The organism is Arthrobacter sp. MDT2-3 (assembly GCF_059090465.1).
In genome coordinates this window covers 55369-112678 of sequence record NZ_JBNHFS010000008.1, presented here as the reverse complement: position 1 = coordinate 112678, position 57310 = coordinate 55369, and the positions used below count along the sequence as shown (strand labels likewise).

Here is a 57310-nt window from a genome sequence, read left to right as displayed (position 1 = left end):
AAAGATCGCCGACTACCCCTTCACCACTCTTGTTCCCAACCTTGGCGTCGTCCAGGCGGGGGACGTCCGCTTCACCATCGCCGACGTCCCGGGCCTCATCGAAGGCGCCAGCGAGGGCAGGGGCCTGGGCCACCACTTCCTGCGGCATGTTGAGCGTTGCGCCGCGCTGGTCCATGTCCTGGACTGTGGCACCCTCGAATCGGACCGCGACCCCCTCTCCGACCTCGCCGTCATCGAGGCCGAACTGGAAAAGTACGCCGTTGACATGAGCTACGCCGGGCAGGACGGCGAAGTTGTTCCGCTGAACCACCGCCCCCGCCTGGTGGCGCTGAACAAGGTGGACCTGCCCGACGGCAAGGACATGGCAGACTTTGTGCGCCCGGAACTTGAATCCCGCGGCTACCAGGTATTTGAAGTGTCCGCCACCAGCCATGAGGGCCTACGCCAGCTAGGTTTCGCCATGGCCGGGATCGTCAAGGCCGCCCGTGATGCTGTGGCCGCTGCGCCGCCCAAGGTCCAGCCGGCCGTGCTGCGTCCGCGTGCGGTCAACGAGTCAGGCTTCAGGATCCGCCGTGAGGAGAAGGGCCTCGAGCCGTTGTTCCGCGTCATTGGCGAAAAGCCGGAGCGCTGGGTCAAGCAGACCGACTTCACCAACGAGGAAGCCATTGGCTACCTGGCTGACCGCCTCGCAAAGCTTGGCGTGGAAACGGAACTGTTCAAGCAGGGCGCCAAGCCCGGCGACACCGTGGTCATTGGCGAGGACGACGGCGTCGTCTTCGACTGGGAGCCCACCATGATGGCAGGCGCGGAGCTCCTCGCGTCCCCGCGTGGTACCGACGTCCGCTTCGCTGACCTGGGCGACCGTCCCACCCGTGGCCAGAAGCGTGAAGAGCAGCAGGAACGCAAAGACGCCAAGGCCGCCGCCCGCGCGGAGTTGGAAGCGGAACGCAAGGCCGGCATCTGGACCGAATCAGTGAGCAGCCGCAGGGTAGCCAAGCCCCTCAAGGAGAGTGGACTGGACGCAGGCGATGAGTTCTAGGGCTGCAGCCGTGGAACCGCTGGCCCGGTCCGTGGACAGGAGCGTACTCGCCAAGGCAGGCCGCGTTGTGGTCAAGGTGGGTTCATCGTCGCTGACAAGCATCAAGGGCGGCATCTCCGAGGAGTCCCTGACGGCCCTGGCGGACGCCCTGGCTGCCAAGCGGAATACGGGAACCGAAATCATCCTTGTGTCCTCCGGCGCCATCGCCGCCGGCCTGGCTCCGCTCGGCCTTGCCAAGCGTCCGCGCGACCTGGCCACCCAGCAGGCGGCCGCCAGTGTGGGCCAAGGCTTACTGATGGCCCGCTACACCCAGGCGTTTGGCGCACATGGCGTCACCGTCAGCCAGGTCCTGCTCACCGCCGAGGACCTGATGCGGCGCAGCCAGCACACCAATGCATTCCGTGCCCTGGACCGGCTGCTCAACCTCGGGGTGGTACCCGTGGTGAACGAGAACGACACCGTAGCCACGCACGAGATCCGGTTCGGCGACAACGACCGCCTCGCAGCCCTCGTGGCGCACCTGGTACGGGCGGACGCCCTGGTGCTGTTGTCCGACGTCGACTCCCTGTACGACGGCCCGCCGTCGCTCGGTGCAAAGAGGATCCCGCTCGTTGAAGGTCCCTCTGACCTGGAAGGCGTCTCCATCGGCAGGACAGGCAAGGCAGGCGTCGGAACCGGCGGGATGCTGACCAAGGTGGAGGCGGCAACCATGGCTGCCGGCTCGGGCATCCACGCCCTGGTCACGTCAACGCCCAACGCCGCAGCTGCGCTGAACGGCGAGGACGTGGGCACCTGGTTCACGGTCAACGGGGCCCGCAAACCCGTCCGCCTGCTGTGGCTGGCGCACGTGGCGTCGGTGCATGGCCGCCTGGTCCTGGACGACGGCGCCGTGAAGGCTGTGCGCCACCACCGCACTTCGCTGCTGCCTGCGGGGATCTCCGCGGTGCATGGAGACTTTGAAGCGGGCGACGCCGTCGAGATCGCCAGTGCCGACGGCACCGTGGTGGCCCGCGGACTGGTGAACTACTCGTCTGCCGAGCTGCCCCAGATGCTGGGCAGGTCCACCAGGGACCTTGGCGAGGCGTTGGGCAGCGGCTATGACCGTGAAGTTGTTCACGTAGATGACCTCGTGCTGGTTTGAGCTTCGGGCTCGCCTAAACTTGGAACATGACTGAGGCCCTGATCCACAAGACCGCTGAAAACTCCGGAGACACTGCTGCGCCCGCAAGCGTTCCTCCCGTCGAGTCACCCACAGCACCGGTCCCGGCTGAGGTTCCGCTGTCCGCCGGTGACGTCGAAGCAGCTGTCCACGCAATCGCTGACCGTTCGCGTCAGGCAGCGCGCCGGATGGCCATGGCGAATCGTGCCTGGAAGGACCGGGCGCTCCGCGCTGTAGGCTCGGCCCTGAAGGAGAGCACAGCGGCCATACTGTCCGCTAACGCAAAGGATGTGGCAGCAGGAAAGGCCAACGGCACCTCCGCCGCCATGCTGGACCGGCTTACACTGACCGAAGCGCGGATCGCAGGGCTCGTGGCTGCCCTGGAGAACCTCGCCGGCCTGCCCGATCCGGTAGGCAATGTGGTCCGCGGACAAACCCTCCCCAACGGTCTGCGCCTTCGGCAGGTCAACGTACCCATGGGCGTTGTGGCTGCCATTTACGAGGCACGGCCGAATGTCACCGTGGACATCGCCGGGCTGGCCCTCAAGAGCGGCAACGCCGTGATCCTGCGCGGCGGAAGTGCTGCGGAGGCCACCAACCAAGTCCTGGTGCGCCTGTTGCGCGAGGCACTCGAATCCGTGGGCCTGCCCGCCGACGCCGTCCAGACAGTTGACCAGTACGGCCGCGCGGGGGCCAGCGTCCTGATGCGTGCCCGCGGCAGGGTTGACGTACTCATTCCCCGCGGCGGCCGTGAGCTGATCCAGACCGTGGTCACGAACTCCGCCGTTCCTGTCATCGAGACGGGGGAGGGGAATGTGCATATCTTCATTGACGAGTCTGCCAATGAGGACATGGCCGTGGAGATCCTCCTGAATGCCAAGACACAGCGGCCCAGCGTCTGCAATACCGTTGAGACCCTGCTGGTCCACTCCGGCTCAACGGTGCTGCCCGCCGTCGCCGATGCCCTGCGCAAGGCCGGTGTGCGGCTGCACGCCGACGAGCGCGTCCGGGCTTCGCTTCCCGCATCGATTGAATCGGAACCGGCCACCGACGAGGACTGGGGCACCGAGTACATGGACCTTGACCTCGCTGTTGCCATGGTGGACAGCCTGGACGAGGCCGTAAAGCACATCCGCACATGGTCAACCGGTCACACCGAGGCCATCCTCACCAACGACCTTGCCAACGCCGAGCGCTTCATCGCCGAAGTCGATTCCGCCGCCGTCATCGTCAACGCCTCCACCCGGTTCACTGACGGCGGGGAACTTGGCCTTGGCGCTGAGGTGGGAATCTCCACCCAGAAGCTGCACGCGCGGGGCCCGATGGGGCTGACCGAACTCACCACCACCAAGTGGATCGTGCAGGGCGAGGGCCAGGTCCGCGGGTAGCGACGCGGTAACATAGACCAGAAGTCAGAAACGGCGGAGCTTTCCGCTGCCACAATCGTTTGAACCCAAGGGGAGAAAATGCTGTTCCAGCAGATTGCCACGACCATCGCCGAAGGCGAAGAACATGAACTCGCCCCGCTGTGGGCCGAGCCGTGGGTCTTCGGAGTGGTCATCTTCGCCATTCTGCTGGTGATGATGTTCATTACCCTGTCCTACTCGAACCTTGGCAAGCGCCACGCTGCCACCGAGGAGCATGCGGATCCGCACCGCCAGCACCCGAACAAGCACGATCACGGGCAGGGCCACTAACATTTCCCGCGTTCTTCACCACAACGGTGCCAATGGCAGGCTGCGCCTGGGCGTCATGGGCGGGACTTTTGACCCCATCCATCACGGCCACCTGGTGGCAGCCAGTGAAGTGGCGGCCGAGTTCGACCTGGACGAAGTGGTTTTTGTCCCCACGGGCCAACCGTGGCAGAAGTCCCACAAGCAGGTCAGCGAACCCGAGCACCGCTACCTCATGACCGTCATCGCCACGGCGTCCAACCCGCGGTTCACGGTCAGCAGGGTGGACGTTGACCGTCCCGGCCCTACCTACACCATCGACACGCTGCGTGACCTTCGGGCCCAGCGCCCGGACGCGGATCTCTTCTTTATCACCGGCGCCGACGCCCTTGCGCAGATCCTGTCGTGGAAGGACATCGACGAGTTGTGGTCACTGGCCCACTTCGTTGGGGTGACCAGGCCGGGGCACGTGCTGGACGGTATGGGCCGGAAGGACGTCAGCCTCCTTGAGGTGCCCGCCATGGCCATCTCATCGACGGACTGCCGTTCACGGGTGGCCGCGAACAACCCTGTGTGGTACCTCGTGCCGGACGGGGTGGTCCAGTACATCGCCAAGTACGGCCTTTACCTGGACGCCCCGGCGGCTGCCAATGCTCCAACCTCCGAAGCAAGCGAACCAGCCAGCACTGAATGAGTTCTCCATGAGCCAGGAACAGCCCCCCATCCGCAGCCGCCGGGAACTCCGGCAAGCCAGGGATGCGCAACAGCCATCCGTGTCCACGGCCACGGATCAGCTTTCGCCTGCCACGAAAAAACCCACGGCGAATCGTCCTGCCCCAGGCACTGCAGCGCCGGCTCCTGAACAGACGCACACCCAGCGTTCGTCGCAGATCCGTGCGCGGGACCGGGCGGCACTGCGCACCATCAAGGAATTGGAAGAAAAAGAGGACCAGCTGGCAGCCGGAGGTCCGCCCACACGGCGCCAACTCCGCCTGCAGCAGCTCAAGGAACAGGCGCTTACCGCTGCCAATCCCATCGTTGCCCCTGCCGCGCCCGCTGACCCGGGCGCCAAGATCCCCGCATCCCCGGCCTCCCGCAAGAAGGCGGCGGGGGAGCAGGATTCCCCCGCCGTAACCAGGGCGCCTTCCCTGATCTCGGATGCCCCTCACGGGATGACTGTGGAGCAGGCGCTGGCAGCGAGGGCGCTGATCGCCGAACAGGCCAAAAACCAGATCGCGAAGATGGAGCACATCGCCTCCCTCGATCCCGAAGCCGTGGATCCCGAGATCCTGGCGGAACAGATCGCCCTGGCGGAACGCGCTGCCGTGCTGAACCGGCGGGCCATGGCCAAGCAGAAACTTGCCGAGCAGACCGGCGTACCTGCCCCGGCCAACGATCCTTCGTCCGACCAGGAACCTGCACCCCAGCAGCAGGGACAGAAGGCGCCGGCCGTTCCCGCGCAGCGGCCGGCACCCTCGACAGCCAGCAACCTGGCCATGGTCACCCCCCTGGAATTCGTCCAGGTGCCGGGCGTCGACCGGCCGGTCATGAAACCGCCGGCCACCAGCCACGTTCCGGTCACCACCCGGCCCGGCACAAAAGTCCCGCCGCCCGCCACCAAGAAGCGGCGCCCCGCCGGCGGACCCCGGCCGGCAGCGTCCGACGCCGGATCCGGCCGTTCGCAGGTCATTGCCCGGGCTGAGGCCGCCGCCAAGGCTGCTGCCCGGCCCAAGCCTGCTGTCCTGCCACCGGCAGTGGTGGCGGAGAGCCACGCCGAGGAGGCCTTCGAGGACCTGCCCCGGGTCCCGGCCCGGTCGGCCCACGGACTGGACCCGCTGGACGCGGCCACGGCGGGGCTGGCCCGCGCCACGCGCAGCCGCATCCTCCAGTTTGCTGTCCTGGCCTTCGGGATTTTGGCCCTCGTCGCGGGCATCTTCCTGATCATCAGCGGAATGTCCCGCTAACCGGCGCTGCCGGCACCACAAGCTTTTTAACCAACAAGGAGTCCCGTGACTGCATCAGATTCATCCATCATCACAGCCCGTGTTGCCGCCAAGGCAGCTGCGGACAAGATTGCCCAGGACATTGTGGCCCTGGACGTGAGCGAACGCCTCGCCCTGGCCGACGTTTTCCTCATTGCCTCTGCTCCCAGCGAGAGGCAGGTCAACGCCATCGTTGACGGAATTGAAGAAGAACTCGCGAAACAGGATCTCCGCCCGACCCGGCGCGAGGGGCGTTCCGGCGGCCGTTGGGTCCTGCTTGATTACTCGGACATCGTCATCCACGTCCAGCATGAAGAAGACCGCGTCTTCTACGCGCTGGAGCGGCTGTGGAAGGACTGCCCCGTGGTGGACCTCCAGCTCGGCGACGACACCTCGGCGAAAGCTGCCGCCTCCACCGATTCGGAGTAGCTGCGCGGGGACCAGCCCGAATATGCCCGATTTGGAATTTTCGGAATTGCTGTTCTAAGATATTTGAGTTGCTCCGGGGAAACCCGGAAGAAAAGCTCGTAGAGCAGCAATAGTTCGGGGCTGTGGCGCAGCTGGTAGCGCACCTGCATGGCATGCAGGGGGTCAGGGGTTCGAGTCCCCTCAGCTCCACCAATAATCCGCCGGAATCAACAGATTCCGGCGGATTTCTTCGTTCTGGCCGGCGACTGTATCGCTCCTGCGCCACTGGTGGCGCGCCGCCACACACCAGAACGTGCCGATTGGCGCGCGGCGCGAAAGTGCATTAAGCTGATCAGGTTGCTTCGGCGGGCCTTCTCCCACTCAAGCAAAGTCCGGGGCTGTGGCGCAGCTGGTAGCGCACCTGCATGGCATGCAGGGGGTCAGGGGTTCGAGTCCCCTCAGCTCCACCGGTCATCCTCCCGCCAGGGAGGAAGCAAAAGGGAACCATCCTCGGGGATGGTTCCCTTTTTCGTTCCTCAGCAGTTACGGCGCCCTTTCCTTACAGCCACTGCGTCCTGCGCAGCGGCGGCGGGTCGCCGCCAGGCCGCTGGACCAGAACCTGGTTGACGCCCGTCAGTCCGTTTTCAAAGCCGAGGGCACTGGAAGCCATGTACACCCGCCACACCCGGGCCCGTCCGCGGCTGGTCAGCTTCACTGCCTGGTCCCACTGCTCCTCCAGCCGGCTGACCCAGGCACGCAGGGTGAGCGCGTAATGCCGGCGTAAAGCCTCCACGTCCAGGATCTCGAAGCCAGCTGATTCCAGGGCAGTGGACATCTCGCCCAGGCTGATCATCTCGCCGTCCGGAAAGACGTACCGGGGGATAAAGGAGTGCGGGTCCGGGTCCGTGGGGCCGGCGTTCCAGGAAATGGCGTGGTTCAACAGCCGGCCGCCGGGGCGCAGCAGGCTGAACAGCGTGGCGGCGTAGCGCTGCATCTCTGCCCGTCCCACGTGCTCCGACATGCCAATGGAGCTGATGGCGTCGAAGGGCTGGTCCTGGACATCGCGGTAGTCCTGCACCCGGATATCAATTCGCTCGGTAAGGCCGGAATCTGCGGCACGCTTGCGTGCAAGGATGGCTTGCTCCTGGGACAGGGTCACGCCCACCACCGAGACGCCATACTTTTCCGCAGCATGCAGGGCGAAGCTGCCCCAGCCGCAGCCCACGTCCAGCACGCGCATCCCCGGCTTAAGCCCCAGCTTGCGGCACACGAGATCCAGCTTTGCCTCCTGGGCGGCGTCCAAACCCTCGGCAAGCCGGTCGCCGGCTGGAATTTGGCCGTCCTCCTCTTCAGGCCAGACGGCGCAGGAGTAGACCATGGACGGCCCCAGGACCAGGGCGTAAAAGTCATTGCCGACGTCGTAATGGTGGGAGATGGCGGCGGAATCCCTGCGACGGGAGTGAAGCCTGCCTTTGCGGGCAACCCGCGCTTCCTCCGCGGGAGGAGCAGGATTGGGGCCCAACGCCCCCAGCCGCACGGCGGTACGAAGCAGCGTCCAGAGTTCGCCCACGGTGAGCGGCCGGAACGGACCGGGCTCAGCAAACTTACCGGCCGAGCTCAATGCGTTGTAGGCGGCAAACACGTCCCCGGGCGCATCAATGTCACCGGAAACATAGGCCCGGGCCAGGCCCAGCTGTCCCGGCGACCAAAGCATCCACCTCAGTGCACGCCGGGAACGGAACTCCAGGACAGGCGCCCCCTCCGGTCCTGCCTCGGAACCGTCCCAGGCCCGCAACCTCAGTGGTATCTCCTCAGTACCGAGCACGATGGCCAGGGCCTTGGCGAGCCGTGCTGCCTTTCCGGTTCTAGTGGTCATGTGGTCCTCCTGTCTCATGGGCCAAGACTAAGGCCGGGAAGCCCGGTCCGACTATTATGGGTGGGTGAATCCTGCCCGAGCCGACGTTGTTGTCATCGGCGCGGGCCAGGCGGGGCTTTCCGCCGCCTACCATCTGCAGCGCCGGGGGCTTGACTTTGCAGTGCTCGACGCCGAGGAAGGTCCGGGCGGCGCGTGGCGGCACCGGTGGAAGAGCCTCCGGATGGCAACCGTGAACGGCATCAGCGATCTCCCCGGCATCGCCAAGCCCGCCGTGGACCCCACGGAACCGAGCTCGGAGTTCCTGTCGCGCTACTTCCGCGCTTATGAGGAGGAACTGGGCCTGTCCGTCCAGCGGCCTGTGAAAGTAAGGTCTGTCAGCCGCGAAGACACGGACCCTGCCGGCAGGCTGCTGGTCAGCACGTCCAACGGTGAGTGGAGCGCTGCCGCTGTCATCAACGCCACCGGCACGTGGACCCGGCCGTTCTGGCCCATCTATCCCGGCCAGTCGACGTTCCGGGGCAGGCAGCTCCATGTAGCTAATTACGTCTCGGCCGGGGAGTTCGCGGGCCGGCATGTGATTGTGGTTGGTGGCGGGATTTCCGCCGTCGGGCTCCTGGACGAAATTTCCCGTGTCACGTCCACCAGCTGGTTCACCCGGCGGGAGCCGGTGTGGCGGGACGCCGAATTCGACGCCAGGGCCGGCCACGATGCCGTGGCACTGGTGGAGGAGCGCGTGCGCCAGGGCCTGCCGCCGCAAAGCGTGGTGTCGGTGACCGGCCTCATCTGGACGCCCGCTCTCCGGGCAGCGGCAGCACGCGGAGCGCTCAACCGGCAGCCGATGTTCACGTCCATCGAACCCGACGGCGTCCGGCTGGCCGACGGGCGCTTCCAGGCGGCGGATGTGATCCTGTGGGCCACCGGGTTTCGGGCCGAACTTGAGCATCTCGCGCCGCTGCACCTTCGTGGACCGGGAGGGGGAATCGCCATGGACGGCACACAGGTGGCAGCCGAGCCACGGGTCCATCTGGTGGGCTACGGGCCGTCGTCGTCAACCATCGGTGCCAACCGGGCAGGCCGCGCTGCGGTAGCTGCCATTCTGAAACTGCCGGGGATCCGGCCGTCCGCCAGGACGGTAAGTTGGGGCTGACGGCGGGCCCGGGCCAGGGACAACAGGCCAGGACAAACACTACAAGGCGGCAGGAACAGTGGCACTAAAGACTCTTGAAGACGTCCTTCCGGTACTTCGGCGGCGGCCGGATGTCGAAGCGCCCAACCTCCAGGCATGGGATGCCACGGACCGGCTGCTGCTTGATTCGGCCGCCGCGCACGTGTCCGCCGGAAGCACTGTGGCGGTCATCGGTGACCGCTACGGCGCCCTGACCCTGGGCGCCCTTGCAGTCCTCGATCCCGGCGCGGTCCGGGTGCACCAGGACCTCATCACCGGTGAGCAGGCGTTGCGGCTCAATGCCGCCACGGTGCTCGGAAATGAGGCAGGGGGTGGGCTGCCCTTTGCACAGCTTCCCCTCGGACCCGAACTCCTCGAGGACGCAGGGACGGTCCTGCTGCAGCTGCCAAAGACCCTTGCGGAGCTGGACGAAATTGCGGCAGCAGTGGCCACCTACGCCTCACCGGAGGCGGTGCTCCTGGCCGGCGGCCGCGTAAAGCACATGTCCCTGGGCATGAACGCCGTCCTCGAACGCCACTTCGGGTCCGTCACGCCGCAGCTCGCCAGGCAGAAGTCCAGGGTGATCGTGGCCACCGGCGGGCAGGGGAGCGGGGATCCGGAGCGCTTTCCCGTCGTTGAGCACTTGGCCGAGATCGATCTTGACGTTGCAGCCCACGGCGCGGTTTTTGCCGGGCCTCGGCTGGATATCGGTACCCGGTTCCTGCTGACGTTCCTGCCGTCCATGCGGCCCGCGCAGCACGCCATCGACCTGGGCTGCGGCACGGGAATCCTTGCCGCGATGTACGCCCGGCAGCATCCCCGCTCCACAGTGACCGCCACCGACCAGTCAGCCGCCGCCGTGGCCTCCGCACTTGCAACGGCCCGTGCAAACGGCCTGGCGGGGCAGGTCCGCGCCCTGCAGGACGACGCCATGGGCACCCTGCCGGAAGGGAGCGCGGACCTGATACTGCTGAACCCGCCCTTCCACGTCGGCGCCGGCGTCCATGCAGGAGCGGGGCTGAAACTGATCGAAGCAGCGGGCCGCGTGCTTGCCCCCGGCGGGGAGCTGTGGACCGTTTTCAACCGCCACCTGGCCTACCTCCCCACGCTTGAGCGGCACGTCGGCCCCACCGTCGTGAAAGGCCAAAACCCCAAATTCACGGTGACCTTAAGCACCCGCCGCAGCCTGCGGTGATCATTCTTTAGTGAGCAGGCACAGCCAGAAGAGAAGGCTCGCCAAAGCTGCGCCGCGCCGTCGGCCGCTCCTATGGGTCTGCGCCTGTGCGTAACGTACGATTCAGACATCAGTAACTATGTGCCGGAAACGAAGGGGACGCCGTGACTGAGATCCGCCAATCCTCACCAAGGCGCGGCACCAACCTGCCCCGGATGGGTGACTTCAACCTGACGGTGATCCTCGACGCCGTCCGCCGCTCATCCGGCGGGCTCAGCAGGGTGGAACTTGCCCAGATCGTGGGCCTTTCGCCGCAGACCATCTCCAACATTTCCCGCCGCCTGCTGGACCAGAACCTTATTGTTGAGGCAGGCAAGGAGGGCAGCGGTCCCGGCAAACCCCGCACCATCCTCCGCCTCAATCCGGGCGGCATGTTCGCCGTCGGCGTGCACCTCGACCCCGCAGTGACCACGTTCGTGGTCCTGGACCTCGTGGGCGCGGTGGTCCAGCACTCCCGGATCAAAACACCCGGCGGAAACGATCCTTCCGCCGTCATTGCCACCATCGCCGCCGAGATCTCCCAGCTGGTGGAGGATTCCGGTGTGGACAGGGACAGGATCGCCGGCCTTGGCGTGGCGGCCCCCGGCCCCATCGACCTTGATAACGGCACCGTGGTCGACCCGCCGCTCCTCCCGGGCTGGGACCGGGTGGAACTGCGCAACGCGCTGTCGGAAGCCACCGGCTACTCCGTGCTCATGGACAAGGACGTCACCAGTGCGGCCGTTGCGGAAACTTGGGCCGGCGGCCCGAGCGGAGCCGGCAGCTTCATCTTTATGTACATGGGCACCGGAATTGGCTGCGGGATCGTCCTTAATGACGAAGTGGTCCGGGGCACGTCCGGCAACGCGGGGGAGATCGGCCACATCGTGGTGGATCCGGACGGTCCGCCGTGCGACTGCGGCCTGCGCGGGTGCGTAAAGTCTTCCTGCATCCCGCAGGTCCTCGTGGCCGAGGCCGAAGCCGCAGGCATCCTTGACGGCTCCCGGTCGGGCAACAGCGGGGCCGAGATCCAGCAGAGCTTCTCCGCGCTGTGCGACCTTGCCGACCAGGGTAATGAACAGGCGCTTGCGATCATCGACAAGTCCGCGGTACTGGTCGCACGGGCCGCTTCCGTGGTGACAAATACCCTGGACGTGGAGCGGGTGGTGTTCGGCGGACCGTTCTGGAGCCGCCTCGCAGAACGCTACCTTGAAAAAATCCCGGCCCTGCTCGACGCCAACAGTGACACCCGGCTGATCCATCCCATCGAGGTGGTGGGGACCGGCGTGGGGGAGGACGTGGGGGCCATTGGTGCGGCGTCGTTGGTTTTGGAACACACGCTGGCTCCCCGCGCCCAGAGGCTCCTGCTGGAGAGCTGAGGGGGTGCCTTGCCCTTGCCTGGGGCCGGGCACGGATCTAGCATTTGCGTATTGCCGCGGCTGGGGGGCCCGCAGACAAAGGGCCCCGCAGCCATTGATTGAATGGAGCACCATGCGCCGCCCGGCCCTGAAGACCTTGTCCCTGATCGCTTCCGCACTGGTCGTTTTGACGGCATGCACCCCCGGTGCTTCCGAGGATGGATCAAAAACGCTCAAGGTGGTCTATCAGAAGACCGACTCCTTCACCGCCCTGGAGACCATGTTCCAGGCAGCCAAACAGGAGTTCGAGGCTGCAAACCAGGGAGTGACGGTTGAACTGCAGCCGATCCAGGGGAACGACGACGACTACGGCACCAAGCTGGCCCTCGCCCTGAGGTCGCCCGCCACCGCGCCGGACGTCTTCTACGAAGACACCTTCAAGGTCCGTTCCGACGTCGACGCCGGCTACCTCCTGAAGCTGGACAGCCACCTTGAGGGCTGGGAGGACTGGGACAAATTCGATGACGGCGCCAAGGCGGCGGGGCGGGCGGACGACGGTGGGACGTACGCGGTGCCGCTGGGAACCGACACCCGGGCCATCTGGTACAACCGGAAGGTCTTCGAAGCCGCCGGGATCACCCTCCCCTGGCAGCCGCGCACCTGGCAGGACATCCTGGACACTGCACGGAAGATCAAGGCGAACGATCCCTCGGTGGTCCCGTTCAACATGTATGCCGGCAAGGGCACAGGTGAAGGCACCGTGATGCAGGGATTCTACGAACTGCTCTACGGAACCGGGTCCTCGCTGTACGACGAGGAAACAAAGAAGTGGGTAGTGGGTTCCGCCGGTTTTACCGACTCCCTGGCTTTCCTCAAGACCCTCTATGACGAAGGACTCGCCGTTACCCCGGCAGAGGCACTGGATGCGAACGTCTGGAAGAAGGTGTTCGGGGAATGGTTCCCGAACGCGAAGCTGGGCGCCACCGTGGAAGGCTCCTACGCGCCGTCGTTCTGGCAGGACGGCGGCAGCTACGAATGGCCGGGCTATGAGCAGGACATGGGTGTCGCCCCGTTCCCCACGCAGGACGGCGGTGACCCCGGAGCGGTGAGCATGTCCGGCGGTTGGACGTTGGCCATCGGCGCCGGGACGAAGGAGCCCGACCTGGCGTTCAGTTTCCTCAGCACCGCGATGAACCGCGATAACTCGCTGGCCTTCACGCTCGACAGTTCGCAGATCGCCGTCCGCAGTGACGTGGCGGAGGACGCCGGCTACCAGTCCGCAAACCCGTTCGTGAAGGACGTCTCCGAACTCGTCTCGGTGACGCGCTACCGCCCTGCAACATCCGATTACCCTCGAATTTCCGCGGCAGTCCAGGAGGCAACGGAGGCCGTGATTACCGGTGCCCGGTCACCGGAACAGGCGGCGGCGGATTACGATGCTGCGGTTGCGGATATCGTGGGTGGCGACAACACCGTCCGGAAGTAAGCGGTGGCGGCCCAAAGCGGGGGACGCGGGCTGCTGCGCTACCTGCCAGTCCTGCCTGCCGCCGTGCTCCTGGCGGTTTTTCTCGCCGGTCCCGTGCTGTGGGCTTTCCACGCGTCCTTCACCAATGCGGGCCTGACAGGCCGCAACGCGCGCAATCCCGACTGGATCGGGTTGGAGAACTACCAGCGGCTCCTGGTGGATCCCGTGTTTCCCCTTTCCCTGGGGCTGACCGTGCTGTTCGTCCTTGGCTCCGCGGTCTTGGGACAGAACCTGCTGGGGCTGGCACTTGCCGTGCTTATGCGCCGCGCGCGCCGGGCCGTGTCCGCCCTGGTTGGAACAACGGTGGTGGCCGCCTGGGTGCTTCCCGAAATCGTCGCTGCCTTTGCCGCCTATGCCTACTTCAGCCGGGACGGGACGCTTAACCAGCTGCTGGGCGGCCTGGGGCTGGACCAGCCCGACTGGCTCTATTCCTGGCCCATGGTGGCGGTAGTGCTGGCCAACATCTGGCGCGGTACGGCCTTTTCCATGCTGGTGTACCGGGCGGCCCTGAATGACATTCCGTCCGAAGTGGCCGAAGCCGCGCAAATGGACGGCGCCGGGGCCTGGCAACGGCTTGCTTACATCACCCTGCCCATGATCCGGGGGAGCATCGCCACCAACCTGATGCTGATCACGCTGCAGACGCTGGCGGTGTTCACCCTGATCTGGGTGATGACCGCCGGTGGCCCGGCCAATGCGAGTAGCACACTGCCCATCCTGGCCTACCAGGAGGCCTTTAGGTTCGGTGACATCGGTTACGGCACTGCCGTAGCTACGGTGCTGATCCTCATCGGAGCGGTCTTTGGCGCCGTCTACATCCGGCTGCTCCGGGAGTCGAACCGATGACCGCGCCCGCCAAAGCCTCAAGGGTTGTTCCTCCCGGCGAAGCCACCGGCCGGACGCGTACCCGTGGGCCGTACCGCAGCAGTACTCCCGCAGATGTGGCCCTGCTGTTGCTTGGTGCGTGTTTCCTGCTGCCGCTGCTCTGGCTGGTCCTGGCCTCACTGGACGCCGACGCCAGCCACGAAACCCGGGTGCCGGCCCAGGCCGGGCTGGAAAACTTCGCCGCCATCATGACACCCGCGCTGCTGCTCCAGCCGCTGTGGAACAGCCTGGTGCTCTCCACCGGCACCGCCGCCGTCACCCTTGTGGCAGCCGTGCTGGCCGCCTATCCGCTCTCCCGCTACCGGTCCAGGTTCAACACTCCGTTTATGTACACGGTCCTGTTCGGCACCTGCCTGCCCATCACGGCCATCATGGTGCCGGTCTATGGACTGTTCGTCCAGCTGGAACTGCTGGACTCGATGCCGGCCACCATCCTTTTTATGGCCAGCACAGCCCTTCCCATGGCCATTTGGATGACCAGGAACTTTATGGATGCGGTGCCGGCATCCCTGGAGGAAGCGGCGTGGGTGGACGGCGCGTCGAGGATGACCGCACTGCGCACCATCGTCCTGCCGCTTATGCGGCAGGGCCTGGGCGTGGTGTTCATCTTTGTGTTCATTCAGGCCTGGGGAAACTTCTTTGTCCCCTTCGTGTTGCTCCTGTCCGAGGCGAACCAGCCCGCCGCCGTGTCCATCTTCAGCTTCTTCGGACAGCACGGAGCAGTCGCTTACGGCCAGCTGGCCGCGTTCTCCATCCTGTACTCACTGCCGGTCCTGGCCCTGTACGTCATTGTTGCCAAGGGTGCCGGCAGCCCGTTCGCCCTCTCCGGAGCGGTGCGGGGCTGAGCACGCGCCACAGCACAAACCCGGCGCCTTCCTAGTCGATATCCTCAAGGACCACCCCGAAGGGGATGCTGTCGTCGAGGTGGGCCTGGTGGCCGGTAGAGCCGGGGTTGTAAACAACCCGGACGCCGTGCAGCTTGTCCGCCGCTGACTGCTGCAGGACAGGCTTGACAGTGTCGATGAACATCTCGCTTTTGTCGGCGAGATACTCCTTGTAACTGGCTGGAAGCTCGCTCATGTCAAAAGGATAAACCCGGGACGCCGCGGTGGGGAGGGGCCGCGTTGCCGGAAGGTCCGCATCGCCCTTGGTAACGGGGCGGGCAGTGGCCGCCACGGGAAGGGCCGCCGCGGCGAATAATGTTCTGCCGGGTGAAGAAACAAGGCGTAAGACTGCGTCTTAATTCGGAGTTGAACTTGAATGCCCATCCAGCCGCTCCTAGAGTTCTATACAAGTTACCGCGGTAACGTGTCAGCGATCCTCCGTTGCGGAGGGTGTGGGTGCCCCCATGTGGGCCTGACATTTGCTCACGGACAACTTCATTCCAGGCGTAACAGTCGCGGCTGCGTCCTTGTGGAGTTCTTCCGTGTTCCCCAAACTCAATTCATTGCCGGCGTTCCGTAAATAATTCTTTGCGGGCAGCCCTCAATGGCCCAAAGCCAAGGACGCAAATGTCACCACCAAGCCTTATTGACACACATCCGAATCTCTCCGACGCCGCCCCGGTGGCGCTTTCCTACGAGTTGTTCCCGCCCCGGTCGCCGGCAGCCGCGGAGACCCTGTGGACCACCATCCGCGAACTCGAAACCACCGAACCGGACTACGTCTCTGTCACCTACGGTGCCAGCGGCTCGAACCGGGACACCGCCGTCGAACTCATCAACCGGCTCGTGCTCGAAACCACCCTTCGGCCGCTGGCCCACTTGACCTGCGTGGGGAACACGCCGGAGGAACTTGCGGGAATCATCGGTCAGCTGCTGGATACCGGAGTACGCGGGATCCTGGCACTGCGTGGTGACCGGCCGCAGGACGGTGCACCGCCCGTTGCCGGGTCCCTGCGCTATGCGCAGGACCTGATAGAGCTCATCCGCCGTGTTGAACAGCGCCGATCGGCGTTGTTGTGCGCCGGCAAAATTGCAGTGGGTGTGGCTGCATACCCCACCCGCCACCCGGAATCACCCAGCGAGGACCACGACGTGGAGGTGCTGCTGGCCAAGCAGCGCTCCGGCGCCGACTTCGCGATCACGCAGGTTTACTTCCGTGCTGAGCAGTACGCGCACCTCCTCACCCGAGCCCGTCGTGCGGGGGTAACCATCCCGATCATCCCGGGCGTTATGCCATTCACCAGCCTGCGCCGGGTGAAGCGGCTGGGCGAACTCAGCGGAGTGGAGCCGGCACCGGAGCTCGTTGCCCGCCTCGCTTCCACAGACAGCGACCTCGAACGCCTCCGGATCGGCGTCAGCGCCACGGTGGACCTGGCCAACGCCGCCCTGGATGCAGGAGCACCGGGCATCCACCTGTACACCTTCAACGAACACCAAAGCGCCTTGGACGTACTGGACAAGCTGGCTCTTCCGCGGCGCTCCCGTGCCGGCAGCCGGCGTGACGCCGTGGCCCGGCCGCAGCTCGCCAGCTGAACATCCCGCCCCCGGCCGCACGGCGATAGCCCCCGGCCACAAAACCCAAACTTTCAGACCCCGTCCCTACCTGAGGATTTGCCATGCCTAAAAGCAACACCCCTTTCCCGTCCGCCTCACTCCTCGGCTACCCGCGTATCGGCCGCCGCCGGGAGCTCAAGAAGGCCGTGGAGGCCTACTGGGCCGGCAAGATCGACGCCGCCGCCCTGGACGCCGCCGCCAAGGACATCCAGCTGACCATCGCCAGGCGCCTGCAGGAGCTCGGCCTGACCGAAGCCGCAGCCGTTCCCGGCACCTTCTCCTACTACGACCAGGTCCTGGACACCACGGCCCACCTCGGTGCGGTCCCGGCCCGCTTCGGCAGGCTCCTCACTGCAGAGGGACAGCTCGACGTCGACGGCTACTTCACGCTTGCCCGCGGCACCAAGGAACAGCAGCCGCTGGAGATGACCAAGTGGTTCGACACCAACTACCACTACCTGGTGCCTGAGATCGGCCCCGAAACCGAATTCACCCTCGCCTCCACCGCCAAGGTTGACGAGTTCGCCTTCGCCCTGGCCAACGGCATCGAGACCCGCCCCTATATCGTTGGCCCGGTCACCTACCTGCTGCTTTCCAAGGCTTCCGACGACGCCCCGGCCGGCTTCGCGCCGCTGTCCCGCCTTGAGGACATCCTGCCCGTCTACGTCCAGCTGCTTGAGAAGCTCGCCGCCGCAGGCGCCGGCTGGGTCCAGCTCGACGAGCCTGCACTGGTGGTGGACCAGGACATCCCGGCCGGCGAAATCGAAGCAGCGGTTGCCCGCGCCTACGAGGTCCTCACCGCTGCCGCCAACCGCCCGCAGATCCTCGTTTCCACCCCGTACGGTTCGCTTGACGGCCAGCTCGGCACACTCGCTGCCACCAACATCGAGGCACTGCACATCGACGTCTTCAAGGGCGCCGTTCCCTCTGGCGCCGCCCTGGCCGGCCTGGGCAACAAGACCCTTGTTGCCGGCGTCGTTGACGGCCACAACATCTGGCGCAACGACCTTGCCGCTTCCGCCGCAAAGCTGGAGGAACTGAAGGCCGCCGCCGGCACGCTCGCCGTCTCCACTTCCACCTCTACCCAGCACGTCCCGCACGACGTGGCCGAGGAAACCCAGCTCTCCGCGCAGCTCCGCAGCTGGCTGGCGTTCTCGGACCAGAAGGCCGTGGAGGTCAAGACCCTCGCGTCCTACCTGGCCGACCCCGCCTCCGCCAAGCCAGCCATCGACGAGGCAACCGCAGTGATCGCTTCCCGGGCCACCGCCGAAGGCGTCCGCCGGGCAGACGTCCGGGCCCGCACCGGTGCCCTTACCGCCGCTGACTTCAGCCGCTCCGAATACTCCGTCCGCGAGGCTGCGCAGGAAGAGGCGCTGGACCTGCCGCCGCTGCCCACCACCACCATCGGCTCCTTCCCGCAAACCTCGGAAATCCGTTCGGCCCGCGCCCGCAATAACAAGGGCGACCTCACGGACGAGCAGTACGGGAAGCTCATGAAGGACGAGATCAAGCGCGTTGTGGCCCTGCAGGAAGAGCTCGGCTACGACGTCCTGGTCCACGGCGAGCCCGAGCGCAACGACATGGTGCAGTACTTCGCCGAGAACCTCGAAGGTTTCGACGTCACCGTCCATGGCTGGGTCCAGTCCTATGGCTCACGCTGCACACGCCCGTCCATCCTCTGGGGCGACGTCACCCGCAGTGCCCCCATCACGGTGGAGTGGGCCAAGTACGCACAGTCCCTCACCAGCAAGCCGATGAAGGGCATGCTCACCGGTCCGGTCACCATCCTGGCGTGGTCCTTCGTCCGCGACGACCAGCCGCTGGGTGAGACCGCCAACCAGGTTGGCCTCGCGCTGCGCGACGAGATCGCCGATCTGGAAGCCGCCGGCATCAAGGTCATCCAGGTGGACGAGCCCGCACTGCGCGAACTCCTCCCGCTGCGGAAGGCCGACCACGCCGATTACCTTAAGTGGTCCGTGGACTCCTTCCGCCTCGCCACCGCCGGCGCTGCGGACGCCACCCAGATCCACACCCACCTCTGCTACTCGGAGTTCGGCGTGATCATCGACGCCATCGACGGCCTGGACGCGGACGTTACCTCCATCGAGGCCGCACGGTCCCGCATGGAGGTTGTGCACGACCTCGAATCCCACGGCTTCGGCCGCGGCGTTGGCCCGGGCGTCTACGACATCCACTCGCCGCGCGTTCCCGGCACCGAGGAAGTCACCGAGCTGCTCAGCACCGCCGTCAAGCACGTGCCGTCCCGCCAGCTCTGGGTCAACCCGGACTGCGGCCTGAAGACCCGCGGCTACACCGAGACCGAGGAATCCCTGCGGAACCTGGTGGAGGCCACCAAGACAGTCCGCGCCGAACTGCTCGCAGCAGCTAAGCAGTAGCAGCCATGTAAAGCAGGCAAACGATCGGCCGGCCACCTCGACAGGTGGCCGGCCGCCGTCGCTTAATCTACGTCAGGACCAAACGATCTCGTCGTCCACTACGCCGTCCTCATCCGCTGACGCCACCAGGACCTCGTCGGTGAAATGCTCGCCCAGGGTGAAGTCCAGAACGAAGTAGCGCTCGGGCTGGCCGGGGTAGATGCGGACGTGGCCAAGCTTCAGTGCCTTGAGGAACACTTCGTTGGTGAGCTGGCTGCGCTCGGTCACCCCAAATACCTTCTGCAAGTGCTCATCCTTGAGTGCGTTGCAGTGGAAATGGAGGTACTCCTGCGGGCTGGTGCCTTCCTGGTCCAGCTCCTCGGCGATCATGTCCCGCACCTCGTCAACCAGCTCGGGCAGGAAGCGCAAACGGTAATCGACCTTGCGCAGCGCGGCCTCGTCGAAGTGGTCATGGGCGGTGACGTTCAGGTCGATTTCCAGCGGATGGCCACGCAGTTCATGCTTGGCGGCGATGAAGTGATCCCTGCCGTGGTTGAGCTCGATCTCTCCAAAGTGCTGGCTCGCTACCTTGTTCATAGTTTCAACATAGACCCGAACTGCGGTGCATTCCAGCGTTCAGGCCTAATTCACTGCGGTGCGCATCCCGGCGAGGGTCTCAGCGAGCAAATCAACAAACAGCTGCACCCGGGCGGTTTTCCTGTCATTGATCAGCAGCGCGAATACGTTGCGGGCCAGCCGGATCTCTGGAACGTCAAGGACTACAACGCCTTCGGGCCGGTGGCGCAGTGCCAGTTCTGGAACCAGCGCGGCCCCCAGCCCTGCAGCAGCCATCTCGAGGCTTGCATGGAAATCGTCACTGTAGGCGACCACACGTGGATGCAGGTTGCAGCCCGCGAAAAGGCGTTCAATGACCATCGCATCGCTGGTGCCGGGATGGTGCATGATCCACGGCATTTCGGAGAGGTGGTCCGCTGCCACCTTCGCGTCAGTCCGGAAACCCCAGCCGGCGGGCAGCACCACCCGGAAGTTGTCGTCGCCGATCCACTGCCGGTTGATGGTGTTCGGCCAGGCGAAACCGGTCTGCCCTACCTGGAAGACCACGGCCAGGTCCAGGTCACCGCCGGTGCGCAGCCCCTGGATGGTCTGGCCCGGTTCCGCCACGGAGACCTTCAGGTCAATGCCCAGGTTCTTCCATGCCGGGTTCTTCAGAATCCTCGGCAGGACGTAGGTTGCCAGGCTGGGAAAGATGCCGAGCCGTAGTTCCTGGTTGGCTGTGTCCTGCGTCTTGGAGGCTGCGGCCATCAGTGCCTCCATGTCCGTGAGTACCTTGGCGGCGTGGCGCGTCATCACGACGGCGGCTTCCGTGGGCACCACGCTGCGCGCGGAGCGCTGGAAGAGGACGACGCCGGTATCCCGTTCCAGCGCAGACATCTGCTGGGAGACAGCCGAGGCCGTGTAGCCAAGCGTTGATGCGGCGGCGGCGAACGAGCCGAGCCGCGTGACCTCCAAAAGGGTCTTCAGGTGTACCGGATTTACCACCTGCCCACAGTACTCCGCCGCCCAGCGCTGAAGAAGCTGGCAGGCACAGTACCCATCCGCGGCCGCTCCGGCGTCGAATTGCCCTCTGTATACCCACCCTTGGCAAATGTTCAGCAGAGGAGCATAAGTTGTCACCTGACCCAGCAGCATCCGGAGGCCGACGACGGCGCGTGGCCGTCATTGGCAGCGGCGTGGCCGGTTTGACCGCCGCCTACGTCCTCAACCGGGAGGACGACGTCACCCTTTTTGAGGCGGACCCGCGGCTGGGCGGGCACGCCCACACGCACGATCTTCCGCAACCGGACGGGTCCGCTGTCGGCGTCGACACCGGCTTCATCGTCCACAACGAGCGGACCTACCCCACCCTGCTTCGGCTGTTCGCTGAGCTGGGCGTTGAGACGCAGGACTCCGAGATGAGCATGTCCGTCCGCTGTGACGGCTGCGGGCTGGAGTACGCCGGAGCCCGCGACGGCGGCCGGGGAATCATTGCCAGGCCCTCCAGCCTGCTGCGGGGACGGTACCTGCTGATGCTGCTGGAGGTGACGCGCTTTTACCGGAAGGCGCGGGCCCTCCTGAAGACAGAGCCCATTCCGGCCACCAGTCCGCATGCCGCGCATTCGGAGCTGACCCTCGGTGAGTTCCTGGAACGGGAAGACTTCAGTCCGTACTTTATTTCCCATTTCATGACCCCGGTGGTCAGTGCGGTCTGGTCCTGCGACCCCACCACCGCGCTCGCCTATCCGGCCCGCTACCTCTTCACCTTCCTGGCCCATCACGGGATGCTGGGCGTGAAGGGTTCGCCGCAGTGGCGCACCGTCACCGGCGGTTCAGCCCGGTATGTGGAGAAGCTCGCAGCCACGCTGACTGATATCCGGCTCAACACTCCTGTTACTGCCATCCGGCGCCTGCCGGAAGGCGTGGAGCTCGCAACAGAGCACGGGCTGGAAGACTTCAACGCCGTCGTGATTGCCACCCACCCGGCCCAGGCACTCGCGTTCCTCGCTGATGCGACGCCGGCTGAGAAGGAGGCGCTGGGCGGGATGCCCTACTCGGTGAACCACACCGTGTTCCACCGGGATCCGGCTGTCCTGCCTGCCGCCGGCAACGCGAAGGCATCCTGGAACTACCGCCTGCCGTCCTGCGGCGCCCGGCCGGACAAGGTCCTGGTCACCTACGACCTCACCCGTCTGCAGCGGCTGGACCCGGTTGATGGCCGTCCGTACCTGGTGAGCCTGGGGGAGTCGGAGCTGATTGCCGGTGATGCGGTGCTTGAGCGCATGGTGTACGAGCACCCGCAGTACACGCCGGAATCGCTGCAGGCGCAACAGGCAATAGCCGCACTCAGCGACCACCGGATTGCCTACGCCGGCGCGTATTTGGGATGGGGTTTCCATGAGGACGGTGCACTTGCCGGTGTCCGCGCGGCGGAATCGCTGGGCCGCTCCTGGCCTGGTGCCCTGGCCGCTGAGCCGCGTGAGGCTGCCGACAGTGCGGAGCGGGAGCTGCTTTCCGCCGCGGATCCCTCATGAGCGCGGCGATTTACCGCACCTCCATATCGCACGTGCGACGAACCCCTTTCAAGAACGCGTTTACGTACCGCAGCTATAGCTGGTTCGTGGATGTCGACTCGCTTCCGCGGCTTCCGCTCCCGCTGCGGCCGCTGGCCGTATTCCGCGCCGGGGACCACCTGGGCGATCCGGACGGCACCATCCGCGGCAACGTGGAACGATACCTGCGCACGCAGGGGATAGAGCCCGACGGCGGCGCTATCCACATGCTGGCCAGCGCCAGGGTTTTTGGCTACGTCTTCAACCCGCTGTCGCTGTTCTGGTGCTACCGGTCCACCGGGGAGCTTGAGTGCGTGGTGGCCGAAGTCCACAACACGTACGGGGAGCGCCACTGCTACCTTCTCCGGACGGATACCGCCGGGCGGGCTGCTGTCCCCAAGGCCTTTTATGTTTCGCCCTTCAACAACCTGGATGGGCAGTACCGCATGAAGCTGCCCGCACCGGGGGAGCGCCTCGGGGTCTCCATCGTGCTGGACCGTGAAGGCCACCGCCCGTTCGTGGCCACCATGGACGGCACGCGCCGGCCGGCCACGGTTCCGAACATCCTGGCAGCGGCCCTTGCTGTTCCGGCCGCTCCGTTGCTGGTATCCGCGCTCATCCGGGTGCAGGGCATCAAACTCTGGGCCAGGCGCCTGCCTGTCGTCGCCCGACCGCACCACCCCTCACAGGAGGCAGTTCAATGACACTGATAGACGACAACGCAACAACTGCAGCTCCTGTTCTCGCTAAAGCGAGGGACAAAGCTGGACTTTCGGACGTGGCCGCCACGCACTATGCCGCGGCCCGGACTGCCACCGGAGTCCCGGCGTCGCCCACCACCATCGATCCCGGCGTATGGCCGGAAGTTGCGCAGCCGCCGTCGGGCGTCAAAGCAGCGGTGGCAGGCAAGGCCGCAGGCCTCCTCTTCAAAGGGGCCGTAAAGCGGCTGCCCCTGCGTGTTGAGTACCCGGACGGCACGGTACTGGGCACCGGCGGCGCCGGCGGCCCGGTGATGGTGATGGTCCGGCCAGAGGCGTTTGAAGCCAGGATCGGCGACAACGGCCTGATCGGGCTGGGCGAGTCGTTCATGGCCGGGGACTGGGAGGCAAGCGACCTGGCGGGTGTCCTGGAAGTGTTCGCCGCTTCGGTGGATACGCTGATTCCCGCCCCGCTCCAGAAGCTGCGGGCCCTGTACCTGCCGCGCACGCCGCGGCAGGAACGCAACGCCGAGCAGAACACGCGCAGCAACATCTCGCGGCACTATGACCTGTCCAACGAGCTGTTCTCCACGTTCCTCGACTCCACAATGAGCTATTCCTCGGCGCTGTTTCCGCTGGAAGCCGGACCGCTTTCTGCTGTTGGCTGGGAGGTTCTGGCCGAAGCGCAGCGGGCGAAGATCGACAGGCTGCTGGACAAGGCAGGGGTCGGCGCCGGGACCAGGCTCCTGGAAATCGGAACGGGCTGGGGCGAGCTGGCTCTCCGGGCTGCGGCCCGCGGCGCCATTGTCTACAGCGTCACCCTCTCCAGCGAGCAGCAGGCACTTGCACAGGAGCGAATCGCGGCCGCCGGTTTTGCAGACCAGGTGACAGTGACGCTACAGGATTACCGGGCCGTTGAGGGCGAGTACGATGCCATCGTCTCCGTCGAGATGATTGAAGCTGTGGGCTACGAGTACTGGCCCATCTACTTCCAGACCATCGACCGGGTGCTGGCGCCCGGCGGGAAAGTGGCCATCCAGGCGATCACCATGCCGCACGGGCGCATGCTCGCCACCCGGAACGCCTACACGTGGGTCCACAAGTACATCTTCCCGGGCGGGTTCCTGCCGTCCGTCCGCGCCATCGAAGGCGTGACCCAGCAGCACACCACGTTGCGGGTGCGGGAGCGGATGGGCATGGGGGACCATTACGCCGCCACCCTGCGGCTCTGGGAGGAGCGGTTCCTGGAGCGCTCGCGCGAGGTGGGCGAGCAGGGGTTCGATGCGGTGTTCCAGCGGATGTGGCTGTTCTACCTGTGCTACTCCCGGGCCGGGTTCCAGTCCGGCTACCTGGATGTGCAGCAGATCGTGCTGGACCGCCGGGAGGTCCAGCTCTAGCAGCCGCAGCTGCCGGCGCCGTGACGAAGGTGCCGGCAGCCGCGGTCGTGCGGTCAGTGGGATTCGTCACCACAAGGGGTTCCGAAGGTCACTTCGGGGCCCCTTCCGGCTGTCCCGGGCGGCGCGGAACCTGCCCCTTGACTGCGGGCGACACGCCGTCTTTTCCTCGACACGCTGGGCGTTAAATGTGGCTAAGTACTCCACAGGATGTGGATTGCGTCCGCAAAAACAGCGGAATCCCGGACATTTTGAAGACCCCTCCCTGTGGATTAAAGGTGCATTAAATGACATACTTGTAATACATCATCTTGGGGTTCCAAAGAGGCGTCTGCACTAGATGTAGTATCTAGGTACAGCTTGGGCGGGAACACCGGACGAGCAAGTTTTCAGTAAAGGGGACAGGAACCATGACCGTAACGGTTTACACAAAGCCTGCTTGTGTTCAGTGCAACGCCACCTACCGGGCGCTCGACAAAAAGGGCATTACCTACCAGAGCGTTGACATCTCCCAGGACGCCGAGGCCCTCGAGCGCCTGAAGGCACTGGGCTACATGCAGGCTCCTGTTGTGGTCACGGACCAGGACCACTGGTCAGGCTTCCGCCCGGACAAGATCGAGGAACTGGCGCTTTCCGCAGTTTCCTCCGTGGCCTAGAGGTCACACTTTTTTCTGCCGGCAATCAACAACCAGCTGAGGTGACTCCCACGGCAGCACCAGCAGCCCAGGAACTCGACACAGCATCGGAATCCCGCACTTCCCAGGACGTTCACGTGGCTCAGCGCGTGGCGGATCCCGGGGCGGTTCAGCCGGTTGTTACCAGCAGCCAACTCATCTTTTTTTCCTCGGCATCCGAGAACACCACCCGCTTTGTTTTGAAGCTTGGCCGCGAGGTGGCCCGGATTCCGTTGTTCGCCAAGGACGCACCCCTCCTCGCCACCCGGCCGTTCGTGCTGGTGGTGCCCACCTACGGCGGCACCGGGGGAGAGGGTTCTGTCCCGAAGCAGGTCATCCGCTTCCTGAACATTCCGCAGAACAGGCAGCTGCTCCGTGGGGTGATCGGCGCCGGCAACACAAACTTCGGGGACAACTACTGCCTGGCGGGAGACATCATCGCCGCCAAGTGCGGAGTACCGCACCTCTACCGCTTCGAATTAATGGGCACGCCAGAAGACGTGGCCCGCGTAAACAATGGATTGGACACGTTTTGGACACGACTGTCGCAGACACAGAAGTAACCAGGGCCCAGAAGCCCGAGATGCCTGCCGCCTATAAGGGCCTGGGTTATCACGAGCTGAACGCGATGCTGAACCTGTACGGCCCCAGCGGCGAGATCCAGTTCGAAGCGGACCGCGAGGCCGCGCACCAGTACTTCCTGCAGCACGTGAACAACAACACCGTGTTCTTCCACGACCTGGAAGAAAAGCTCGAATACCTGGTCAAGAACGACTACTACGAGCGCGAGACGCTTGACCAGTACACGATGAACTTCATCCGTGACTTGTTCAACCGCGCCTACAAAAAGAAGTTCCGCTTCGAGACCTTCCTCGGCGCCTTCAAGTTCTACACGTCCTACACACTGAAGACGTTCGACGGCAAGCGCTTCCTGGAGCGCTACGAGGACCGCGTGTGCATGGTTGCCCTGCACCTGGCCCGCGGCAACGAGCAGCTTGCCCTGCAGATGGTGGACGAGATCATCGAGGGCCGCTTCCAGCCGGCCACGCCTACGTTCCTGAACGCCGGCAAGAAGCAGCGCGGCGAGCTGGTTTCCTGCTTCCTGCTCCGCATCGAAGACAACATGGAATCGATCGGCCGGTCCATCAACTCCGCGCTGCAGCTGTCTAAGCGCGGCGGCGGCGTGGCCTTTGCGCTGACGAACATCCGCGAAGTGGGCGCACCCATCAAGCAGATCGAGAACCAGTCCTCAGGCGTCATCCCCGTGATGAAGCTCCTCGAAGACAGCTTCTCCTACGCCAACCAGCTCGGCGCCCGCCAGGGTGCCGGTGCCGTGTACCTGCACGCCCACCACCCGGACATCTACCGCTTCCTGGACACCAAGCGCGAGAACGCTGACGAGAAGATCCGCATTAAGACCCTCTCGCTGGGCGTCGTCATCCCGGACATCACATTCGAGCTGGCCAAGCGCGACGAGGACATGTACCTGTTCTCCCCGTACGACGTCGAGCGTGTCTATGGAATGCCGTTCTCCGACGTCTCGGTCACCGAAAAGTACTACGAGATGGTGGACGATTCCCGGATCAAGAAGACCAAGATCAAGGCGCGCGAGTTCTTCCAGACCCTCGCCGAAATCCAGTTCGAATCCGGCTACCCGTACATCATGTTCGAGGACACCGTGAACCGGGCCAACCCGATTGACGGCAAGATCATCATGTCCAACCTGTGCTCGGAGATCCTCCAGGTTTCCCAGCCCACCACGTACAACGATGACCTGTCCTACGCTGACACCGGCAAGGACATCTCCTGCAACCTGGGCTCGCTGAACATCGCCAAGACGATGGACTCGCCGGACTTCGGCCTGACCATCGAGACGGCTATCCGCTCACTCTCGGCCGTGTCTGACATGTCCAACATCACCTCGGTTCCGTCCATCGCCAAGGGCAATGACCAGAGCCACGCCATCGGCCTGGGTCAGATGAACCTGCACGGCTACCTTGCCCGTGAGCGGGTGCACTACGGCTCCGAAGAGGGCCTGGACTTCACCAACATCTACTTCTATTCGGTGGTGTACCACGCGGTCCGTGCCTCCAACCTGCTGGCAATCGAAACCGGACAGACCTTCGGCGGCTTCGAGAAGTCCAAGTACGCGTCCGGTGAGTTCTTCGACAAGTACACGGAGCAGGAATGGCTGCCTCAGACCGAAAAGGTCCGCGAGCTGTTCAAGAACGTGCACATCCCCACGCAGGCCGACTGGATGGCGCTGAAGGCTTCCGTTATGGAGCACGGCATCTACAACCAGAACCTGCAGGCTGTTCCGCCGACGGGCTCGATCTCCTACATCAACAACTCCACCTCCTCAATCCACCCGGTGGCGTCCAAGATCGAGATCCGCAAGGAAGGCAAGCTGGGCCGCGTGTACTACCCGGCGCCGTACCTGACGAACGACAACCTGGAGTACTACCAGGATGCGTACGAGATCGGCTACGAGAAGGTCATCGACACCTATGCAGCCGCCACGCAGCACGTGGACCAGGGCCTGTCCCTGACGCTGTTCTTCAAGGACACCGCCACCACGCGCGATATCAACAAGGCCCAGATCTACGCCTGGAAAAAGGGCATCAAGACCATCTACTACATCCGTCTCCGCCAGCTCGCGCTGGAAGGGACCGAGGTTGAGGGCTGCGTCAGCTGCATGCTTTAGTCTTCAACTAATTGTGCCAGTACGACGGCGGGTGCCCGCCCGCCGTCGTACGCTTTAACTTAGAGAAACCACCCAAAACATAGGGGATGACATGACCGAGAAGGTCAAGCTGCTTAGCCACGTCGAGGCCATCAACTGGAACCGCATCCAGGACGACAAGGACGTGGACGTCTGGAACCGTCTCGTCAACAACTTCTGGCTGCCGGAGAAGGTGCCGCTGTCCAACGACGTCCAGTCGTGGAACACGCTGACGCCTGCCGAACAGCAGCTCACCATGCGTGTGTTCACCGGCCTGACCCTGCTGGACACCATCCAGGGCACCGTCGGCGCAGTCTCCCTGATTCCGGATGCCCTGACTCCGCATGAAGAAGCCGTGTACACCAACATCGCCTTCATGGAGTCCGTGCACGCCAAGAGCTACTCCTCCATCTTCTCCACGCTGGCCTCCACCAAGGAGATCGACGAGGCATTCCGCTGGTCCACCGAGAACGCGAACCTTCAGAAGAAGGCGCAGATCGTCATGGACTACTACCAGGGCGACGACCCGCTGAAGCGCAAGGTTGCCTCCACGCTGCTGGAGAGCTTCCTGTTCTACTCCGGCTTCTACCTGCCCATGTACTGGTCCTCACGCGCCAAACTGACGAACACGGCCGACCTGATCCGCCTGATCATCCGTGATGAGGCCGTACACGGCTACTACATCGGCTACAAGTTCCAGAAGGGTCTTGAAGGCCTGTCCGAGGAACGCAAGCAGGAGATCAAGGACTACACGTTCGAGCTGCTGTTTGAGCTGTACGAAAACGAAGTCCAGTACACGCACGATCTGTACGACGGCGTCGGCCTGGCCGAGGACGTCAAGAAGTTCCTGCACTACAACGCCAACAAGGCCCTGATGAACCTCGGCTACGAAGCCATGTTCCCGGCTTCCGTCACCGACGTAAACCCGGCCATCCTTTCGGCGCTCTCCCCGAACGCGGACGAGAACCACGACTTCTTCTCCGGGTCCGGTTCTTCCTACGTGATCGGCAAGGCCGTCAACACTGAGGACGAGGACTGGGACTTCTAGTCGGCCCGTTCTCGTCTGGGCGCTGCCAGTCTTCCTGCCCTCGCTCGCAGTGGGATGGTGTGTAGCAGTTATGAGCAGGGCTGAAAGAGTATCCGCCGGCCGCCATTGCGTACCGGATTAATCGATCGATAGCGGGGTTATTAGTGGCACCGAGAGCGTTTATTAGTTTCGAAATGGAAGACCGATGGTCGCGGGATTTCTTGGTACAGCAAGCCAAGGACTCGCGGAATCAGATCGAATTCATTGACTACTCGGTTCAGAATCCCTTTGACAGTTCCTGGAAAACACAGTGCAAGGAACGGATCGCCCGCACTAAAGGCACCGTAGTTTTGATCGGTCCCACAACAGCGTACTCAGACGCTGTTCTTTGGGAAATTGAAGAGACGAAACGTCAGGGACATTACATGTTCGGAATTCAGATTCACTCGGACCGAACACACACCGTACCTTCAGGTTTGCCTGCGGCAAATGTCATCCGGTGGGATTCCCAGCAGATAACTCAATGGCTGGCCACGTGGGTTTAGGATGAATTACCTAGACAAGATCGCAGAGAAGATCCGAGCCGAAGTGCCTCCGGGTGATCTCCCGGTTGAGGACACGAGCAAGCTGTTCCGTACATACGCCGTGCTTCTGCTTGCGAAAGGCGAGAGCGTCACGCTATCTGATGTTCACAATGCATGGGTTGCGTGGATGACGGATCGCGAACCGAACCACGATGCGCTAGTACCGTTCGACCAGTTGGATGAAAAAGTGGCCAGGGAAGACGGCCCGTATGCGGCGGCGATATGGGCCGTGTGCAAGTCGTTGGCGCGGTCACAGTGACGCACCCGGATCCTCTAGACGTTCACCTTTTCCCTCATGGTGTGCCGACGGAGGAAAAGGACATTGCTCGCCTTTTTGAGCTCTACAAGCTCATGGTGGCGAGCTCGGAGTCATTGGTTGCACGGCGTCAGGGTGTCAACACATTCTTCCTTACCATGAACGGAGCAGTTCTGACCGCTGCTGGGTTTCTCCTGACCAACGGAAAAGACGCGCGGCTCCAGATGCTGGGCTTAATGGCTCTTACTATTACTGGCGGCATACTATCGTTCGCTTGGAGAAGCCTCATTCTGTCATTTGGCCAGCTGAATGCAGGCAAGTTTGTTGTGATCAACCGGTTAGAAAAGATCCTTCCTGCGGCTATTTATCTCGCTGAATGGAAGGCTCTCGGCGAGGGTAAACAGCCTAAGAAGTATAGAACCTTCACTTCCAAAGAAGTCTGGACGCCGTGGGCATTCTTTGCGGTGTATCTCATTGCCACCGTGGCTGAATTGGTGGCTTTCTTACTGAGTCAGCAATAAGGGTATTGCTGGGAAGATGGGTCGATTCGCGCTTGGCGGTCCTAGGAACTGGGGCTGATCGCCTGAAGTCCGTGGTCAAGGGTCCACAGGCGGATCGTTTGTGCTGATGGTGTGTTGGTGGAAGAACGGTATCGTTCCATCTCGTGAATGATACTCGCGTCGCCCACGCCGACGCCCTGGGACGCAAGGTCCACCAAACTTGCTAGCGCTCCGTGTGGGAGGCCATGCACGACATTCCGTATGAATTCTCTATCCCAATGAGCGTTGCCTATTACCCACGGAGCCGTCGCGCTAGAGCTGTCGATGAGCAGTCTCGTCAACGCCTCCATCCTGTGCCTGCGTAGGCCCCCTTCGGAGAGTTGCGCGATGTGGTTCCCTGTCTCGATGATCGTTGCTACCGGAAGGATAAGTGTATTCCCGGGAGTGGTCACGAGGTTCTTGAACTCCTCAACTAAGGGGTCTCGGTTCTGGTTTTTACCGGGAATATCGAGGATGCATAGCAGCACGCTGGTGTCGATGAAGACAACATCTGCCACGATCAGATCATCCTCAAGAATTCGTCAATACTGTCACGTGAACTCACTGGGTTCTCGAAGGCCTCAGCAATGCGGCCGTTCTCGACGAGGCTGCCGAGGGGCTCCGAAGCCAAGGCCCGGTGGTAACCCGGAAGGTCCACAAGACGCGACACCGAGCTCCACCCCGAGGACTTGTCCCGCGAGACTATTAGAACTCCACGGTGCTGATCGCCACTAAGAGCGTTCAGGAGGGCTGGGGAATGGGTGGTAACTACGAGCTGCTGCTCACCAGAGTGAATTGACTCAACAATCAGCTGCAGCAATGTGTGCGCCTGTGATGGGTGCAATCCGTTCTCCAGCTCTTCGATGAGAAGAGTGGGAGTGGATTTGGCTCCTGAGAGGGACGGTGAAATGGCAAGGCTTGACGCGCCGCCGAGGATGGACGTCGTAATGGCCAACATTCGGAGCATTCCGTCGCTCATCTGTCGAGCTGGGATCACCTCGCTATGCGCATCAAAAAATTCTCTGATGCCAGCCATTACGTCGCCAAAGCTGGTGCTAACGAATTCAATGCCGGAGATAGGGTGTTCAGGGAGACGCTGGATCGCAGTAGTGAGTCGGGTCCACGTGTCCGGAGCGCCGCTGTTTTTTAAGTGTGACAAGACCGCTGAAAGATTTCGCGCGTCTCGGTGGAGATCGGTGTCCTTTTCAGGTACATACTGGCGCATTGCACTGGGAATAGGATCCAGATGGAATACGCCCAGGAGGCTTGCTAGAACCCGGTTGCAAAGGTCGCTGACTAAGCGTTTTGCTGCGGACCCTGAGTCGAGTCTCTGTGGCACCTGAAATGTAAGGAGCTGAGAGGATCGCAAGGTGGTTCGGGGGTTTACTCCTCTTTTTCCACTGTAGACTCTTGCATCGATATCGCCGCGCCAAGCATCGTCTTGCGGAACCGATTCGAATACCGTGAAACTCTTTTTCCCTCGAGAGCCTGTCAAGCTCAGACGTTCGAAAACCACTTTTGGTTCCGGATCCACCGCAATTTCGGTTTCCATCGTCAATAGTCCATACTCAGGGTCTTCGACTTCTACAGCCAGCCTAATGGATCGTTTTTTTGATCCGGCAGGGGCGAGACCAGTGGAACCTCCCCGGATTGGCGCGAGGCCGTCGAGGCTTCCGTCGAGGGCGTCGCGGATCTCTAATCCTCTGGCAAGACGTCCGAGTACTTCGAAAGCATCTAACGCGTTCGACTTCCCACTCGCGTTCCGGCCGATTAGGACCGTCAAGGGCTCAATTGGAATGCGGACGCTCTGGTACGACTTGAAAGGGGTGAGAGAAATTGCGACGAGTCGAGGAGACATCATACCTAGGATTGTCCAATACTTTGAGTCGGGATTATGCATTTACGTCAGCTTCGTTGATCGAGTCTCGTCCTGAGGAGTTTGTCCATCGCGGCGTCTTGAAGGCCACTCTTAGGGCTAGTCCCGCGCCTCAGCAAACCGCGGCGCCATCGACTCCATCTGCTCCATCACCAGCTTGATGGCCTGGGGCTGCTTGTCAGGCGGGTAGCCAAAGCGGACCAGAAGCCGCTTGATGGAGGACCGAAGCTTCGCCCTAACGTCATCACGCACGGTCCAGTCGGTCCGCACGTCGCGGCGCATCACCGAAACCAGCTCCCGGGCGATGTCTGCCAGGACGCCTTCGCCCTGGGCCTCCACCGCTGACTCGTTCTGGGCCACGGCGTCATAGAACGCCAGCTCGTCAGAGTTCAGCGGGGGAGTGAACTGTTGACCCCGCTTGCCCTCTGCGGCCACCTCCCGAGCGAGCTCTACCAGCTCCGCAATAACCTCGGCGGAGGTCAGCTGCTGGTTCGTGTACTTCTTCATCAGCTCAGTGATCCGCTCGGAGAAAGCACGCTGCCGGATCACGTTGTTCCGTGTGGAGGAGGCGGACTCGTCCGCAATCAGCTTCCGCAGCGCCTCAATGGCCAGTTGCGGGTTCCGAGCCTTATGCGTCTTGGCAATGAACTCGGGCGTCAGGTCATCCAGGGACGGTTTCGGCATGCCAGCCGCGTCGTAGATGTCCAGCACCTCGCCCGAGGACGTTGCTGACGCGATCAGGTTCCCCAACAGCCGCTGGATTTCCTCAGGCACCGGCTCACCACTGGCCTGCCGGTCGGCTGCGTCGTACTTCGCCATCCAGACACGGATCTCCTCGTACACCTGGATCTCCGGACGAAGCTCTGCCAATGTCTCGGACCCAGAGCACAGCGCCCACGCGCGGGACAGCTGGCTGGAGTACTTGCGGTACTTCGCGGCAACCGACTCTTCGCCGTCTGCAGGCTGGTTGCCTGGCGTAGCAGGATTGCGCAGGTAGCTGACCGCGCCGGTCACCGCGTTCAGGAACGACTTCGGCCCGCACTTCATCAGCACGGCTTTCCAGTCGTAGCCGGCCAGCAGCGAGCGGAGCGTCTCCACCAGGGACACCGTCAGCCCAACGGCCTCGTCGATGTTCTTGCCCACCGGCTTGTTCGCCCGGTCCGACTGCGTGTACTCGCCCAGCGCCTTCGCCAGGTTCTCCGCCAGCGGCGCGTACGCCACCAGCAGGCCATCCTCCTTGCCGCGGAAGGTCCGGTTCACGCGCGCCAGTGTCTGCATCAGCAGCGCGCCCTTGAGCGGCCGATCCAGGTACAGGGTGTGCAGCGGGGGAGAGTCGTAGCCGGTGAGCATCATGTCCTTGACGATCACCAATTCCAGCTCGTCGTCGACGTTCTTGAGCCGCTCCTTGAGCTGGGCATTCAGCGAATCCCGGCGCACGTGGTCAGACACGGGTGGCACGTCGGTCGCGTCGCCTGAGTACACCACCTTGATCTTGCCCTTCGACAGGTCGTCAGAATGCCAATCGGGGCGCAGCTCCACGATGGCGGAGTACAGCTTGGCGCAGATCTCCCGCGTCCCGCCCACGATCATCGCCTTGCCCGGCGCCTCGATGAACTTGCCCATCCGCTCGCGCCGGTTCTCCCAGTGCGCCACCAGGTCCTCGGCCAACGCGGCAATGCGCTGCGGCGCACCACAGACGGCGTTGACGACGGCGACACTCGCCTCGATGCGCGCCCGTTCCGTATCGTCGAGCCCCAGCGTCAGTTCATCGGCGGACTTGTCCAGGTCCTCTTCCGTGACGCCTTCGGAAAGTCCTACTTTGATCAGCCGCGGTTCGAAGTACACGGGCACGGTGGCGCCGTCTTCCACCGCCCGGGACAGGTCATAGATGTCGATGTAGTCGCCGAAAACATCCTGGGTATTGCGATCGTCGAACGAGATTGGTGTGCCTGTAAAGGCAATCAGCGTGGCATGGGGGAGCGCGTCGCGCAGATGCCGCGCGTAGCCGTCCAGGTCGTCGTAGTGCGAACGGTGGGCTTCGTCCACCACCACGATGATGTTGCGCCGGTCGGACAGCAGTGGATGGTCCGCGCCGGCGTCCTTCTCCGACTTGCTCCGGCCGAATTTCTGCAGCGTGGTGAAGTAGATGCCGCCGGTGGTCCGGTTGCTCAGCTCGTCCCGCAGCTCGGAGCGTTTCCTGATCTGCTTGGGCGATTCGGCAAGGAGCAGGCTCCGGTCGAAGCTCTCGAACAGCTGGCCGTCCAGTTCGTTCCGGTCGGTGATGACCACGATAGTGGGGTTCTTCAGTTTGGGCGCCCGTGCCACCATGTTCGCGTAGAGCTCCATTTCCATGGACTTGCCCGACCCCTGGGTGTGCCAGACGACGCCGGCCTTGCCGTTGCTTTCCACGGCCTGGATGGTGCTGGCAACGGCCTTGGTGACGGCGTAGTACTGGTGCGGCTTGGCGATCCGCTTGGCCAAGCCGCCCGACCCCTGGTCGAAGGCGGTGAAGTTCCGGACGAGCTGCAGGAAGCGTTCCTGGTTGTAGAGGCCGTCCAGCGCTGTGTCGAGGGCGGTGACCGCGTCGCCGTCGACCATGTAGCCCTGGGGGACGGGGACGCCGTCGTCGTCTACGTTCCATGGTGAGAAGTGGTTGAAGGGTGTGAACGGCGTTCCGTATTTGGCGTGGATCCCGTCAGTGGCGAGCGTGAAGACGCAGAAGCGGAACGCTAGGGGGAATTCGCGGAGGTAGGTCTGGAGCTGGGCGTGAGCGCCGGGGAGGTCGGCGTGGGCGCTGCCGGCCTTCTTGAGTTCGATGATGCTGACAGGCATGCCGTTGCAGTAGAGGACGACGTCGAAGCGCCGTTTGTAGTCGCCCTGCACCAGTGTGACTTGGTTGACGGCGAGCCAGTCGTTCTGGTCCGGTGCCTGGCTGAGCAGCCTGATGGTCGGGTTGGCTTCGTTGCCGTCGGAGTCGATGTAGGCCAGTCGGTAGCCGTTGACGAGGCAGTTGTGGATGCGGTGGTTCTCCGCCATTGCGTCGTTGGACTTGGGCGAGGCGATTTCCGCCAAAGCCTGCTGCAGGTACTGGGCGGGCACCGCCGGGTTGAGGCGCTGGAGGGCGGCAAGGAGGCGGGGCCGCATGAGAAGCTCCGACCAGGACTCGCGTTCCCCGGTTCCGGGCGCAATTGCCTGGCCCTCCAATGGCTTCCAGTCCAGCTCGCCAAGCCGCTCCTTCGCGGCGCCCTCCCAGTCGGCTTCCGAAAAGGCTACTGCTGGTGCTGTCACGGTAATTCCCCCACAATCAACTTGTTGTTCAGCATACTCATGCTTTTGGCGGCTATCCTCAAGCGCCAACTACAAGCGCGCTGCGCGTTTACACACCGGCGTTCTCCAGGACCTTCTCCGCGTCCCTGACTCGAAGCTTGCCGGACATGAGTTGAGGGAGGAGGGCGTCGCGAGTTGATGCCAGCGAATCACTCTCGTACTCGAGCGAGTCGCGAAGCTGCAGAATCGGACGCGCTACGGAAGCGTAGTTCTCCTGTATGTCCGGTGAAACCAAAGGTGCTTGGAACGATGAAATTGCATCAGAGGCCAGATGCAGGACTGTAGTGCCGCTTGTTCTGCTCCTGCAATGCGCTCTGAAGCGCCCCTGCAACATCACGCCGAGCAGGAATTCGACTGGCGAGTCCTGGCTCGGACGAACGATGGCCAGGTCCAAACTTGCGATGAGCTTTTCATAACCGGCGGCCCTTGGGACGCGCACTGCTCGTCCGACCACTTCTGCTGCTTGGGTCAAATCAGTTTGGGCCACGACCAATTCACCAGGCGCGACCTCTTGAGCAGGCTTGAAGGGGCCAGCATACTCCTTTAGTCCTCTGAGGGAGTATCCACCGTTTCTGTCGAATGACTTTAGTGTGACAAGGGCATTCGACGACTCTAGGAGATCAGCGCTTTTGTAGGAAACGCCCTTTGTGATTGACGCTATCTCGCTGAACGGGACTGTCTCCTGGATATGTCCACACAACAGTGCGAACGAGGTCTCTAAGACTTCGCCGGTCTTGGAGATGAGTCTGGTGTTGGAGGCGATCTTGTCGTCGAGTGCCCCCAAGACGTCTGCAATGGCCCGCTGTTCCGACAACTCAGGGATCAAGAATTTGAGCCTGCACAGCGTCGCCAGATTGATGTTGTCCTGGACCGAACCTGAACCCGCTGCTTGATGTTGCAGACCGGCTTTCAATGTTCGGAACGCGTACTCGATGAAGCGCACATCGGCCACTTCTGAATCAGCAATAAATCCTACGATGCTGTCGGGGAAGCATGCAGGAAAGTCGAGTACGCCTGTCTCGGCAATGTTTGCAGCAATGGTGATGCACATCGTCCCCGCTGGCCACAAGCGGCTTTGAGCGAGCCCAGATTCGCTGTACGTCTGGCTGAACTGAGAGATTCGACCCCCAGATGCTTTGACGTCGCCAGTCTGAATGAAGGGGTACGTGCCACCGTAGAGATGTTCGGCGTACCTAGGCCTGTGCCTGGAGCGTCCCCGATTCACTTCGCCGAGCTGACTCAGAGTGACTTCCCGCCATTCGCTCATGACACCCTCCCTAGCTGCTCGCGCACAACTGCCGCCAGCCTTTCAGACTCTTCGAACTGCTCAAAAAGCTCCTTCGACAACCTGGCGATCTTCTCCTCGATCGGCTCGCCGTCGTCCTCCACGTCAGCAGCACCGACGTAACGTCCGGGCGTTAACGCGTAGTCCGCGGCCTTGACCTCCGCAAGTGAAGCCGAATAGCAAAAGCCGGCCTCGTCGTCGTACTTCAGCCCGGCCTCCACTGCGGAAGCCGTACCGCGCCACGCGTGGTAGGTGTTGGCTATCTTGGCGATGTCCTCGTCGGACAGTGCACGCTCGGCGCGGTCCACCATGTAGCCGAGGTGCCGAGCATCGATGAAGAGCACCTGCCCGGTCCGGTCCACGGACCCACGCGGGCCCGCAGCCTTGTCCTTCGCGAAGAACCACGTGCACACCGGGATTCCGGTGCTGCGGAATAGCTGGGTGGGCAGGGCCACCATGCAGGAGACCAGGTCAGCCTCCACCAGTTGGGCGCGGATCTCGCCCTCGCCGCCGGAGTTGGAGGACATGGAGCCGTTGGCCATGACCACACCGGCGCTGCCGCCGGGCGCCAGCTTGGAGATGATGTGCTGGATCCATGCGTAGTTGGCGTTGCCGGCCGGCGGGACGCCGTACTTCCACCGCGGGTCGGACTCGGAGCGGGCCCAGTCCTTGATGTTGAACGGCGGGTTGGCCATGATGAAGTCCGCGCCGTTGTTCCCGCTCAGTTCCGGGTGCTGGTCGCGGGCGAACGTGTCGCCCCAGCGGGAGGCCAGGTTGGCGTTGAGGCCGTGGATGGCAAGGTTCATTTTGGCCATCCGCCAGGTGCGCTCGTTGAGCTCCTGGCCGTAGACGGAAATGTCCGAACCCTCCAGGTGGTGCGCCGCAAGGAACTTCTCGGCCTGGACGAACATGCCGCCCGAACCGCAGCAGGGGTCATACACACGCCCGCGGTGCGGCTCGAGCACCTCCACCAGCACCCGGACCACGCCGGCGGGGGTGTAGAACTCGCCGCCGCGCTTGCCCTCGGCCTTGGCGAACTTCTCCAGGAAGTATTCGTACACCTCTCCCAGCAGGTCGCGCGCCTTGCTGGCACCCTGGCCCGTGAACCGGGCGGAGTTGAAGAGGTCCAGCAGCTCGCCCAGGCGGCGCTGGTCCACGTTGTCCCGGTTGTAAATCTTGGGAAGCGTGGCGGCCAGGCTCTTGTTGTCGGCCATGATGAGCTCCATCGCTTCATCGATCAGCAGCCCGATGGACTTGGGCGCCGCACCGTCCACCGCGTCCAGGCCCTTGGCGTTCTCCGCCAGGTAAGTCCAGCGGGCCCGGGGCGACACCCAGAACACGCCGCGGCCGGTGTACTCATCCACGTCGTCAATGAGCAGGGCGATCTGCTCCTCGTTGAGCCCCTCCGCCTCCAGCTCGGACTGGATCTGCCCGCGCCGCTCCTCGAACGCGTCCGACACGTACTTCAGGAACACCAGTCCCAGGATCACGTCCTTGTACTGCGAGGCATCCATCGAACCGCGGAGTTTGTCCGCCGCCTTCCAGAGGGTGTCCTTGAGTTCCTTCATGGTGGACGGGGCGAGGTCCACCTTCACTTTCGGGGGCATTATGCAGTTCCTTCTTCTGGTACGGCGTGGGTAATAGGGTCTGTCAGGGTGAGGCTTCCGCCCGCTACGCCGTCCGTAATCAGGGTAGCGAGTTCTTCCAGTTGCTTGAGGCGTTCCCGGGCTTGGGCCTGCTCGTGTTGCAGGGTCTCCAGGGTGTTGATCAGCGGCTGGCGCTGGGCGTCCGGCGTGCGGCGCAGCCGCCAGTTCCGCCAGGCTTTGTCCGCAGGGTTGAGGTTGTTGATGTCACGGGCTACGACGTCGGGCACCAGGCCGCCCGGGTCTCCTTGGTCAATCCTCAGGATCCGGGCAGGAAAGACGACAACGGCGCCACCTTCCGCGTCCACCATCGCCGCGGGGCGGGGGCTGGTGCAGAAGACGACGTCGCCCGGCTCGGTGAGACGCCCCGCGGGATACTTAGCGGCGAAGTCCAAGAGGGCGATGAAGCGTGGCTGGGCAGTGTGCGGATCCATCAGTTCCTCGCGGCCCAGGATCCTGCTTCCGGCCTTGCCGTTGAGGTCAGCCTGCTCAAGCCGGATGCCCTTCAGGTACTTGAGGTTGCGGGAGTTGATGAGCCCTTGAACCGAACCCGGGCGCTCTGAGGCGCTGGCGGCGGCGGTCGGCTGAACAGCAGGAAGTGCGAGCGGCTGGGCCGCGCCGGTGGACAGGACCCGGACGAGTTCTTCGATCCGAAGGGCGGCCTCGGCGCCGCCTGACGCCGCCGTACTCTTTGCATGCGCGGCAGTCACCAATGCGCCGGTCCGTGCAAGGAGGACGCGGGTCTGCACGAGGCGGGCGAACCGGAAGGAGTGCGCGCGGATGGTGGCGCGGTCACCCATGGAGGCAACGACGTCACTGATCAGGTCCTGGCTCACGTCGAGGGTGAGCGGGGTGGTGCTCAGGTCCGCCACCATTGTCCATCGGTCCGCGATGGGAATGTCCGCGAAGGACGGCCCCAGCACCCACAGCGCCTGCGGCTCACGCGGCTTGGCGCGGAGCATCCCCTGCTGAAGCCGGACGATGGCACGCACGCGGCCGGACCGCAGGAGATCAGAGCGGAGGTTGCCGGGTGCTCTGGTGAGAACGTCGCACAGCACCCGGGCAGGAGCGATGACAACCGCCCGCTGGGAGTCATCCATCGGAAGGACGATGTTCTCGATGCCGGACAGGATGCCGGTCGTGTCCAGGGCCGGATCTCCCGGTGCCGGATACTGCGCCACATGGACAGCAGGGCCGCCGACGGCAAAGGCACCCTTGTCGTCCACCCTCACCGGCCCGCTGTCCGTGCCATGCACCGCGAGGCGCCGACGCGCCAATCTTGAGGCGCCGCCGTCGTGATCCGCAGCAAGGAAGGTGACAGGCGCAGATTCGCCGAACTGCTGGACGATGCTGAGCATCACATCGCTCCCGCCCGGGGTGGAGTCGACGAAAAGGGGCCTGCTGTCCAGCGTGGACGCGAGCTCCGTGGCTGTTGCAGCGACGAGCCTTAGTGCAGCGTCCGTAAGCGCGGTGTCTGAATGCTCGCGCAGGCCTTCCTTGAAGCGGTGGGCCAGCAGCTTCTCGAACGCCGCCGACGCACTGAACGCACTGTCCGCCAGCCTCTCAGCGAAGTTGGCAAGGCCGGGAAGTGCGGAGCCGAGGGCCTCCAACTCCGAGTAGAGGAATACATCATCCGGATCCGCTTCGTCTGCAGCGTCCAGCAAATCCGCGGCGCTGCTTTCGCTCAGCGTTTCTCCCGTGATGACCTTCAGGGCAAGGAGCGAGGTCAGGCCGGCGAACGTCTGGCGGCTGTTCCTGGGGGCTTCTGCTGCTGGGACCGTGAGCTTGGCGTAAACCGCGACGTCGTTGTGCGCGTCCGGATTGTTGCCCCGGCCGGTTGCCTGGAGCCAGGCGGTGACCTCATCAGCGTCGAAAAGTTCTACCCCATTGGCTGTCCCTGCAGCCCCCGGAAACGGAAGCGGGCCTCCGCTGCTGCGCTTACGCCACATGGATACGACGGGGCGCTGGACCTGAGCCAGCGAGGCGACGTCAGCGAGCGTCATGCGCAGTGCGCCGGTAACTGCGTCCATGGCTGCCCCCTTCAGTCGGAATCGTCCCACCAGCCTAGTGTCATACGTCGACATTCACGTTTCCGGGCTGATAGGCCGGGTTATCAGTTGTTTCTGCTTCGCCTGCGGTGGACGCCCGTAAGTTCGTTCTGCAGCCAAGAAGGAATCTTCCGGAGCTGCGGCGGCGGCGGGGAACCGCGTATTGGGGGATCAGTACCCCGCCGCCGTTCTGCGGTTATCCACGAACAGAGGAAGAGGACATGTTGAACAACCAAACCAGCTACGGGCCACGGCCGGAGGGCGGGGATTTTCCGGAAGGTTCTCCCGAACTTGCTGAAGAGCAGACCGCGGCATCAGCCAAGCCGGGCAGGAAGAAGCCCATCCTTCTGGCGACGGCCGCCGTCGTACTCCTTGCCGGCGGCGTGGCATTGGGAACCGCACTGCCCGATCCAAAAGCTAGCGACGCCTACAAATCCCTGGCCGGCGAAAAGTCGACGGTCGAGATAGAGCGACGCGGCGCTTTCCAGCTACGCATCGCTGAAGGGCAAGTACGACACGCTTAGGAACGGCATGGCGTCCCGTGAGTCCAAGGTCGCGGCCAAGGAAGCCGAGGTGGGCAAGGCCGACGCTGCGGTCAAGACTGCGGAGGCCGCGGTCAAGGCCCGGGAAGAGGCAGTGACGGGAGCCGAGAAGGCGAAGGCGGCCAACACGATGGGGGACGGCACCTGGACGGTTGGGGCCGACATTGAGCCCGGCACTTATAGGGCCGCCACTGCAGTGGGATCCACCTGCTACTGGGGGATCTACCGCAGCGGGAGCAACGGCGGCGACATCATCGAAAACGACATCCCGGGTGGCGGCCGCCCGGTGGTCACACTTTCAGCGGGACAGGACTTCAACTCCACCCGCTGCGGCAAATGGGAAAAGCAGTAACTTCTGCTACCTCCCGCACCATCCATCGCATCACCGAAAGGCACACTATGTCTCACCCTAACTTTGCCCCTGTTCCGCCCGCCGCTCCGGCGCCTGCACCGCGGCCGTTCTACAAGAAGAAGCGCTTTGCCATCCCGGCTGGCGTGCTGTTCTTCGGCATCCTGCTCGGTTCCTGCTCCGGCGGGGGAGCCGGGACTCCGAGCGGCGCGGACGTTCCGCCTGCTTCCGCTGAGGCAGTCCAGCCGGCGGCAGCACCGGCGTCGGCCGCTCCCGCACCGGCTCCTGCGGCGCCTGCTGCACCGACGGTGGGCACTCCCTTTACTGTGGAGATGCGCAACGGGGACGTAGCCCGGATCACCGTGGTCTCCGCGGTCAGGACGGACACCGTGAGCACGACAGCGTTTGCCACTCCGCCCAAGAACGGCACCTACCTGCTTCTGGACGTCCTGTGGGAGACCGAGAAGGGCACCACCTCTTCCAACCCGCTGTACTTCTCGGCTAAGGACGCTAACGGGCGTAAAGCCGATATGAGTCTGTTCGCGGACAACCAGCTGGGCTCCGGCGAGGTCCTGCCCGGAGACAAGTCCCGAGGCTTTATTGCTTTCGATATTGCTCCCGGGGCTGCCACAGTCATGATTTCTGATCCGCTGCTGCAGGAAGCTGCTCGGATCCAGATCCCTTAGGAGGTCCTGGCCAGACTGGGGTGGAAGGAGACCTTTCGGTTTATGCCCAAGCGACAAATCTCCTTCCACCCGTACGGTGAGATGTGCTCGCCGCACTCCCACAGCTAAACAACTTTCAGTAATGCGCAGTGATGACACACAGCGCCGTCACCCATGCGTCTCAACTCGTAGGGCAACATGGATCCAGCAATCACAGTCGAATTGGAGAATCTCAGTGAGCACATACACAGACCCGCTCGTCCACGGCGCAACGCCGATGAGTGCCTACGAGGGGCAAGTGTGGGACAAGCTCAACGAGCACTGGCAGCGGCGTAACAACCGCCGTGGCCTGCCGAACTGGGCGAGCAATGCGCTCGAGCGCACCGGCGAGGTAACAGGAAAGGCCGTGAACAGGGTCACGGCGGTTGTGCCAGAGGCGGTGAAGGAACCGATGCGACGTGCCGGCGATGCTGTTGCCACCACGGCCGTGCGGCCAGCGCTCGCAGGCGCGGCATCGCTTCTCGAACTGGTTAACGACTGGGCTTTGGAGCTTAACGACCCGAAAAGCGTAGAGAAGCTCGCCCGGAAGCGGGGTCTCGACCTCAACAGTTTTACCGAACTGCGGCAGCATGACCTCAAGGTCTGCGACCGTTTGCTGAAATTCAACACTCTGACGTGGCGGACGGCGGGCGCGCTGGAAGGTGGGACTATGGGTGTCCTGGCTCTGACGCCCGTGGCTGGTATCCCTGTCGCGATAACAGCCGACATTCTCGTCATCCAAGTCCTGAGCACATCGATTGCGTCGCGCATCGCATACTCCTACGGTTACGACGCAAAAGACCCCGATGAGCAGATTTTCATCCAGCGCCTGGTACGCCGGTCATTCATGGCACAAGCAGCGAAGGTCGAACCGCTGCGTGACGTCGCACGTGCAGCTGAAGCGATCAACGGACGCGTTAGGTGGTCGGACAAAATCCGCGCCGACCACCGCCTGCTGGCCGGCCTTGAGAAGTTGATGCAGCACCTTGGACCGGCCGGATCCACGGTTCCGATCCAGAACGTCGCAAAGGTGGTGCCGTTCGTAGGCATCCTCATTGGTGCCGGCATGAACTCAGCGGTCCTCGGCAATGTGGCCGCGGACGCGCAGCGGTACTGCCAAACCCGGTTTCTGTGCGAGAAGTATGGTTTGCCGCTACCGGCCGCGCTCGCAAGCGACTCAGATAACGAGCCTTTGGCTGAGACTCCTTAGGCAAAAACAGCTGTTTCGGCCTCAGCACCTTGGCTCCCGACGGCGCGACTTCATTTTGGTAAGCTGTAATCCCGATTTGCATGTGTAACGCAAGCGGTCTCACAATACGTGACAGGAGCAAATTAGCAAGCCGGGCCAGCGCCATGTAATCAGCACCTTGTCCAGGGTGCCAACAGAGCCGATCGCGCCAAAAGCCACCCAGAACAGCGCTTATTGATTTGGTAACGCAGCAAAGAATATAATAGAAGCAGTGAAGGCCTCCGGATCGCCCCCGGGGGCCTTTTGCAATTCCTGACCTACGTCTTATCGCGTGACTAGATCCAACTGCCTTCCCATAAACAAATAGTCTTTTCAAAATTCCAGCCCTTGGCATCCGCCCGAGGGCGCTTCGCTTTAAGCCACCTAGAGGAGAAACCATGACCGAGCAAGATATCACCCCGTACCTCAATTGGACTAAGAACATGTTGCGTAACGAGGAGCGGCCTGTTGTATCCCGGATGCCGGGCATCCGTGAATGGGCTGTGTGCTTCAGCGCAACGGCTGCTCGCGTCGACAGGTTCTTGCAGTTGGGGCATGAGGAGTCCAAGACTCTGCCCCAATCCCTTGCACTCGATCTAATCGAACTCGACCAAGCGGCGCTCACTGATGCCCTTGACGATGAAGGATTGCTCAAGAACTTCGTCTTCTTTTGGAGTGCCGTGGCAGATGTCTATGGCAGTACCGGCACCAGCTCTCAAACCGAGGCGAAGCGTCTCGATCTCCTCGTGGAATGGTCCTTGTTGCTGACTGCCCTGCCAGGGTCAAGCTACCCAGGAGTGAAACTGTTGGCGCCTCAGTACCGACACGAGCGCGCGCGTCTTGCACTGACAGAACTGCGGAAAGAGAACAATGACTTCGCGCACGTGGCATTGGCCCTCCAACTTGTGCAGGAGCATGAAGCCACGCTCGGCATGCGCTGGGATATGCAGTCGGCATCGTTCACGAGGCCTGACGAGACTGCTGGCAGAAGACTGAAAAGCGCTCGGCAGCCTTGGGATGAATGCGGTGGCAAGCTGGTCAACCGCGACCCGGAATTTTCGGTCGCGGCTTCAGTTGTTCGTGGTGCGGAGGAGCCCACCTTGAGGTTCGAACTTTATGGCAACTGGCGGGATCACTGGAGGAACACGATGCTTTAGCTCTTGCCGGGCGAGCTAGCGTCCCTCGCTGGCTCGGTCCACTACGTAAACCTGGCGGAGTGGAATACGGGTTTTCCACCGCGGTGATATTTCGTCGTAATTCTGCAGGGTCAGTTCTACGACATCTGCGCCCGTTAGGAGACGAAGGTTTTGCCTTTCGCGCTCATAGCCCAGTGCATCTTTGCTGAAACTTCCAAGGCAGACGAAGAGGGCAAGTTCACCGTGTGCGAGCGTCCCACTAAGGCGCTGAACGTCCGGGCGGGACTGCTGGGCGGCGGTGTGTTTGCACTGGACCTTAATGACGGGAGGTTCAAGACCGAGCGGGTCCCTGTGAGCGATGACATCGACACCGCCGTCAGAGGAGTAGGGCGTTACCCTCGCTTCGTATCCCATCGCCCTAAGCAAATCAGCAGTAAAGTGCTCGAATTCTTCGTGCGAGAGGTCCTGCAGCAGCGTTTTCAAGATGAAGTCATGCGTGAACTGGTCCAACCGAGCGGCACTGGGCTCGTTCTCAATCCAATCATCAGCGGCCTGCCGCTCGATCGAATCAAGTGGCATGCCCGGCGCCACCGCATTCGGACCCGCATTCAGGAAGTTCATGAACACCTGAACATTCTTTTTGACGCGGAAAAGCGTCATGGCGGACCCAATCTCGTAGAGCGCTTCCTGGGGAAACAGACCTCGCGAAACTCCCGTTTTTAACCATCTGACCTTGCGGCGATGTGGATGGATGGGCGCTTCGGACATGTACTCATATTCCCCTGTGATGACACCGAAATTCAGGGTGCTGTCAGCACGGTACGGCGCTATGACGATGTCGCCTTCCTTCATCTCGAAACCAAAGCGGTACAGAATCCCGGCCCAGACGGGGATTGCCCCCGCCTTGGCATCAGGGTATGCGCCAGCTAAAGCTCGCTTCAAAGAATCGCGGTCACTACCAACGGAGTGAAGATTAGGAATGACGGACCAACCAATGCTGATAAAGCCTTCCTCAACCAGTTCATTCGATAGTGCGTCGTTGTGAATGCCCCAGACTGCAACCAACACGTCCCCAATCTCTCCTCGCCGCTTCGGCCTCCTTAGCCTACCGTCGGCCCAGAGGACGCCGGAGCCGCGGACCATGACCCTGTACGGGGAAAGCCAATTCTGCGAGCAGGGCGAATTCAAGGGCGGTACCGAGAACCAAGTAGCGTATAGCTATGCGAGTAGTCTCTTGGAACTGTGCTATGGGTTATGCCAAAAAGCGCTGGCTGGTGGAGGCGCTTCAGCCCGATGTCGCGGTCTTACCGGAGGTCTCGCAGAAACATATCGCTGAAACTGATGCTCTGTTCAAAGCCTGGGTTGGTTCCAATCCTCACAAAGGCCTCGGCGTCATTGGTTTTACTCACCGCTCCTATCTACTCAAGGAAGCGGGACGACTCCTGCCCTGGCATATTCCGTTCACCGTAGACGGCATGAACATTGTCGCACTATGGGCCCACGTTCGCGACAAAGACCTGAAGTATGTCCGGGTCACTCACGAGATTGTCGATCGCCACGCTGACTTCCTGACGTCGGCACCTTCGCTGCTTATCGGCGACTTCAACAGCAACACCATCTGGGATAGGGACCACCCAGGAAGGAACCATTCCCTCTTGGTCGACAAACTTCATGGGCTCGGGCTCCGAAGCGTTCACCATGGAGCTGAGGAAATCACTCACGGGGCCGAAAGTACGAAAACCTACTTTCACACAAAGAAGTTGCACTTCGGACAACACATTGATTACGCCTTCCTCCGTGGAGCCTCAGCGTCCCTCGAGATTGGCCTGCCAGAGGACTGGCTGCAGTACAGCGACCACATGCCCCTGATTTTGGACATTGAACCTTCACAAAGTACCTCCGTTTATGGGGCCCCCGCTCTGGAGAGTCCTGCACGAGTGCGGGCATCCGCCCGTTCTAGTCCTGACGCTGGAGACCGATACCCGGCGCCTGACAGCAGCTGCGGATCCGGCTAGGCCAGCCAGCGCCACCAGCGTGGCCGCTCCGGTTCGGGCATCCGTTCCGGTTCCGGTTCCGGCTGCTCGCCCAAGGCCAGCGCGGCCTGGACGATGTCGTCCGCGGTGAGCGTCATGACGGCCTCACGATCGAGTGCGTCGAGACTTTGTTCCTTGTTGAGCGACAGCCGTAGCGCCTGGCGGTTGAGCGCCTGCTCGAACAGCGTGCGGGCGAACCGTGCGTTGCCGGAGTCCTCGCTGGCGTGGAGCCCGGTGAAGATGCGGCGCAGCATCTGGTCAGCACCCGCCTCCAACGTGTACTCGTGCTGGGCCAGCATCTGGTGGAAGATCGTCTGCAGTGCGTCGACGGAGTAGTCGGGGAACGTGATCTCGCGGGCGAACCGGGAGCGCAGTCCGGGGTTCGAGAGCAAGAAGGACTCCATCAGCCTCGGGTAACCGGCCACGATCACGACCAGGCGGTGGCGGTGGTCCTCCATCCGCTTGAGCAGGACCTCGATCGCCTCTGGGCCGAAGTCCATACGGCCGTCCTCCGGGGCCAGCGCGTAGGCCTCGTCGATGAACAGGACGCCGTCCAGCGCACGCCGGATCACCCGGTCCGTCTTGATGGCGGTCGCACCCACGTATTGCCCCACCAGGCCCGAACGGTCGACCTCGACCAGGTGGCCCTTTTGCAGCAGTCCCACCGCGCGGTACATCTCGGCCAGGAGCCGCGCCACGGTGGTCTTGCCCGTGCCCGGATTTCCGAGGAACACCAGGTGCTGTGATGTGGCCACCTCCGGCAGGCCGTGCGCCTTACGGCGGGCCTGGACCTGGAGCAGTGCGACGAGGGCCCGCACCTGTTCCTTCACGGTCTCCAGCCCGACCAGCGCGTCGAGCTCGGCCTGCACCTCGGACAGCGGCCGGGCCGGCCCGGGCCTCACACCGATGAGATCGCCCACCAGGTCGTCCACGCGCTCTGAACCGGGCAGCTTGAGCTGATCGGCCAGATGGCCGATGGTTTCGCGCAGGTCGTCGAGCGGATTGCGGCTGGGAGCCATGCATCCACTGTAGTACCCGATTCCCACCTTGATGCAGATTCGCCGGGTGGCCCTCAGAACAGCGGCCAGGGCACCGCCGGCATTTCACCGCTCGGAGCAGGGAACCGACCCAACTGGCGCAACCGGGCGCAGCGCACGGCGGCCGACGCAATTTCTTGGGCGGAGAGCAGGTCCGCCAGGCTTCGGCCCAGCTCACCGTCCAGCCCTTCGCTGACACGATCGATGCCCTCAAGTTCCTCAACGGTCAGAGCGTCTCCCAGCCACCCCCACAGCACCGTGCGCAGCTTGTGGTCACGGTGAAAAGTGAGTCCATGGTCCACGCCGTGGCGGTGCCCGTCCGTCATGGCAAGGATGTGTGCGCCTTTGCGGTCGGCGTTGTTCACGACGACGTCGAACACCGCCATGCGTCTCAGTGCCGGTGTGTCCTCGTGGACGAGGGCGACCATCCGCCCCTCCTCATCCTGACCCTCAAGGACGTGTTTCCAACCGCTTTCCGGGACGTCGTCCGTTGCCACAAGGTCCACCGCGTTCTGGCCGGGGTCTGTCTCCTGCCAGAGCTGCACCATCCCTATGCCCAACGGACCATCGCGGAGCCAAGTGCGTGGCACTATGTTCCAGCCGAGGACCTCAGAGACCAGGTAGGAGGCAACCTCCCGGTGGGCGAGGAAGCCATCGGGAAAGTCCCACAACAATTTCTCCCCGACTATCGGTTTATAGACGACCGTCGTGTCGCCGATACTACCCACGAATGTAGCGTTCGACGCCGTCGTGATGCGGCCGGTGAGCGTCAACTCGGCAGTCAGCAGGTCGGGCGCCGGCATCAGACCTCAGGAAGAGTGCAGACGTGTCCGTCTGGGTCCACAGGGTAACCGCAAAGGGGGCATGCGGGACGCCCGGCCCCGACAACCTCACGGGTGCGCTTGGCGAAGGCACGGGCGGTACCGACCGGCATCCGCACCAACAGCATTTCGGGCACTTCAGCGTCGTCTTCCTCGAATGACCCGTCGTCCTCAGCATCAACTTCCGCGAGCGGGTATGCCTCGATGACCACCTGCGCCGTCGTCGGGTCCCAACCCAGGCTCAGGGCGCCGGTTCGAAACTGCTCCTCGACCGCCTCGAGCTGGTCATTGTCGACGAGCTCAATGGGAGTACCTGTGGGAACGCTGAAAGGGTTGCCCTCGAGGGTCATGAGCTGATCGAGGATTTCGTCAATCTTCTCGGCGAGCTGGGCCGACTGCTGCTTCTCCAAAGCGATGCTCACAATTTGCTGACCTGTGCGTACCTGCAGGTAGAACGTGCGCGACCCCGGAACGCCGATGGTTCCAACGACGACCCGGTCGGGCCAGGCAAATTCATGAACACGTGTAGGCATAAGAGCATTTTAGGCACGGGTGCTTCATGGTGCCTGATTAGTTGCAAGGGTGGCGAGGTCGCGGATTACTCGTTGGATCTCATGTTCCCGTCTCCTGGCAAGGGAAGTTTGTTGTACTGCACGCGGCTTTACCAAGGGTTTGGTGGGCGGAGCAGGAACAGGAGCGTCCGTGATATGTGCTTCCTTTGCCTTGGGCGGAATACTGCTCATGTTCATACGTCCCCCCGACGTAGATGTTTTGCTGCCGTGTGGGGACACTCTATGAAGCCTGAAGAACAAGATGGAAGGGTGTTTTTCCACCTTTGGGATTTTTTGCGGCGATCTTGAGGTAGGCGGTCAGGCCCTCTGCCAACTTACCGGGAGCGCCTTCAGCCCATAGATGATGGTGCTTTCCATTCGTTCCAGGTGGGCTCCCTGGTCCAGAGCAAGCCCGGGCAAACGGGACAGTAGGGCACCCAGCGCGATCCTGGCTTCGAGCCGGGCCAGCGGGGCGCCGAGGCAAAAGTGAATGCCGTGGCCGAACGCCAGATGCCGGTTCTGGCCGCGGTCCACGTCGAACTCGGCAGGCCGCTGGAACTGCCGCTCGTCGCGGTTCGCGGAGCCGATCCAAGCCACGATCGGTGCGCCGGCCGGAATCAGTTCGTCTCCCAAGACAGTCGCCGTGACCGTCACCCGGTACATGGACTGGACCGGCGATCGAAAGCGCAGCACTTCTTCGATGGCCTGGGGAAGCAGGGCGGGTTCCCTCAGCAGGCGGTTCATGGTGCCGGGGTACTCAGCCAGGCACAAAACCGCGTTGCCGATCAGATTGGTGGTGGTCTCATTGCCGGCGACGAGCAGCAGGGCGCAAAAACCGAGCAGTTCGGGCACCGTCAGTTTTTGGCCGTCAATCTCCGCTGCCAGCAGGGTGCTGATGAGGTCCTGGCCTGGCCGGCGCCTGCGTTGGTCGATCAGGGCCAGGAAATACTCCGTCATCTCCACGTTTGTGCCGGAGTGGTTCTCACTGGTCGAATCAGTCCGCGTCTGGCTGACAATCACGTCGGACCATTGTTTGAAGCGCTCACGGTCCTCCGCGGGGATACCCATAAGTTCGGCGATCACTATGACCGGCAGCGGGTAAGCCAATTCCTTAATCAGGTCTGCGCTGCGGCGGGCCGCGATCCCCTCCAAAAGCTCGTCAGTGAGCGCCGCGATACGGGGAGCCAGCGCGTCCACGGCTTTGGGCGTGAACGCCTGGGTCACCAGGGATCGTAGCTGCCGGTGCCTTGGGGGATCGGTGGCAATCAGGCTCGCTGCGAATAGTTGGCCGGTCCCCGATGCATCGTCCCCGCCCATGCGCGACGAGAATGTTGCATATTCGGACAGTGCCCGCTGGACGTCGTCGTACCGGAAGACGTGCCAACTTCCGGATTGTTCGTCGTAATGGACAGGGGCAGTTTCCCGCATTCGTTCGTAGTGGGGAAAGGGGTTGAGCTGATGTTCAGCGGACTGGATGAAGTCCACGGCTGGCCTCTCTGCTCGCCGGGAGCCCTATCGGTCGACCGGACGGTGGGCCTGGGTCGACTGAGCGTCGAGCCTTGATTTTAGCCAATGCCTGCTCCTGGGTCATTAGCAGGCGGTAAAGCGGTTGGTTCTGGATTCGCCGTTACCGGTGGATGCGTTCTTGCCAGTCCGCCGGTACCTTGTCTTCCGGTGCAGGTGCCGGCTGCTCCGGTGGCCTCGACTGAGGATCCGGAAGCCGCGGGCCGCGGAAGAATCTCTTCGTGGTGTGGTCGTAGAACCAGTCCTCCCCAGGTTCAAAGGACCTCATGACGGGGTGACCGACGGTGCGCGCGTGGGCACTGGCATGCTGCGAGGGTGATGAATCGCAGCATCCGATGTGGCCGCATTGGGCGCAGCGGCGGAGATGTAGCCACCACCCCGGGCCGTCACCCCTGAGGCACTCCAGACACCCTGTTCCACTGGGTATGGCGACGAGGCTGATTCCCGGAATAGGACGATTCTCCATCGTGTCCTCCAAAATCTCCGTGCCTTGGGAAAATGCCAGAATCAACGGGACAACCGGGGCTGATATTACTCCGTTCCCGGTGGCTAAGGACCTTCCCGGAGGCAGCGGCACCCCTTGTCCCCACTGTCCCGGCGCGAGTATCGTGAGCGCCACCGAACCATTGAACCGGAGAGACGGCGGCTATGGATCACTCGGTTCCGATCATGCTGATTGCTACCGGAGACTCAGCCTCTCGGCGCATTCTTGAAGACGAGTTACGTCGTCGCTACGGTGCCGACTACGAGGTGGTGGCCTGCGCCGACCACGCCCACGGGCGGGCGGTGCTTGAGGGGCTCCGGCGCTGGAATCGCCCGGTTGCCCTCATACTCGGGTGCTACGGGCCGGCTGACCGCGGTGGGCTCGATTTCCTCCGGCGTGCGTATGGCTTTCACCCGGCCGCCAAGCGTGGCGTTGTAGTGACATGGGGCGATTTCGCTAGCGCCCCCACTGTATTCCGGGCGATCGGGCAGGGCTACGCCGAATTGGTGATCATCCGTCCCGAACGATCGCGCGACGAGGAATTCCATGGGGCTATTACCGACGCCCTCGATGACTGGCACCTGGCCCAGGGGCTTGGGTTCGAGGCGGTCCGGCTGATCGGGGAGGTAGGCGACGAAAGAACGCATACGCTGCGCGACTCCTTGAGCCGAAACCACATCCCGGTGGGTTTCTACCCTGCCGGGTCCGAACTGGCGGAACGGACGCTCGAGAGCGTGAACCTGCGCGACCCCGTGCTGCCGGTCCTAGTGCTGGAGTTCACGGCTCCACCCATTGTCCTCGAGAACCCCAGTGACTTAGAAATTGCCGAAGCAATGGGGGTGACGCGACCGCCACCGGCGGACAAGATCTTCGATGTGGTGGTTGTGGGAGCCGGCCCCTCCGGTCTCGCGACCGCCGTATATGCCTCCTCCGAGGGCTTGTCCACCATGGTGGTGGAGGGAGAAGCTGTGGGAGGCCAGGCCGGCACCAGCTCGTTGATCCGCAACTACCCTGGCTTCTCCCGCGGTGTGAGCGGTGCCCATCTGGCCTACCGCTCATTTCACCAGGCATGGACTTTGGGCACGGACTTCCTGTTTCTGCGGAAGGTGCAAGGGCTCGGTGTGGATGGAGCGGTGTACGCTGTGTCGATTTCCGATGGCACTGTCGTACGGTGCCGTGCAGTTGTAGTGGCCACCGGCGTGGACTACCGTCGCCTCGGCATTCCTCAGCTGGAGGATCTGGTGGGCAGAGGCGTCTTCTACGGGGCCACAGTCTCCGAGGCGCCGTCGATGGCCGGAAAGAACGTCTGCGTGGTGGGTGGCGGCAATTCGGCCGGACAGGCGGTTCTGCACCTCGCGAAGTACGCGAAAAAGGTGACGCTGCTGGTGCGTGGACCCACACTGTCAGTCAGTATGTCGGAGTACCTCATCTCCCAACTTGAGGCCACCCGGAACATTGCGGTCCGCTATAGCACCAGGATCGTGGGGGCCCGCGACCAGGACGGATTCCTTGCCGCCGTCAGGGTGTCCGCATCCGGCGCCGCCGACGGAACCCCGGATGAGGAGATCGAAGCGGGCGGCCTGTTCGTGCTGATCGGTTCGGTTCCGCGGACTTCCTGGTTGCCCGAGACCGTAGAGCGTGACCCGGCCGGTTTTCTGCGCACAGGAGCCAGCCGGGATGTCAGTGACGCCGGGTCCGCCAGGACGGACAGGCCGCCATTGGCGCTGGAAACCAGCATGCCCGGCATTTTCGCGATCGGCGACGTGCGGGCCGGTTCGATCAAGAGAGTGGCTACCGCAGTGGGGGACGGCGCCACTGTGGTCTCGATGCTTCACAGCTACCTGGCCGAGAACCCTTTGCCTGTCCCACCGTCTAACCCCGGAGAGGCAGCCGCACCCGAGGAACTGCCCGGTGACGTCCGCTTCACCTGAGGCCACGCCCTTGATTCCACCGATGCGGCGGCTGCTCTACCTCGCTGCATTCCTCGTGTTCCTTGCCGGGCTGGTGCTGTTCGTGTTTCCGCTCCGGACTGCGGAATGGTTCGCGTGGACAGTCAATCCGCCCATGACCGCCGTCTTCCTCGGCGCAGCCTACTGGTCAGCAGCCGGCCTGGAGGTGGCGGGCGCCCGCTCAGCGAGCTGGGAATCAGCGAGGCTGGCTGTCTTGCCGGTGTTCGGCTTCACGGCATTGACCCTCGGAGTCACCCTGCTTCATCTCGACCGTTTCCACCTGTCGCCAGGCACTGCCACCCTTGCGCAAGTAGCCGCCTGGGCATGGCTGGCGATCTATGCGATCGTCCCGGTGGCAATGCTGGTCATCAGCTGGATACAGATCCGCTCCCGGCGTCCTGCCTCAAGGTCCCTAGCAGCGGGATGGCCGGTGCTGCCCCCTGCGCTGCGGCTGCTCCTGGTGGGAATCGCCGCGATACTGCTGTTGTATGGCGTGGCGCTCCTGGCAGCACCCATTCCCGCCGCGGCATGGTGGCCGTGGCCGCTGTCCGAGCTCACAGCCAGGGCGATCGGAGCATGGCTGGTCGGTCTTGGGTGGGCGGCCGCGCAGGGCCAGATGAGCGCCGACCTTCGCACCGTCCGCCCCGTAGCCCTGACCTCTGTTGCCTTCGTCATTCTGCAGGCGCTTGCCCTGCTGCGGTATGGCGGTGCCCTGGCCTGGGCGAGCGCACCGGCGATCGGCTTCGTAACCGTACTCCTTGCCATCGGAGTGGCCGGCGGATGGGCGCTCGCGCTTTCTTTTCGCCGGTAGCGCGGGCCTAAATTACGTGAGCGGCCTTCCAGTCCCCACTAAGCTCTAAGCATGGCGGTTCAAGATTCTCCGGGAAATACGACCAAGGCCATCCATCAGGACCTTGGTCAACGCCGTGGCTGGATTTTGACGATCGCCGTGGGATTCGCCGTCCAGATCCTCAGTGTCGTTATCGGCTTGAAGACAGTGGGGCCGCTGTGTGGCAGCCCGCTGCTCCCGCAAAGCCGTGCAGCTGAAATGGCAGACGTGCAGCTGCGGACTACCGAACTGGCGGCAGAATGCTACCGGAACATCGATTCCGCGTCGGTCCCTGTCTGGATCCTCATGGCGTTGGGAATCGGCCTTGTCCTGACCGGAGTGGCCGTCAGGATCGTCGCTATCCGCAGGTCTATTGATCTGACCCGGAGCTGACCGAAACCATCACCTGCGGACCTTCCCGCGGCGCAGCCGGCGTCGGTTCGCTCTTTGTCCTGTTAAGGGCCGGACACGGCGCCATGCCCTGTGCGGACGGCTACTGCCGGCCTCGGCAGGAGGGGGAGCCGAGGCCACCAGTGAAGACCCGTTCCGGCGGCGGCGCAGCCTCAGGATGGCGAATGCCGTCAAACCAATCCAGGCGAAAGCGGCACCGATAATGACAATCACCGCAGGAATCGGATCCATGGCTAATTTTAGGGACCGGGCCGCGTGGATGGCCGCCATGATTTCCAAGGGTTACTAACACGTGATTGAAGTAGTACCGCCGTTACCCGTTCATGACCTCTGTACAACTGATGGATCTCACCCCGTAGTAGTAAGCAATCATTTTCCTTGACGGAACAGAATGGCCCCTGTAACAGTTAGGCGTGGGCGGATCGATGGAGAACCACCAAGGGAATGGCGCGGCGTCAATCCCCGGTGGGCTCACTCAGGGTTCCGCGGCCCCGCCGCCACTCCTGGAAGTCCGTGGACTGACCAAAAGCTTCTTCGGCATTCCCGTGCTGGAAGACGCCCACCTTACCCTTCACCGGAGCCAGGTTCACGGGCTCGTGGGCGAAAACGGCGCCGGGAAGTCCACCCTGATGAAAGTGCTCGCGGGGGTCTACCAGCCGGACGCGGGAACAGTGCTTTTGGACGGCGAGGAAGTCAACTTCAGCCACCCTACGAAGGCCCACGAAGCCGGGCTGTCATCGGTATTCCAGGAGTTTAATCTCCTTCCCGACCGGACAGTGGCCGAGAACATCTACCTGGGCCGGGAGCCGCGCCGCGGAGTCCTGGTGAACAAGGCGCTGATGAACGCGAAAACGGCGGAGCTGCTTGAGTCGCTCGGGATCACTGCCATCCGGCCTACCGCGCAGGTGCGGACCCTGACGGTGGCTGAGCAGCAGGTAGTGGAGATTGCGAAGGCTGTCAGCTATGACGCCCGGATCGTTTCCATGGACGAACCCACCGCCGCACTGGCCGGCGCCGAAGTTGAGCTCCTCTACCAGATCGTGTCCCGCCTCCGGGAACGTGGAACGGCGATCCTCTATGTGTCCCACCGGCTTCGGGAGCTCTTTGACCTGTGCGATGTCATCACCGTCCTGAAGGACGGCCGCGTGGTCAGCACCGGCCCCGCCTCGGAACTCGACGATACAAGGCTGGTCCGGCTGATGGTGGGCCGGCCCATTTCAGCATTCTTCCCGGACAAACTGCCCCGGACGGACAGCGGTGCCGATGTCCCCGCAGGTCCGATCCTCGAACTGGAGGCGGCTGGAAACGGCCAGCTGGACGGGATCAGCTTCAGCGTTCAGCCGGGTGAGATTGTGGGGCTGGCCGGCCTCCAGGGCTCCGGCCGGACTGAGCTGCTGCACGCCATTTTCGGCGCCGCCCCCTTTACCCGGGGCACCATGAAGGTGGAAGGCCGTGAAGTCCTGCCGAAGTCGCCGCGGGAGGGGGTCCGGGCGCGGATGGCCCTCATCACGGAAGACCGCAAGGCTGAGGGCCTGAGCCTGAACCAGTCCATCCTGAACAACGCGCTGACCGTGATCAGGTCCGTTTTCCCGCGCCGCACAGGCGCCGCCCGAACCGAGATCCCCGGTGTGTTTTCCTCCCTGGAAGTCGTGGCCCGGGACCTGGACCAGGAGGTGCAGTACCTCTCCGGCGGGAACCAGCAGAAAGTGGTCCTTGCCAAGTGGCTGGCCATCCGCCCCCGCCTGGTCCTGCTGGATGAACCGACCCGCGGCATTGACGTGGGAGCCAAAGTGGCGGTGTACCAGCTGATGCGCAAGCTGGCAGCCGAAGGCAAAGCCATCCTGATGGTCTCCAGCGAATTGCCGGAGGTCATCGGCATGTCGGACCGGATCCTGGTCATGCGCGACGGGCGCCTGGCCGGCGAACTTCCGGCCGGGACGTCCGAGGAAGCCGTCCTGCAGCTGGGAACGGGCGCCAGGACCACACCTGGAGGAGGAACATGAAACAACGGGGCAGCTTCATCGACCGCCTGTCCTCCACAGAGATTGTCTACCTGGTGGCGCTGCTGACCCTGATCGTTGGTGCCGTTCTCGTGAGCACGATCGGGCGGAATTTCTTCAGTCAGGGCAATATCTCCAGCATCCTGACCGGAACCAGCGTCCTCGGTTTCATCGCGATCGGACAGACGCTGGTCATCCTCGCCGGCAGCCTGGACCTCTCTGTCCCCTATGTTGCCAGCCTGGCCAGCCTTATTGCCGCCGGGGTGATGGCCAACAACCCGGGTAATGTCGTGCCCGGGGTCCTGCTCACGCTGGGCGCCGCGGCCATCATCGGCCTGGCGAACGGGCTGATCGTGGCCCGCCTCAACGTGCACGGGTTCATCGCCACGCTGGGCATGGGCCTGATCATTAGCGGCTATCTCGCTACTAATTTCAAGGGCAGCTTCGGGCAGACCCCGCTCTCGTTCCGGCTGATCGGGGCGACCGGCCTGGGACCAGTTCCCATTTCGACCATCATTATGCTGGCCTGCGCGGGGCTGGCCATGCTGCTGCTCCACCGCACCCGGATGGGCCACCACCTCTACGCCGTCGGCGGTGATATTTCCGTGGCCCGGACGTCTGGAATCCGCATCGACTTGCCTGTCATCACGGCCCATGTGATCTGTTCGGTGATGGCCGGAATGGCGGGGCTGCTCCTTGCCAGCCGGCTGGGTGTGGGCAGCCCGACGGTGGGCTCGCAGGGCGGCTACGACCTGCTTTCCATCGCCGCCGTGGTCCTCGGCGGCACCCTGCTTGCCGGCGGCAAAGGGACCATCACCGGAACCCTGGGCGGCGTCCTCATCTTCGCCATGCTGGACAACATCATGTCCGTCATGCAGATCAACCCCTTCCTCAAGGACGTAGTCAGGGGCGTGGTGATCGTCGTCGCGGTCGCCGTGTACGCCCGCCGCAGAATCGTCAACAGGCCGGAGCGCTTCAGTTCGAAGGGCTCTGCGGAAGCGCCTGCCGCAAAGGCTGCATTGGCGGAGGGGCCATGAGCGCGGCACTGCCCTCCGGGCGCAGCGCGGTCCTCCGGCAAAACCGCGCCAGCCGTTCCCAGCGGCTCCTGCGGGCTTTGCGGACCCCCGGCGGCGCCGTTTTCATCCTGTTGATCGGCCTCCTGGCGGCCATCATCGCCCTGAACCCCTCCTTCGGGGAGCCGGGCTCCTTCATCCGGTTCATTGGCAGGACAGCGCCGATCGCCATCGCCGCCGTCGGCCAGTACTTCGTCATTGTGGGCGGCGAATTCGACTTGTCCATGGGATCGGTGGTGACAATGCAGGTCATCGTTGCCGGCAACCTCATCCGGCAGGACGATTCCAGGGTGATCCCGGTGC

General features: G+C 63.4%; 53 protein-coding genes and 2 tRNA genes (2 of these 55 running past the window's edge). 39 read left to right on the top strand and 16 right to left on the bottom strand.

Features of this window, described 5'->3' with window-relative positions; translation table 11 throughout:
* The 9 genes from obgE to AC5RUQ_RS19390 all read left to right on the top strand — a co-directional run.
* On the top strand, positions 1-1039 hold the 3' portion of the coding sequence (gene obgE, locus AC5RUQ_RS19430; protein ID WP_493948920.1) for a GTPase ObgE. Its footprint begins 551 nt before the window's first position; 1039 of the gene's 1590 nt are visible here — the last part of the coding sequence; the start codon falls outside the window, past its left edge; it ends in the stop codon at positions 1037-1039.
* Positions 1029-2180 (top strand): glutamate 5-kinase, encoded by a 1152-nt coding sequence (gene proB / locus AC5RUQ_RS19425; protein WP_493948919.1) that lies wholly within the window; start codon positions 1029-1031, stop codon positions 2178-2180. The genes obgE and proB overlap by 11 nt, the downstream gene beginning before the upstream one ends.
* Before the next feature lie 26 nt (positions 2181-2206).
* Positions 2207-3586, top strand: a complete 1380-nt coding sequence (locus AC5RUQ_RS19420) for a glutamate-5-semialdehyde dehydrogenase (RefSeq protein WP_493948918.1) — start codon at positions 2207-2209, stop codon at positions 3584-3586.
* Positions 3587-3664: 78 nt separating this feature from the next.
* Positions 3665-3895, top strand: a complete 231-nt coding sequence (locus AC5RUQ_RS19415) for a hypothetical protein (protein ID WP_163164071.1) — start codon at positions 3665-3667, stop codon at positions 3893-3895.
* Positions 3840-4565, top strand: a complete 726-nt coding sequence (nadD, locus tag AC5RUQ_RS19410; protein WP_256248899.1) for a nicotinate-nucleotide adenylyltransferase — start codon at positions 3840-3842, stop codon at positions 4563-4565. Before AC5RUQ_RS19415 ends, nadD begins: the two co-directional genes overlap by 56 nt.
* A 7-nt stretch (positions 4566-4572) precedes the next feature.
* Positions 4573-5835, top strand: coding sequence for a hypothetical protein (locus AC5RUQ_RS19405; protein WP_493948917.1), 1263 nt, complete (start codon positions 4573-4575; stop codon positions 5833-5835).
* Positions 5836-5880: 45 nt separating this feature from the next.
* Positions 5881-6282, top strand: a complete 402-nt coding sequence (gene rsfS, locus AC5RUQ_RS19400) for a ribosome silencing factor (protein ID WP_493948916.1) — start codon at positions 5881-5883, stop codon at positions 6280-6282.
* Between the two features lie 116 nt (positions 6283-6398).
* Positions 6399-6474 (top strand) — tRNA-Ala (locus tag AC5RUQ_RS19395).
* Positions 6475-6655: 181 nt separating this feature from the next.
* Positions 6656-6728: transfer RNA gene (locus AC5RUQ_RS19390), tRNA-Ala, on the top strand.
* Between the two features lie 92 nt (positions 6729-6820).
* Here the strand turns inward: AC5RUQ_RS19390 and AC5RUQ_RS19385 are convergent.
* On the bottom strand, positions 6821-8137 hold the full coding sequence (locus tag AC5RUQ_RS19385; protein ID WP_493948915.1) for a class I SAM-dependent methyltransferase: 1317 nt from the start codon (positions 8135-8137) through the stop codon (positions 6821-6823).
* 64 nt (positions 8138-8201) lie between these two features.
* Between AC5RUQ_RS19385 and AC5RUQ_RS19380 the strand changes: the two genes are divergently transcribed.
* The 6 genes from AC5RUQ_RS19380 to AC5RUQ_RS19355 all read left to right on the top strand — a co-directional run bounded on the left by AC5RUQ_RS19380 (position 8202) and on the right by AC5RUQ_RS19355 (position 15128).
* The gene (locus AC5RUQ_RS19380) at positions 8202-9284 is read left to right on the top strand and encodes an FAD-dependent oxidoreductase (RefSeq protein ID WP_493948914.1); all 1083 of its coding nucleotides are present in this window, start codon (positions 8202-8204) and stop codon (positions 9282-9284) included.
* 58 nt (positions 9285-9342) lie between these two features.
* Positions 9343-10497, top strand: coding sequence for a class I SAM-dependent methyltransferase (locus AC5RUQ_RS19375; RefSeq protein ID WP_493948913.1), 1155 nt, complete (start codon positions 9343-9345; stop codon positions 10495-10497).
* Between the two features lie 194 nt (positions 10498-10691).
* Positions 10692-11894, top strand: a complete 1203-nt coding sequence (locus AC5RUQ_RS19370; protein WP_493948976.1) for an ROK family protein — start codon at positions 10692-10694, stop codon at positions 11892-11894.
* 112 nt (positions 11895-12006) lie between these two features.
* Complete coding sequence (locus tag AC5RUQ_RS19365; protein ID WP_493948975.1) at positions 12007-13359, top strand: extracellular solute-binding protein; 1353 nt, start codon at positions 12007-12009, stop codon at positions 13357-13359.
* A 3-nt stretch (positions 13360-13362) separates the two neighbouring features.
* Positions 13363-14244 (top strand): carbohydrate ABC transporter permease, encoded by an 882-nt coding sequence (locus AC5RUQ_RS19360; RefSeq protein WP_493948912.1) that lies wholly within the window; start codon positions 13363-13365, stop codon positions 14242-14244.
* On the top strand, positions 14241-15128 hold the full coding sequence (locus tag AC5RUQ_RS19355; protein ID WP_493948911.1) for a carbohydrate ABC transporter permease: 888 nt from the start codon (positions 14241-14243) through the stop codon (positions 15126-15128). The genes AC5RUQ_RS19360 and AC5RUQ_RS19355 overlap by 4 nt, the downstream gene beginning before the upstream one ends.
* Positions 15129-15159: 31 nt before the next feature.
* Here the strand turns inward: AC5RUQ_RS19355 and AC5RUQ_RS19350 are convergent, their stop codons facing one another.
* Positions 15160-15363 carry a hypothetical protein gene (locus AC5RUQ_RS19350; protein WP_493948910.1) on the bottom strand — a complete coding sequence of 68 codons (204 nt, stop codon included), beginning with the start codon at positions 15361-15363 and terminating at the stop codon, positions 15160-15162.
* Between the two features lie 431 nt (positions 15364-15794).
* Between AC5RUQ_RS19350 and AC5RUQ_RS19345 the strand changes: the two genes are divergently transcribed.
* Both AC5RUQ_RS19345 and metE read left to right on the top strand, forming a co-directional pair.
* Positions 15795-16760 carry a methylenetetrahydrofolate reductase gene (locus AC5RUQ_RS19345; RefSeq protein ID WP_493948909.1) on the top strand — a complete coding sequence of 322 codons (966 nt, stop codon included), beginning with the start codon at positions 15795-15797 and terminating at the stop codon, positions 16758-16760.
* An 83-nt stretch (positions 16761-16843) separates the two neighbouring features.
* Complete coding sequence (gene metE, locus AC5RUQ_RS19340) at positions 16844-19177, top strand: 5-methyltetrahydropteroyltriglutamate--homocysteine S-methyltransferase (protein WP_493948908.1); 2334 nt, start codon at positions 16844-16846, stop codon at positions 19175-19177.
* 72 nt (positions 19178-19249) lie between these two features.
* Here the strand turns inward: metE and AC5RUQ_RS19335 are convergent, their stop codons facing one another.
* Together AC5RUQ_RS19335 and AC5RUQ_RS19330 are read right to left on the bottom strand one after the other, a co-directional pair.
* Entirely contained in the window at positions 19250-19753 is a 504-nt protein-coding gene (locus AC5RUQ_RS19335) for a DUF2004 domain-containing protein (protein ID WP_163164053.1), read from the bottom strand.
* A 45-nt stretch (positions 19754-19798) separates the two neighbouring features.
* Positions 19799-20716, bottom strand: coding sequence for a LysR family transcriptional regulator (locus tag AC5RUQ_RS19330; protein WP_493948907.1), 918 nt, complete (start codon positions 20714-20716; stop codon positions 19799-19801).
* Between the two features lie 128 nt (positions 20717-20844).
* On the opposite strand from AC5RUQ_RS19330, the gene AC5RUQ_RS19325 reads away from it, so the two are divergent.
* The 10 genes from AC5RUQ_RS19325 (at position 20845) to AC5RUQ_RS19280 (ending at position 30139) form a co-directional block, all read left to right on the top strand.
* Complete coding sequence (locus tag AC5RUQ_RS19325; protein WP_493948906.1) at positions 20845-22245, top strand: NAD(P)/FAD-dependent oxidoreductase; 1401 nt, start codon at positions 20845-20847, stop codon at positions 22243-22245.
* The gene (locus AC5RUQ_RS19320) at positions 22242-22967 is read left to right on the top strand and encodes a DUF1365 domain-containing protein (RefSeq protein ID WP_493948905.1); all 726 of its coding nucleotides are present in this window, start codon (positions 22242-22244) and stop codon (positions 22965-22967) included. The genes AC5RUQ_RS19325 and AC5RUQ_RS19320 overlap by 4 nt, the downstream gene beginning before the upstream one ends.
* The gene (locus AC5RUQ_RS19315) at positions 22964-24358 is read left to right on the top strand and encodes a class I SAM-dependent methyltransferase (RefSeq protein ID WP_493948904.1); all 1395 of its coding nucleotides are present in this window, start codon (positions 22964-22966) and stop codon (positions 24356-24358) included. The genes AC5RUQ_RS19320 and AC5RUQ_RS19315 overlap by 4 nt, the downstream gene beginning before the upstream one ends.
* 407 nt (positions 24359-24765) lie before the next feature.
* Positions 24766-25011 carry a glutaredoxin-like protein NrdH gene (gene nrdH, locus AC5RUQ_RS19310; protein WP_013601222.1) on the top strand — a complete coding sequence of 82 codons (246 nt, stop codon included), beginning with the start codon at positions 24766-24768 and terminating at the stop codon, positions 25009-25011.
* Between the two features lie 116 nt (positions 25012-25127).
* Positions 25128-25592, top strand: a complete 465-nt coding sequence (gene nrdI, locus AC5RUQ_RS19305) for a class Ib ribonucleoside-diphosphate reductase assembly flavoprotein NrdI (RefSeq protein ID WP_493948974.1) — start codon at positions 25128-25130, stop codon at positions 25590-25592.
* A 20-nt stretch (positions 25593-25612) separates the two neighbouring features.
* The gene (gene nrdE, locus AC5RUQ_RS19300) at positions 25613-27733 is read left to right on the top strand and encodes a class 1b ribonucleoside-diphosphate reductase subunit alpha (RefSeq protein WP_493948973.1); all 2121 of its coding nucleotides are present in this window, start codon (positions 25613-25615) and stop codon (positions 27731-27733) included.
* A gap of 91 nt (positions 27734-27824) precedes the next feature.
* Entirely contained in the window at positions 27825-28799 is a 975-nt protein-coding gene (nrdF, locus tag AC5RUQ_RS19295) for a class 1b ribonucleoside-diphosphate reductase subunit beta (protein ID WP_493948903.1), read from the top strand.
* A gap of 143 nt (positions 28800-28942) precedes the next feature.
* Entirely contained in the window at positions 28943-29323 is a 381-nt protein-coding gene (locus AC5RUQ_RS19290; RefSeq protein WP_493948902.1) for a TIR domain-containing protein, read from the top strand.
* Position 29324: 1 nt separating this feature from the next.
* Positions 29325-29621 carry a DUF7701 domain-containing protein gene (locus AC5RUQ_RS19285; RefSeq protein WP_493948901.1) on the top strand — a complete coding sequence of 99 codons (297 nt, stop codon included), beginning with the start codon at positions 29325-29327 and terminating at the stop codon, positions 29619-29621.
* A 41-nt stretch (positions 29622-29662) separates the two neighbouring features.
* Positions 29663-30139: a RipA family octameric membrane protein gene (locus tag AC5RUQ_RS19280; protein WP_493948900.1), complete on the top strand. Its 477-nt coding sequence runs from the start codon at positions 29663-29665 to the stop codon at positions 30137-30139.
* 41 nt (positions 30140-30180) lie between these two features.
* On the opposite strand, the gene AC5RUQ_RS19275 is transcribed toward AC5RUQ_RS19280, so the two are convergent.
* The 6 genes from AC5RUQ_RS19275 to AC5RUQ_RS19250 form a co-directional block, all read right to left on the bottom strand.
* Positions 30181-30675, bottom strand: coding sequence for a hypothetical protein (locus tag AC5RUQ_RS19275; protein WP_493948899.1), 495 nt, complete (start codon positions 30673-30675; stop codon positions 30181-30183).
* Between the two features lie 2 nt (positions 30676-30677).
* Positions 30678-32015: an AAA family ATPase gene (locus AC5RUQ_RS19270; RefSeq protein ID WP_493948972.1), complete on the bottom strand. Its 1338-nt coding sequence runs from the start codon at positions 32013-32015 to the stop codon at positions 30678-30680.
* A gap of 117 nt (positions 32016-32132) precedes the next feature.
* Positions 32133-35321, bottom strand: coding sequence for a type I restriction endonuclease subunit R (locus AC5RUQ_RS19265; RefSeq protein WP_493948898.1), 3189 nt, complete (start codon positions 35319-35321; stop codon positions 32133-32135).
* A gap of 88 nt (positions 35322-35409) precedes the next feature.
* Positions 35410-36627: a restriction endonuclease subunit S gene (locus tag AC5RUQ_RS19260; protein ID WP_493948897.1), complete on the bottom strand. Its 1218-nt coding sequence runs from the start codon at positions 36625-36627 to the stop codon at positions 35410-35412.
* Complete coding sequence (locus AC5RUQ_RS19255) at positions 36624-38252, bottom strand: class I SAM-dependent DNA methyltransferase (RefSeq protein ID WP_493948896.1); 1629 nt, start codon at positions 38250-38252, stop codon at positions 36624-36626. Before AC5RUQ_RS19255 ends, AC5RUQ_RS19260 begins: the two co-directional genes overlap by 4 nt.
* Positions 38252-40318 carry a hypothetical protein gene (locus AC5RUQ_RS19250; protein WP_493948895.1) on the bottom strand — a complete coding sequence of 689 codons (2067 nt, stop codon included), beginning with the start codon at positions 40316-40318 and terminating at the stop codon, positions 38252-38254. The genes AC5RUQ_RS19255 and AC5RUQ_RS19250 overlap by 1 nt, the downstream gene beginning before the upstream one ends.
* Positions 40319-40557: 239 nt before the next feature.
* Here AC5RUQ_RS19250 and AC5RUQ_RS19245 point away from each other — a divergent pair, with 239 nt between their 5' ends.
* The 5 genes from AC5RUQ_RS19245 to AC5RUQ_RS19225 all read left to right on the top strand — a co-directional run bounded on the left by AC5RUQ_RS19245 (position 40558) and on the right by AC5RUQ_RS19225 (position 44316).
* Positions 40558-40860: a hypothetical protein gene (locus AC5RUQ_RS19245; RefSeq protein ID WP_493948894.1), complete on the top strand. Its 303-nt coding sequence runs from the start codon at positions 40558-40560 to the stop codon at positions 40858-40860.
* A gap of 7 nt (positions 40861-40867) precedes the next feature.
* Complete coding sequence (locus AC5RUQ_RS19240) at positions 40868-41230, top strand: Rv1352/Rv1906c domain-containing protein (RefSeq protein ID WP_493948893.1); 363 nt, start codon at positions 40868-40870, stop codon at positions 41228-41230.
* A gap of 47 nt (positions 41231-41277) precedes the next feature.
* Positions 41278-41913 (top strand): DUF4352 domain-containing protein, encoded by a 636-nt coding sequence (locus AC5RUQ_RS19235; protein ID WP_493948892.1) that lies wholly within the window; start codon positions 41278-41280, stop codon positions 41911-41913.
* Between the two features lie 256 nt (positions 41914-42169).
* Entirely contained in the window at positions 42170-43141 is a 972-nt protein-coding gene (locus AC5RUQ_RS19230; protein ID WP_493948891.1) for an EcsC family protein, read from the top strand.
* 416 nt (positions 43142-43557) lie between these two features.
* Positions 43558-44316: a hypothetical protein gene (locus AC5RUQ_RS19225; RefSeq protein ID WP_493948890.1), complete on the top strand. Its 759-nt coding sequence runs from the start codon at positions 43558-43560 to the stop codon at positions 44314-44316.
* Positions 44317-44331: 15 nt separating this feature from the next.
* Here the strand turns inward: AC5RUQ_RS19225 and AC5RUQ_RS19220 are convergent, their stop codons facing one another.
* Complete coding sequence (locus AC5RUQ_RS19220; protein WP_493948889.1) at positions 44332-45363, bottom strand: restriction endonuclease; 1032 nt, start codon at positions 45361-45363, stop codon at positions 44332-44334.
* Between the two features lie 152 nt (positions 45364-45515).
* Here AC5RUQ_RS19220 and AC5RUQ_RS19215 point away from each other — a divergent pair, with 152 nt between their 5' ends.
* Complete coding sequence (locus tag AC5RUQ_RS19215) at positions 45516-46310, top strand: endonuclease/exonuclease/phosphatase family protein (RefSeq protein ID WP_493948888.1); 795 nt, start codon at positions 45516-45518, stop codon at positions 46308-46310.
* Here the strand turns inward: AC5RUQ_RS19215 and AC5RUQ_RS19210 are convergent.
* The 5 genes from AC5RUQ_RS19210 to AC5RUQ_RS19190 form a co-directional block, all read right to left on the bottom strand.
* Positions 46307-47347: an AAA family ATPase gene (locus AC5RUQ_RS19210; protein WP_493948887.1), complete on the bottom strand. Its 1041-nt coding sequence runs from the start codon at positions 47345-47347 to the stop codon at positions 46307-46309. The two genes, AC5RUQ_RS19215 and AC5RUQ_RS19210, sit on opposite strands and share 4 nt — an antisense overlap.
* A 53-nt stretch (positions 47348-47400) precedes the next feature.
* Complete coding sequence (locus AC5RUQ_RS19205) at positions 47401-48168, bottom strand: SCO1664 family protein (protein ID WP_493948886.1); 768 nt, start codon at positions 48166-48168, stop codon at positions 47401-47403.
* Positions 48168-48719 (bottom strand): DUF3090 domain-containing protein, encoded by a 552-nt coding sequence (locus AC5RUQ_RS19200; protein ID WP_493948885.1) that lies wholly within the window; start codon positions 48717-48719, stop codon positions 48168-48170. The genes AC5RUQ_RS19205 and AC5RUQ_RS19200 overlap by 1 nt, the downstream gene beginning before the upstream one ends.
* A gap of 336 nt (positions 48720-49055) precedes the next feature.
* Positions 49056-50222 (bottom strand): cytochrome P450, encoded by a 1167-nt coding sequence (locus AC5RUQ_RS19195; protein WP_493948884.1) that lies wholly within the window; start codon positions 50220-50222, stop codon positions 49056-49058.
* Positions 50223-50364: 142 nt separating this feature from the next.
* Entirely contained in the window at positions 50365-50727 is a 363-nt protein-coding gene (locus AC5RUQ_RS19190; RefSeq protein WP_493948883.1) for a UBP-type zinc finger domain-containing protein, read from the bottom strand.
* A gap of 203 nt (positions 50728-50930) precedes the next feature.
* Here AC5RUQ_RS19190 and AC5RUQ_RS19185 point away from each other — a divergent pair, with 203 nt between their 5' ends.
* The 6 genes from AC5RUQ_RS19185 to AC5RUQ_RS19160 form a co-directional block, all read left to right on the top strand.
* A complete protein-coding gene (locus AC5RUQ_RS19185) occupies positions 50931-52676 on the top strand; it encodes an NAD(P)/FAD-dependent oxidoreductase (RefSeq protein WP_493948882.1) in 1746 nt (581 codons plus the stop codon).
* Positions 52657-53505 carry a hypothetical protein gene (locus AC5RUQ_RS19180; RefSeq protein ID WP_493948881.1) on the top strand — a complete coding sequence of 283 codons (849 nt, stop codon included), beginning with the start codon at positions 52657-52659 and terminating at the stop codon, positions 53503-53505. Before AC5RUQ_RS19185 ends, AC5RUQ_RS19180 begins: the two co-directional genes overlap by 20 nt.
* A 51-nt stretch (positions 53506-53556) precedes the next feature.
* A complete protein-coding gene (locus AC5RUQ_RS19175) occupies positions 53557-53916 on the top strand; it encodes a hypothetical protein (RefSeq protein WP_493948880.1) in 360 nt (119 codons plus the stop codon).
* 443 nt (positions 53917-54359) lie between these two features.
* Positions 54360-55937 (top strand): sugar ABC transporter ATP-binding protein, encoded by a 1578-nt coding sequence (locus tag AC5RUQ_RS19170; protein WP_493948879.1) that lies wholly within the window; start codon positions 54360-54362, stop codon positions 55935-55937.
* Entirely contained in the window at positions 55934-56971 is a 1038-nt protein-coding gene (locus AC5RUQ_RS19165; protein ID WP_493948878.1) for an ABC transporter permease, read from the top strand. The genes AC5RUQ_RS19170 and AC5RUQ_RS19165 overlap by 4 nt, the downstream gene beginning before the upstream one ends.
* Positions 56968-57310, top strand: partial view of an ABC transporter permease gene (locus AC5RUQ_RS19160; protein ID WP_493948877.1) — the beginning only. The gene runs 770 nt beyond the window's last position; only the first 343 of its 1113 coding nucleotides appear in the window; its start codon is at positions 56968-56970; its stop codon lies off the right edge, out of view. The genes AC5RUQ_RS19165 and AC5RUQ_RS19160 overlap by 4 nt, the downstream gene beginning before the upstream one ends.

Coding starts and splice junctions, on each gene's coding strand:
- proB (WP_493948919.1), top strand. CDS start 1,029: ATGAGTTCTAGGGCTGCAGCCGTGGAACCGCTGGCCCGGTCCGTGGAC.
- AC5RUQ_RS19420 (WP_493948918.1), top strand. CDS start 2,207: ATGACTGAGGCCCTGATCCACAAGACCGCTGAAAACTCCGGAGACACT.
- AC5RUQ_RS19415 (WP_163164071.1), top strand. CDS start 3,665: ATGCTGTTCCAGCAGATTGCCACGACCATCGCCGAAGGCGAAGAACAT.
- nadD (WP_256248899.1), top strand. CDS start 3,840: ATGCGGATCCGCACCGCCAGCACCCGAACAAGCACGATCACGGGCAGG.
- AC5RUQ_RS19405 (WP_493948917.1), top strand. CDS start 4,573: ATGAGCCAGGAACAGCCCCCCATCCGCAGCCGCCGGGAACTCCGGCAA.
- AC5RUQ_RS19385 (WP_493948915.1), bottom strand. CDS start 8,137: ATGACCACTAGAACCGGAAAGGCAGCACGGCTCGCCAAGGCCCTGGCC.
- AC5RUQ_RS19370 (WP_493948976.1), top strand. CDS start 10,692: ATGGGTGACTTCAACCTGACGGTGATCCTCGACGCCGTCCGCCGCTCA.
- AC5RUQ_RS19365 (WP_493948975.1), top strand. CDS start 12,007: ATGCGCCGCCCGGCCCTGAAGACCTTGTCCCTGATCGCTTCCGCACTG.
- AC5RUQ_RS19355 (WP_493948911.1), top strand. CDS start 14,241: ATGACCGCGCCCGCCAAAGCCTCAAGGGTTGTTCCTCCCGGCGAAGCC.
- AC5RUQ_RS19350 (WP_493948910.1), bottom strand. CDS start 15,363: ATGAGCGAGCTTCCAGCCAGTTACAAGGAGTATCTCGCCGACAAAAGC.
- AC5RUQ_RS19345 (WP_493948909.1), top strand. CDS start 15,795: ATGTCACCACCAAGCCTTATTGACACACATCCGAATCTCTCCGACGCC.
- metE (WP_493948908.1), top strand. CDS start 16,844: ATGCCTAAAAGCAACACCCCTTTCCCGTCCGCCTCACTCCTCGGCTAC.
- AC5RUQ_RS19335 (WP_163164053.1), bottom strand. CDS start 19,753: ATGAACAAGGTAGCGAGCCAGCACTTTGGAGAGATCGAGCTCAACCAC.
- AC5RUQ_RS19320 (WP_493948905.1), top strand. CDS start 22,242: ATGAGCGCGGCGATTTACCGCACCTCCATATCGCACGTGCGACGAACC.
- AC5RUQ_RS19315 (WP_493948904.1), top strand. CDS start 22,964: ATGACACTGATAGACGACAACGCAACAACTGCAGCTCCTGTTCTCGCT.
- nrdH (WP_013601222.1), top strand. CDS start 24,766: ATGACCGTAACGGTTTACACAAAGCCTGCTTGTGTTCAGTGCAACGCC.
- nrdE (WP_493948973.1), top strand. CDS start 25,613: ATGCCTGCCGCCTATAAGGGCCTGGGTTATCACGAGCTGAACGCGATG.
- nrdF (WP_493948903.1), top strand. CDS start 27,825: ATGACCGAGAAGGTCAAGCTGCTTAGCCACGTCGAGGCCATCAACTGG.
- AC5RUQ_RS19285 (WP_493948901.1), top strand. CDS start 29,325: ATGAATTACCTAGACAAGATCGCAGAGAAGATCCGAGCCGAAGTGCCT.
- AC5RUQ_RS19270 (WP_493948972.1), bottom strand. CDS start 32,015: ATGTCTCCTCGACTCGTCGCAATTTCTCTCACCCCTTTCAAGTCGTAC.
- AC5RUQ_RS19260 (WP_493948897.1), bottom strand. CDS start 36,627: ATGAGCGAATGGCGGGAAGTCACTCTGAGTCAGCTCGGCGAAGTGAAT.
- AC5RUQ_RS19255 (WP_493948896.1), bottom strand. CDS start 38,252: ATGCCCCCGAAAGTGAAGGTGGACCTCGCCCCGTCCACCATGAAGGAA.
- AC5RUQ_RS19250 (WP_493948895.1), bottom strand. CDS start 40,318: ATGGACGCAGTTACCGGCGCACTGCGCATGACGCTCGCTGACGTCGCC.
- AC5RUQ_RS19245 (WP_493948894.1), top strand. CDS start 40,558: ATGTTGAACAACCAAACCAGCTACGGGCCACGGCCGGAGGGCGGGGAT.
- AC5RUQ_RS19240 (WP_493948893.1), top strand. CDS start 40,868: ATGGCGTCCCGTGAGTCCAAGGTCGCGGCCAAGGAAGCCGAGGTGGGC.
- AC5RUQ_RS19235 (WP_493948892.1), top strand. CDS start 41,278: ATGTCTCACCCTAACTTTGCCCCTGTTCCGCCCGCCGCTCCGGCGCCT.
- AC5RUQ_RS19230 (WP_493948891.1), top strand. CDS start 42,170: ATGAGTGCCTACGAGGGGCAAGTGTGGGACAAGCTCAACGAGCACTGG.
- AC5RUQ_RS19225 (WP_493948890.1), top strand. CDS start 43,558: ATGACCGAGCAAGATATCACCCCGTACCTCAATTGGACTAAGAACATG.
- AC5RUQ_RS19215 (WP_493948888.1), top strand. CDS start 45,516: ATGCGAGTAGTCTCTTGGAACTGTGCTATGGGTTATGCCAAAAAGCGC.
- AC5RUQ_RS19210 (WP_493948887.1), bottom strand. CDS start 47,347: ATGGCTCCCAGCCGCAATCCGCTCGACGACCTGCGCGAAACCATCGGC.
- AC5RUQ_RS19205 (WP_493948886.1), bottom strand. CDS start 48,168: ATGCCGGCGCCCGACCTGCTGACTGCCGAGTTGACGCTCACCGGCCGC.
- AC5RUQ_RS19200 (WP_493948885.1), bottom strand. CDS start 48,719: ATGCCTACACGTGTTCATGAATTTGCCTGGCCCGACCGGGTCGTCGTT.
- AC5RUQ_RS19190 (WP_493948883.1), bottom strand. CDS start 50,727: ATGGAGAATCGTCCTATTCCGGGAATCAGCCTCGTCGCCATACCCAGT.
- AC5RUQ_RS19185 (WP_493948882.1), top strand. CDS start 50,931: ATGCTGATTGCTACCGGAGACTCAGCCTCTCGGCGCATTCTTGAAGAC.
- AC5RUQ_RS19175 (WP_493948880.1), top strand. CDS start 53,557: ATGGCGGTTCAAGATTCTCCGGGAAATACGACCAAGGCCATCCATCAG.
- AC5RUQ_RS19170 (WP_493948879.1), top strand. CDS start 54,360: ATGGAGAACCACCAAGGGAATGGCGCGGCGTCAATCCCCGGTGGGCTC.
- AC5RUQ_RS19165 (WP_493948878.1), top strand. CDS start 55,934: ATGAAACAACGGGGCAGCTTCATCGACCGCCTGTCCTCCACAGAGATT.